Source organism: Pseudomonas sp. NPDC008258, assembly GCF_042956345.1.
Lineage (GTDB): Bacteria > Pseudomonadota > Gammaproteobacteria > Pseudomonadales > Pseudomonadaceae > Aquipseudomonas.
In genome coordinates this window covers 114,811-170,613 of sequence record NZ_JBIBGE010000007.1, presented here as the reverse complement: position 1 = coordinate 170,613, position 55,803 = coordinate 114,811, and the positions used below count along the sequence as shown (strand labels likewise).

General features: G+C 62.4%; 53 protein-coding genes and 1 tRNA gene (2 of these 54 cut by a window edge). 29 read left to right on the top strand and 25 right to left on the bottom strand.

Annotated elements, in window-relative coordinates:
• A protein-coding gene (tatC, locus tag ACFY9W_RS08050) for a twin-arginine translocase subunit TatC (protein ID WP_391128125.1) crosses the window boundary here: on the top strand, nucleotides 1-221 show its 3' end. 523 nt of this gene lie to the left of the window's left edge; 221 of the gene's 744 nt are visible here — the last part of the coding sequence; its start codon lies off the left edge, out of view; its stop codon occupies nucleotides 219-221.
• Between the two features lie 87 nt (nucleotides 222-308).
• Here tatC and ACFY9W_RS08045 read toward each other — a convergent pair.
• The 7 genes from ACFY9W_RS08045 to ACFY9W_RS08015 all read right to left on the bottom strand — a co-directional run bounded on the left by ACFY9W_RS08045 (nucleotide 309) and on the right by ACFY9W_RS08015 (nucleotide 5,031).
• A tRNA-Gly gene (locus tag ACFY9W_RS08045) sits at nucleotides 309-384 on the bottom strand.
• A 63-nt stretch (nucleotides 385-447) separates the two neighbouring features.
• Nucleotides 448-1,008: a CDP-diacylglycerol--glycerol-3-phosphate 3-phosphatidyltransferase gene (pgsA, locus tag ACFY9W_RS08040; RefSeq protein WP_391128122.1), complete on the bottom strand. Its 561-nt coding sequence runs from the start codon at nucleotides 1,006-1,008 to the stop codon at nucleotides 448-450.
• A gap of 33 nt (nucleotides 1,009-1,041) precedes the next feature.
• Nucleotides 1,042-2,865: an excinuclease ABC subunit UvrC gene (gene uvrC / locus ACFY9W_RS08035; RefSeq protein ID WP_391128119.1), complete on the bottom strand. Its 1,824-nt coding sequence runs from the start codon at nucleotides 2,863-2,865 to the stop codon at nucleotides 1,042-1,044.
• 6 nt (nucleotides 2,866-2,871) lie between these two features.
• On the bottom strand, nucleotides 2,872-3,510 hold the full coding sequence (uvrY, locus tag ACFY9W_RS08030) for a UvrY/SirA/GacA family response regulator transcription factor (protein WP_003251380.1): 639 nt from the start codon (nucleotides 3,508-3,510) through the stop codon (nucleotides 2,872-2,874).
• A 63-nt stretch (nucleotides 3,511-3,573) separates the two neighbouring features.
• Nucleotides 3,574-3,963: a helix-turn-helix domain-containing protein gene (locus ACFY9W_RS08025; RefSeq protein WP_391128114.1), complete on the bottom strand. Its 390-nt coding sequence runs from the start codon at nucleotides 3,961-3,963 to the stop codon at nucleotides 3,574-3,576.
• 110 nt (nucleotides 3,964-4,073) lie between these two features.
• Nucleotides 4,074-4,505 (bottom strand): GNAT family N-acetyltransferase, encoded by a 432-nt coding sequence (locus ACFY9W_RS08020; RefSeq protein ID WP_391128111.1) that lies wholly within the window; start codon nucleotides 4,503-4,505, stop codon nucleotides 4,074-4,076.
• A 142-nt stretch (nucleotides 4,506-4,647) separates the two neighbouring features.
• A complete protein-coding gene (locus tag ACFY9W_RS08015) occupies nucleotides 4,648-5,031 on the bottom strand; it encodes a DUF488 family protein (protein WP_391128108.1) in 384 nt (127 codons plus the stop codon).
• Nucleotides 5,032-5,158: 127 nt separating this feature from the next.
• Between ACFY9W_RS08015 and ACFY9W_RS08010 the strand changes: the two genes are divergently transcribed.
• Nucleotides 5,159-6,775 (top strand): inorganic phosphate transporter, encoded by a 1,617-nt coding sequence (locus ACFY9W_RS08010; protein ID WP_391128105.1) that lies wholly within the window; start codon nucleotides 5,159-5,161, stop codon nucleotides 6,773-6,775.
• A 132-nt stretch (nucleotides 6,776-6,907) separates the two neighbouring features.
• Here ACFY9W_RS08010 and ACFY9W_RS08005 read toward each other — a convergent pair whose 3' ends face one another.
• From ACFY9W_RS08005 to ACFY9W_RS07995, 3 genes are all read right to left on the bottom strand, one after another.
• A complete protein-coding gene (locus ACFY9W_RS08005; RefSeq protein ID WP_391128102.1) occupies nucleotides 6,908-7,603 on the bottom strand; it encodes a glutathione S-transferase N-terminal domain-containing protein in 696 nt (231 codons plus the stop codon).
• 87 nt (nucleotides 7,604-7,690) lie between these two features.
• Nucleotides 7,691-8,188, bottom strand: coding sequence for a hotdog domain-containing protein (locus tag ACFY9W_RS08000; RefSeq protein ID WP_391128099.1), 498 nt, complete (start codon nucleotides 8,186-8,188; stop codon nucleotides 7,691-7,693).
• A gap of 57 nt (nucleotides 8,189-8,245) precedes the next feature.
• A complete protein-coding gene (locus ACFY9W_RS07995; protein WP_391128097.1) occupies nucleotides 8,246-9,628 on the bottom strand; it encodes an amino acid permease in 1,383 nt (460 codons plus the stop codon).
• A gap of 255 nt (nucleotides 9,629-9,883) precedes the next feature.
• On the opposite strand from ACFY9W_RS07995, the gene ACFY9W_RS07990 reads away from it, so the two are divergent.
• On the top strand, nucleotides 9,884-10,780 hold the full coding sequence (locus tag ACFY9W_RS07990; protein WP_391128095.1) for a LysR substrate-binding domain-containing protein: 897 nt from the start codon (nucleotides 9,884-9,886) through the stop codon (nucleotides 10,778-10,780).
• 235 nt (nucleotides 10,781-11,015) lie between these two features.
• The gene (locus ACFY9W_RS07985; protein WP_391128092.1) at nucleotides 11,016-12,266 is read left to right on the top strand and encodes an aminotransferase class III-fold pyridoxal phosphate-dependent enzyme; all 1,251 of its coding nucleotides are present in this window, start codon (nucleotides 11,016-11,018) and stop codon (nucleotides 12,264-12,266) included.
• A 3-nt stretch (nucleotides 12,267-12,269) separates the two neighbouring features.
• On the opposite strand, the gene ACFY9W_RS07980 is transcribed toward ACFY9W_RS07985, so the two are convergent.
• Complete coding sequence (locus ACFY9W_RS07980; protein WP_201199645.1) at nucleotides 12,270-12,572, bottom strand: hypothetical protein; 303 nt, start codon at nucleotides 12,570-12,572, stop codon at nucleotides 12,270-12,272.
• Between the two features lie 227 nt (nucleotides 12,573-12,799).
• On the opposite strand from ACFY9W_RS07980, the gene ACFY9W_RS07975 reads away from it, so the two are divergent.
• Together ACFY9W_RS07975 and fusA are read left to right on the top strand one after the other, a co-directional pair.
• Nucleotides 12,800-13,225: a hypothetical protein gene (locus ACFY9W_RS07975; protein ID WP_391128088.1), complete on the top strand. Its 426-nt coding sequence runs from the start codon at nucleotides 12,800-12,802 to the stop codon at nucleotides 13,223-13,225.
• Nucleotides 13,226-13,298: 73 nt separating this feature from the next.
• Entirely contained in the window at nucleotides 13,299-15,413 is a 2,115-nt protein-coding gene (fusA, locus tag ACFY9W_RS07970; protein ID WP_391128085.1) for an elongation factor G, read from the top strand.
• A gap of 154 nt (nucleotides 15,414-15,567) precedes the next feature.
• Here the strand turns inward: fusA and ACFY9W_RS07965 are convergent, their stop codons facing one another.
• The 3 genes from ACFY9W_RS07965 to mgtA all read right to left on the bottom strand — a co-directional run bounded on the left by ACFY9W_RS07965 (nucleotide 15,568) and on the right by mgtA (nucleotide 21,025).
• Nucleotides 15,568-17,010 (bottom strand): SulP family inorganic anion transporter, encoded by a 1,443-nt coding sequence (locus tag ACFY9W_RS07965; protein WP_391128082.1) that lies wholly within the window; start codon nucleotides 17,008-17,010, stop codon nucleotides 15,568-15,570.
• Nucleotides 17,011-17,102: 92 nt separating this feature from the next.
• The gene (locus tag ACFY9W_RS07960; protein ID WP_391128079.1) at nucleotides 17,103-18,263 is read right to left on the bottom strand and encodes a hypothetical protein; all 1,161 of its coding nucleotides are present in this window, start codon (nucleotides 18,261-18,263) and stop codon (nucleotides 17,103-17,105) included.
• A gap of 77 nt (nucleotides 18,264-18,340) precedes the next feature.
• The gene (mgtA, locus tag ACFY9W_RS07955; protein ID WP_391128076.1) at nucleotides 18,341-21,025 is read right to left on the bottom strand and encodes a magnesium-translocating P-type ATPase; all 2,685 of its coding nucleotides are present in this window, start codon (nucleotides 21,023-21,025) and stop codon (nucleotides 18,341-18,343) included.
• A gap of 250 nt (nucleotides 21,026-21,275) precedes the next feature.
• Here mgtA and ACFY9W_RS07950 point away from each other — a divergent pair, with 250 nt between their 5' ends.
• Nucleotides 21,276-22,040, top strand: a complete 765-nt coding sequence (locus tag ACFY9W_RS07950; protein ID WP_391128074.1) for a secretin N-terminal domain-containing protein — start codon at nucleotides 21,276-21,278, stop codon at nucleotides 22,038-22,040.
• A gap of 490 nt (nucleotides 22,041-22,530) precedes the next feature.
• Nucleotides 22,531-23,856: an isocitrate lyase gene (aceA, locus tag ACFY9W_RS07945; protein ID WP_054913919.1), complete on the top strand. Its 1,326-nt coding sequence runs from the start codon at nucleotides 22,531-22,533 to the stop codon at nucleotides 23,854-23,856.
• Nucleotides 23,857-23,989: 133 nt separating this feature from the next.
• On the opposite strand, the gene ACFY9W_RS07940 is transcribed toward aceA, so the two are convergent.
• The gene (locus tag ACFY9W_RS07940) at nucleotides 23,990-24,253 is read right to left on the bottom strand and encodes a DUF3077 domain-containing protein (RefSeq protein WP_085601421.1); all 264 of its coding nucleotides are present in this window, start codon (nucleotides 24,251-24,253) and stop codon (nucleotides 23,990-23,992) included.
• Between the two features lie 155 nt (nucleotides 24,254-24,408).
• Complete coding sequence (locus ACFY9W_RS07935; protein ID WP_391128072.1) at nucleotides 24,409-24,651, bottom strand: hypothetical protein; 243 nt, start codon at nucleotides 24,649-24,651, stop codon at nucleotides 24,409-24,411.
• Between the two features lie 537 nt (nucleotides 24,652-25,188).
• Between ACFY9W_RS07935 and ACFY9W_RS07930 the strand changes: the two genes are divergently transcribed.
• From ACFY9W_RS07930 to nuoN, 14 genes are all read left to right on the top strand, one after another.
• On the top strand, nucleotides 25,189-25,851 hold the full coding sequence (locus tag ACFY9W_RS07930; RefSeq protein ID WP_391128069.1) for a lysoplasmalogenase family protein: 663 nt from the start codon (nucleotides 25,189-25,191) through the stop codon (nucleotides 25,849-25,851).
• A 384-nt stretch (nucleotides 25,852-26,235) separates the two neighbouring features.
• Complete coding sequence (locus tag ACFY9W_RS07925; RefSeq protein ID WP_003251427.1) at nucleotides 26,236-26,649, top strand: NADH-quinone oxidoreductase subunit A; 414 nt, start codon at nucleotides 26,236-26,238, stop codon at nucleotides 26,647-26,649.
• A gap of 10 nt (nucleotides 26,650-26,659) precedes the next feature.
• On the top strand, nucleotides 26,660-27,337 hold the full coding sequence (locus ACFY9W_RS07920) for an NADH-quinone oxidoreductase subunit B family protein (RefSeq protein ID WP_008096180.1): 678 nt from the start codon (nucleotides 26,660-26,662) through the stop codon (nucleotides 27,335-27,337).
• 79 nt (nucleotides 27,338-27,416) lie between these two features.
• A complete protein-coding gene (nuoC, locus tag ACFY9W_RS07915; RefSeq protein WP_391128066.1) occupies nucleotides 27,417-29,198 on the top strand; it encodes an NADH-quinone oxidoreductase subunit C/D in 1,782 nt (593 codons plus the stop codon).
• Nucleotides 29,199-29,200: 2 nt separating this feature from the next.
• Nucleotides 29,201-29,698 carry an NADH-quinone oxidoreductase subunit NuoE gene (gene nuoE, locus ACFY9W_RS07910; protein ID WP_012273294.1) on the top strand — a complete coding sequence of 166 codons (498 nt, stop codon included), beginning with the start codon at nucleotides 29,201-29,203 and terminating at the stop codon, nucleotides 29,696-29,698.
• Nucleotides 29,695-31,059: an NADH-quinone oxidoreductase subunit NuoF gene (gene nuoF, locus ACFY9W_RS07905; protein WP_391128064.1), complete on the top strand. Its 1,365-nt coding sequence runs from the start codon at nucleotides 29,695-29,697 to the stop codon at nucleotides 31,057-31,059. Before nuoE ends, nuoF begins: the two co-directional genes overlap by 4 nt.
• Nucleotides 31,060-31,191: 132 nt before the next feature.
• Complete coding sequence (gene nuoG, locus ACFY9W_RS07900) at nucleotides 31,192-33,906, top strand: NADH-quinone oxidoreductase subunit NuoG (RefSeq protein WP_391128063.1); 2,715 nt, start codon at nucleotides 31,192-31,194, stop codon at nucleotides 33,904-33,906.
• Nucleotides 33,903-34,910 carry an NADH-quinone oxidoreductase subunit NuoH gene (gene nuoH, locus ACFY9W_RS07895; protein ID WP_016488222.1) on the top strand — a complete coding sequence of 336 codons (1,008 nt, stop codon included), beginning with the start codon at nucleotides 33,903-33,905 and terminating at the stop codon, nucleotides 34,908-34,910. Before nuoG ends, nuoH begins: the two co-directional genes overlap by 4 nt.
• A gap of 11 nt (nucleotides 34,911-34,921) precedes the next feature.
• The gene (gene nuoI, locus ACFY9W_RS07890) at nucleotides 34,922-35,470 is read left to right on the top strand and encodes an NADH-quinone oxidoreductase subunit NuoI (protein WP_003251442.1); all 549 of its coding nucleotides are present in this window, start codon (nucleotides 34,922-34,924) and stop codon (nucleotides 35,468-35,470) included.
• A 10-nt stretch (nucleotides 35,471-35,480) separates the two neighbouring features.
• Nucleotides 35,481-35,981 carry an NADH-quinone oxidoreductase subunit J gene (gene nuoJ, locus ACFY9W_RS07885; protein ID WP_012273298.1) on the top strand — a complete coding sequence of 167 codons (501 nt, stop codon included), beginning with the start codon at nucleotides 35,481-35,483 and terminating at the stop codon, nucleotides 35,979-35,981.
• A gap of 3 nt (nucleotides 35,982-35,984) precedes the next feature.
• Complete coding sequence (gene nuoK / locus ACFY9W_RS07880; protein ID WP_003251446.1) at nucleotides 35,985-36,293, top strand: NADH-quinone oxidoreductase subunit NuoK; 309 nt, start codon at nucleotides 35,985-35,987, stop codon at nucleotides 36,291-36,293.
• The gene (gene nuoL, locus ACFY9W_RS07875; protein ID WP_391128058.1) at nucleotides 36,290-38,143 is read left to right on the top strand and encodes an NADH-quinone oxidoreductase subunit L; all 1,854 of its coding nucleotides are present in this window, start codon (nucleotides 36,290-36,292) and stop codon (nucleotides 38,141-38,143) included. The genes nuoK and nuoL overlap by 4 nt, the downstream gene beginning before the upstream one ends.
• Before the next feature lie 40 nt (nucleotides 38,144-38,183).
• Nucleotides 38,184-39,716: an NADH-quinone oxidoreductase subunit M gene (nuoM, locus tag ACFY9W_RS07870; RefSeq protein WP_391128055.1), complete on the top strand. Its 1,533-nt coding sequence runs from the start codon at nucleotides 38,184-38,186 to the stop codon at nucleotides 39,714-39,716.
• Between the two features lie 7 nt (nucleotides 39,717-39,723).
• Complete coding sequence (gene nuoN, locus ACFY9W_RS07865) at nucleotides 39,724-41,193, top strand: NADH-quinone oxidoreductase subunit NuoN (protein WP_391128052.1); 1,470 nt, start codon at nucleotides 39,724-39,726, stop codon at nucleotides 41,191-41,193.
• A 96-nt stretch (nucleotides 41,194-41,289) separates the two neighbouring features.
• Here nuoN and ACFY9W_RS07860 read toward each other — a convergent pair whose 3' ends face one another.
• Nucleotides 41,290-41,553 (bottom strand): ogr/Delta-like zinc finger family protein, encoded by a 264-nt coding sequence (locus tag ACFY9W_RS07860; RefSeq protein ID WP_391128049.1) that lies wholly within the window; start codon nucleotides 41,551-41,553, stop codon nucleotides 41,290-41,292.
• A 179-nt stretch (nucleotides 41,554-41,732) separates the two neighbouring features.
• Here ACFY9W_RS07860 and ACFY9W_RS07855 point away from each other — a divergent pair, with 179 nt between their 5' ends.
• The gene (locus tag ACFY9W_RS07855; protein WP_391128046.1) at nucleotides 41,733-42,125 is read left to right on the top strand and encodes a helix-turn-helix domain-containing protein; all 393 of its coding nucleotides are present in this window, start codon (nucleotides 41,733-41,735) and stop codon (nucleotides 42,123-42,125) included.
• Here ACFY9W_RS07855 and ACFY9W_RS07850 read toward each other — a convergent pair.
• From ACFY9W_RS07850 to ACFY9W_RS07840, 3 genes are read right to left on the bottom strand one after another with little or no spacing between them, the layout of a single operon-like run.
• Complete coding sequence (locus ACFY9W_RS07850) at nucleotides 42,122-42,484, bottom strand: hypothetical protein (protein ID WP_391128043.1); 363 nt, start codon at nucleotides 42,482-42,484, stop codon at nucleotides 42,122-42,124. The genes ACFY9W_RS07855 and ACFY9W_RS07850 overlap by 4 nt on opposite strands.
• A complete protein-coding gene (locus ACFY9W_RS07845) occupies nucleotides 42,477-42,824 on the bottom strand; it encodes a head completion/stabilization protein (protein ID WP_391128040.1) in 348 nt (115 codons plus the stop codon). The genes ACFY9W_RS07850 and ACFY9W_RS07845 overlap by 8 nt, the downstream gene beginning before the upstream one ends.
• A gap of 10 nt (nucleotides 42,825-42,834) precedes the next feature.
• On the bottom strand, nucleotides 42,835-43,083 hold the full coding sequence (locus ACFY9W_RS07840) for a LuxR C-terminal-related transcriptional regulator (protein ID WP_391128037.1): 249 nt from the start codon (nucleotides 43,081-43,083) through the stop codon (nucleotides 42,835-42,837).
• 220 nt (nucleotides 43,084-43,303) lie between these two features.
• Between ACFY9W_RS07840 and ACFY9W_RS07835 the strand changes: the two genes are divergently transcribed.
• Nucleotides 43,304-45,376: a TonB-dependent receptor domain-containing protein gene (locus ACFY9W_RS07835; RefSeq protein ID WP_391128034.1), complete on the top strand. Its 2,073-nt coding sequence runs from the start codon at nucleotides 43,304-43,306 to the stop codon at nucleotides 45,374-45,376.
• 153 nt (nucleotides 45,377-45,529) lie between these two features.
• Here the strand turns inward: ACFY9W_RS07835 and ACFY9W_RS07830 are convergent, their stop codons facing one another.
• Complete coding sequence (locus ACFY9W_RS07830) at nucleotides 45,530-46,090, bottom strand: NAD(P)H-dependent oxidoreductase (RefSeq protein WP_391128032.1); 561 nt, start codon at nucleotides 46,088-46,090, stop codon at nucleotides 45,530-45,532.
• Between the two features lie 158 nt (nucleotides 46,091-46,248).
• Between ACFY9W_RS07830 and ACFY9W_RS07825 the strand changes: the two genes are divergently transcribed.
• Nucleotides 46,249-46,467 (top strand): hypothetical protein, encoded by a 219-nt coding sequence (locus ACFY9W_RS07825; RefSeq protein ID WP_110740679.1) that lies wholly within the window; start codon nucleotides 46,249-46,251, stop codon nucleotides 46,465-46,467.
• Here ACFY9W_RS07825 and ACFY9W_RS07820 read toward each other — a convergent pair.
• The 4 genes from ACFY9W_RS07820 to ACFY9W_RS07805 form a co-directional block, all read right to left on the bottom strand.
• Nucleotides 46,451-48,700: an Orn/Lys/Arg decarboxylase N-terminal domain-containing protein gene (locus ACFY9W_RS07820; RefSeq protein ID WP_391128253.1), complete on the bottom strand. Its 2,250-nt coding sequence runs from the start codon at nucleotides 48,698-48,700 to the stop codon at nucleotides 46,451-46,453. The genes ACFY9W_RS07825 and ACFY9W_RS07820 overlap by 17 nt on opposite strands.
• Nucleotides 48,701-48,875: 175 nt before the next feature.
• Nucleotides 48,876-49,634, bottom strand: coding sequence for a DNA polymerase III subunit epsilon (dnaQ, locus tag ACFY9W_RS07815; RefSeq protein WP_391128028.1), 759 nt, complete (start codon nucleotides 49,632-49,634; stop codon nucleotides 48,876-48,878).
• Between the two features lie 51 nt (nucleotides 49,635-49,685).
• Nucleotides 49,686-50,132, bottom strand: coding sequence for a ribonuclease HI (gene rnhA, locus ACFY9W_RS07810; RefSeq protein WP_176682204.1), 447 nt, complete (start codon nucleotides 50,130-50,132; stop codon nucleotides 49,686-49,688).
• Between the two features lie 13 nt (nucleotides 50,133-50,145).
• Complete coding sequence (locus ACFY9W_RS07805) at nucleotides 50,146-50,919, bottom strand: methyltransferase domain-containing protein (protein ID WP_391128024.1); 774 nt, start codon at nucleotides 50,917-50,919, stop codon at nucleotides 50,146-50,148.
• A gap of 85 nt (nucleotides 50,920-51,004) precedes the next feature.
• On the opposite strand from ACFY9W_RS07805, the gene gloB reads away from it, so the two are divergent.
• From gloB to ACFY9W_RS07785, 4 genes are all read left to right on the top strand, one after another.
• Entirely contained in the window at nucleotides 51,005-51,784 is a 780-nt protein-coding gene (gloB, locus tag ACFY9W_RS07800) for a hydroxyacylglutathione hydrolase (RefSeq protein WP_391128021.1), read from the top strand.
• Between the two features lie 100 nt (nucleotides 51,785-51,884).
• A complete protein-coding gene (locus ACFY9W_RS07795; protein ID WP_391128019.1) occupies nucleotides 51,885-53,315 on the top strand; it encodes a transglycosylase SLT domain-containing protein in 1,431 nt (476 codons plus the stop codon).
• A gap of 219 nt (nucleotides 53,316-53,534) precedes the next feature.
• A complete protein-coding gene (locus tag ACFY9W_RS07790) occupies nucleotides 53,535-55,364 on the top strand; it encodes an ABC transporter substrate-binding protein (RefSeq protein ID WP_391128015.1) in 1,830 nt (609 codons plus the stop codon).
• Nucleotides 55,361-55,803, top strand: the 5' portion of a protein-coding gene (locus ACFY9W_RS07785) for an ABC transporter substrate-binding protein (protein ID WP_391128012.1). It continues 1,393 nt past the right edge of the window; the window shows 443 of its 1,836 coding nt (coding positions 1-443); its start codon is at nucleotides 55,361-55,363; its stop codon lies off the right edge, out of view. Before ACFY9W_RS07790 ends, ACFY9W_RS07785 begins: the two co-directional genes overlap by 4 nt.

Below are 55,803 nucleotides of genomic sequence, written 5' to 3'. Positions count from 1 at the left end.
TCCCGGTGGCGGTGGTGCTGCTGGTGTGGATTGGCGTGGTCGACGTGAAGTACCTGAAGCAGATCCGGCCTTATGTGGTGATTGGTTGCTTCGTGGTCGGCATGGTTCTGACGCCGCCGGATATCTTCTCCCAGACCCTGCTGGCGGTGCCTATGTGGCTGTTGTTCGAGGCTGGTGTGCTGTGCAGCGGCTTGATCCGCAAGCGTGGTGAAGGGGTATGACAGGAGGGGGCAATAAAACGCAGGCATAAAAAAAAGGCCTTAAGGCCTCTTCTTTTTTGATCCCGGCGACGCACCGAGGATCGAATTTGGAGCGGGAAACGAGACTCGAACTCGCGACCCCGACCTTGGCAAGGTCGTGCTCTACCAACTGAGCTATTCCCGCGTCGTGATGGGTGCCATTCTAGCGATTTCTAAAACAGCGTCAACCCCTTGATTCAAAAAACTTTTATTTTTGTTCCGAGCTTTCGCGCAGGTGCGGCCAGGCAGCCAGCAGGTAGTGCGCCATCGACCACAACGTCAGCCCCGCTGCCACCAGCAACAACGCATAACCCAGGATCACCCAGAAGGTCATCGCCGGCGGGTTGGCCAGCAGGATCACCAGCGCCAGCATCTGTGCCGCGGTCTTCCACTTGCCCAGGTTGGACACCGCCACATGCGCCCGCGCGCCCAGCTCAGCCATCCACTCGCGCAGTGCCGACACCACGATTTCACGGCCAATGATGACTGCCGCCGGCAGCGTCAGCCAGAAGTTGGCGTGGGTCTGCACCAGCAGCACCAGGGCCACTGCCACCATCAGTTTGTCGGCCACCGGGTCCAGGAAGGCGCCGAACGGCGTGCTCTGCTGCAGGCGACGCGCCAGGTAGCCGTCCAGCCAGTCGGTGGCGGCGGCTACGGCAAACACACTGCTGGCGGCCATATAGCTCCAGTGATAGGGCATATAGAACAGCAGGATGAAGATCGGGATGAGCAGGACGCGTAGAACGGTGAGCAGGTTTGGAATATTCATCGGTACGACTGGCTGCAAGTTGAGCCCGGCATTCTACTCGCTATGCAGGCTGGCATAAATCGACTCGGCAAGCTTTTTACTGATGCCGGGGGCTTTGGCAATTTCATCGATACTGGCGCGGTTGAGCTCCTGCAGCCCGCCGAAGTGTTTCAGCAGGTCGCGTCGACGCTTCGGCCCTACCCCGGCCACGTCCTCCAGGCTGGACACCCGGCGGGCCTTGCCACGACGGGCACGGTGGCCGGTGATGGCAAAACGGTGGGCTTCGTCGCGGATCTGCTGGATCAGGTGCAGGGCCGGTGAGTCGCCTTTGAGGGTGAACTCGTGGTGCACGTCGTTCAGGTACAGGGTTTCAAAGCCGGCCTTGCGGGTAACGCCTTTGGCCACGCCGAGCAGGGTCAGATCGGTGAAACCCAGCTCCTGCATCACGTCGCGGGCCATGTTCAACTGGCCCTTGCCGCCGTCTACCAACAGCACGTCAGGCAGCTTGCCCTCACCGTCCTTGATACGCCCATAACGGCGGGTCAGGGCCTGGTGCATGGCGGCGTAATCGTCACCGCCGGTGACGCCCTCGATGTTGAAGCGGCGATAGTCGGACTTCAATGGGCCTTCGGGGCCGAATACCACGCAACTGGCCACCGTGGCTTCACCGCTGGAATGGCTGATGTCGTAGCATTCCAGGCGCTGCGGCACTTCGTCCAGGCCCAGCACTTCAGCCAGGGCCTCGAAGCGCGCGGCCATGTGCTGGCGGTTGGCCAAGCGGGCATTAAGCGCCTGTTCGGCATTGGTTACCGCCAGTTGCTGCCAGCGGGCGCGGGTGCCACGCACCCGGTGGCTGATGGTCAGCTCGCGGCCACGCAGTGTGTGCAGGGCCTCGGTGATGGCGTCGAAGTCTTCGTGCACCACGTTGACGATCAGTTCGCCAGGCAATTCGCGTTCGGCGTTGCCCAGGTAGTACTGGGACAGGAACGCCGCCATCACCTCGGCCACCTCCTCTTCAATACCAACCTGCGGGAAGAAGTTCTTGCTGCCCAGCACCCGACCGCCGCGCACGCTGATCAGGTGCACACAAGCACCACCGGGGTTGACGAAGGCGGCGATGACGTCGACGTCGCCGCTGCCACCCTCGATGTATTGCTGGTCCTGCACACGGCGCAACAGGGCGATCTGGTCGCGCAACTCGGCGGCCTTCTCGAAATTGAGGGCCATGGCGGCCGTTTCCATCTCGGCATTCAGCTCGTTGCCCAGTTGCTGGCTGCGGCCTTCAAGGAACATGACCGAGTGGCGCACATCTTCAGCGTACTCCTCAGCGGTTACCAGGTCGGTACAGGGCGCCTTGCAGCGCTTGATCTGGTATTGCAGGCACGGCCGGGTGCGGTTGGCGTAGTAGCTGTCTTCGCACTGGCGCACCGAAAACGCTTTTTGCAGCAGGCTGAGGCTTTCACGGATGGCGCCCGCGCTGGGGTAGGGGCCAAAGTAACGGCCCTTGGCCTTTTTCGCCCCACGGTGAATGCCCAGCCGCGGGAACTCGCCGTCGGACAGGAACACGTAGGGGTAGGATTTGTCGTCGCGCAACAGGATGTTGTACGGCGGACGCCATTCCTTGATCAGGTTCTGTTCCAGCAACAACGCCTCGGTTTCGTTGGCGGTGATGGTGGTTTCGACCTGGGCGATACGGGCTACCAGCGCGGCGGTCTTGGGCGCCAGGCCGGTCTTGCGGAAATAGCTGGCCAGGCGCTTCTTCAGGTTCTTGGCCTTGCCCACATAAAGCAGCCGGGCTTCGCCGTCGAACATCCGGTAAACGCCCGGGCGACCGCTGCAGGTCGACAGGAATGCGCTGGCATCAAACACTTGGGACATGAGGTTTTACAGGCTTGCGTCAACCATGCCGTGGCGAACGGCCAGCAAGGTCAGTTCGACGTCGCTGGTGACCGAGAGTTTTTCAAAGATCCGATAACGGTAAGTATTGACGGTCTTGGGCGAGAGGCACAACTTGTCGGAGATGATCTGCACTTTCTGGCAGCCGACAATCATCAGGGCAATCTGGATTTCCCGTTCCGACAACGCGTCGAACGGCGAGCCCTGCGGCTGGAACGGTTTCAGTGCCAGCTGCTGGGCGATTTGCGGGCTGATGTAGCGCTGGCCGGCAAACGCCAGGCGGATGGCCTGGACCATTTCGTCCAGGCCTGCGCCCTTGGTCAGGTAGCCGGCCGCGCCGGCCTGCAGCAAGCGCGTTGGGAACGGGTCCTCTTCGCACACGGTCACGGCGACAACCTTGATGTCCGGGTGGCTGCGCAGCAACTTGCGGGTGGCCTCCAGGCCACCGATGCCGGGCATCTTCACATCCATCAGCACCACGTCCGGTTTCAGCTCGCGGGCCAGCTTGAGCGCGGATTCGCCCGAATCACCCTCACCCACCACCTGCAGGCCATCGATGTCGGCCAGCATGCGGGTAATACCGGTTCGTACCAGATCGTGATCGTCGACCACTAAGACCCTAATCAAGCACACACCTCGTTAACAGGGCGATTGGATCCCGCCACCTTAACAAAATTTTTCACGGTGGGCCTAACGCATTGCTTCCGTAAGAAAGGTCTGACGTTCAACGGTGACAGGCCTCACTGTTTGCCTCGGCTTTCTATCGCTACTCAAGCGGCCCAACAGGTGCCAGAGGGCCAACTGGTCGTCCACCGGCAACTGCCGGAAGGCGCCCAGCAAATCCGACTCGTCCTGGCTGAGCCCCTCCAGCGGGACCGGCATGCGAATGCCGCTAAGCACGTACAGTGCATCTACCCCCCTGGCTGCCAGTGCGGCCAGGTAATCGACCCGTGGGGTACGCTCGCCACTTTCGTACTTGCCCTGGGCGTTGGGTTCTACCCCGCCGATATCGCCAAACACGCGCTGGGTCATGCCCAGGCGCTCACGCTCTTCCCGTAGCCGCGGACCAAATCCGTTCATCGTGGGCGTCTCCTTATCCCTGATCACGCTCATTCGCTGCCGCCCATCCGCAGGCGACCTGGCTTCACTATGCCCATGCGTTCCGGTCGCGACAAGCCATCATTACGCTATTAGCCAATCATGCGCTGCATGCGCACGAAGCAGTCGTCCTCGCCCATTTCGACAAAACCATGGCGCTGGTACAACAGGCGGGCCGGGTTGCTGCGAAAAACCATCAGCCGCAGCAACGGCAGGCGCCGCTGCCCCGCCCATTCGGCCAACGCCTCCAATACCCAACTGCCGACACCGCGCCCGCGATGCTCGGGCAAAAGGTGCAGTTCGCGGATGAACAATGCCTGGCGGTCCTGGCTGAGGCTGCAGAAACCCAGCAGGGTGTCGCTTTCAGTCACTAGCCACTGCTCGCGCCAGCCCCAGGCTTCGTCAAACGCCTCCTCGATCCACAGCAGGTCATATTCGCGGTAATACGGCAGCATGGCGCGGCGGGTGAGGTCGCGAGCGAAGGTGCAGTGGCTGTCGTTGGCGGGGGTTAATTGTAGTGGCATCAGGACGGCTCTTGGGTTTGGCAGGTCCGGCCCTATCGCCGGCAAGCCAGCTCCCACAGGGACCGCGCAAGACTCAACAGTAGTGCAGTACCTGTGGGAGCTGGCTTGCCGGCGATAGGGCCGGTAGAACCAGTATCAATCATCAGGCATAACACACGGGCGAACTACCGGGCCCACGCCTGTCCAGCTCATTTTCCAGCCAATCGGCCAACACCCGGGCATTGTTGTGCTCGGTATCCTTGCCGGCATAAAGCAGGGTCAGCGAGCCCTTTGCGGCCAGGTCCAGCAGCGGGTACCAGTACTCGGGGTGGGCAGCCAGTTCTTGCTGGTAACGCCGGGTAAAACCGGCAAAGTCGACCTCACCCTCATGAAACGCCTTACGCAAATCATTCGAAGGCGCCACTTCGCGCAACCACTGCCCATGCAAGTCTTCCTTGCGCTTGTTACGCGGCCACAGGCGGTCGACCAGCACGCGCTGGCCATCGTCGCCGGTGACCGCATCGTAGACACGCTTGCAGCGGATCATGGGTTTCTCCTGGGTTTACCGTCCGTCTTGAGCCTAGATAATTCATTGATCGAGGTCACGGTCGGGTTACGAATTGTTTCTATGCTCAAGGCCTTCGGCAACTTGCCCAATGCCAACCGGAGCCACCATGGCAACCCCGTCACTGGCCAGCCAGCCGCACCTGGCCCAACGCGACGCCCGCCCGCAACTTGCGCACAAGCCTGGGCGCGCCACACTCGTGTTGTTCTTCGGCCTGCTGCTGGCCGGTATCGCCTACACCGCCTGGAGCCTGAAACAGGATGTGAGCGCCAGCGGCACGGTGATCACTACGGTCACGCCGTTTCTGCTATTGGGCCTGGCATTGTTGATTGCCCTGGGCTTCGAGTTCGTCAATGGCTTCCATGACACCGCCAATGCGGTGGCTACCGTGATCTATACCAACGCGCTGCCGGCCCCGGTCGCGGTGGTGTGGTCCGGGCTGTGCAACTTCCTTGGCGTACTGCTTTCCAGCGGCGCGGTCGCGTTCGGCATCATCGCCCTGCTGCCGGTAGAACTGATACTACAGGTCGGTTCCTCGGCCGGCTTCGCGATGGTCTTCGCCCTGCTGCTGGCGGCGATCATCTGGAACCTCGGCACCTGGTGGCTGGGCTTGCCAGCGTCATCTTCGCACACGCTGATCGGCTCGATCATCGGCGTGGGCGTGGCCAATGCGCTGATGCACGGGCGTGACGGCACCAGCGGCGTGGACTGGGCACAGGCCAGCAAAGTCGGCTATGCCCTGCTGTTTTCGCCGCTGATCGGCTTCGCCTGCGCCGCCCTGTTACTGCTGGCGCTGCGTGCACTGGTCAAGCGCAAAGCGTTGTACCAGGCGCCGGAAGGCCGCACGCCACCGCCGTGGTGGATCCGCGGCGTGCTGATACTGACATGCACCGGGGTGTCGTTTGCCCATGGCTCCAACGATGGCCAGAAAGGCATGGGCCTGATCATGCTGATTCTGGTGGGCACCCTGCCGATGGCGTATGCGCTGAACAAAACCATGCCGAACGAGCAGGCCCGGCAGTTTTCTGCCGTGGCCGAGGTGACCCGCCAGGCGCTGGTGCGCAGTGACCCGCAGGTGTCCCCGGCCGACCCGCGCCAGGTACTGACGCTGTTCATTGCCAAGCCCAAGGCCAGCCCGCAACTGGTGCCGGCGCTGGCTGCGCTGACCGGGATGATCGGCGAACAGGTCGAAGGCTACGGCTCGCTCAAGCGCGTGCCGGCCGAGGCCATGGCCAACGTGCGCAATGACATGTACCTGACCAGCGAAGCCATCCGCCTGATCGAAAAAAACCGGCTGGTAGCATTCGATGCCGACACACGTAGCCATGTGCAGCTGTTCAAGACCCAGCTGGATGACGCCACCCGCTATATCCCGCTATGGGTGAAGGTGGCCGTGGCCATCGCACTGGGATTGGGGACCATGGTTGGCTGGCGGCGCATCGTGGTGACCGTGGGCGAGAAGATTGGCAAGACGCACTTGAGCTATGCACAAGGTGCTTCGGCGGAGGTCGTTGCCATGTGCACCATTGGCGCAGCGGACATGTTCGGCTTGCCGGTCTCGACCACCCACGTGCTGAGTTCGGGGGTGGCCGGCACCATGGTGGCCAATGGCTCGGGGATTCAGAAGCGCACATTATTCAATTTGCTGATGGCCTGGGTACTCACCCTGCCAGCGGCAATGCTGTTGGCCGGGAGCCTGTACTGGCTGCTGAACCACATTTTCTGATTTCAAGTTCTGTGTTGCTTGTACTGGCCCTATCGCCGGCAAGCCAGCTCCCACAGGAACTGCACAGGGGCTGAGGCCTGAGGTTTACCTGTGGGAGCTGGCTTGCCGGCGATAGGGCCCACAAAGCCAACATCAGCCCGGAATTTTAAGCCCACGCTGCACCGCCGGCCGCTCAAGGAACCTGGCCAGCACCCGCTGCACTTCCTTGAACTGGTCGAACCCCACCAGCTCACGCGCGTTGTAGCGCTCCACCAGGTTGCGCACCCACGGGAAGATCGCGATATCGGCAATGCTGTACTCGTCCACCATCCACTCCCGACCTTGCAAATGCCGGTCCAGCACGCCCAGCAGGCGTTTGGACTCATTCACATAGCGGTCACGCGGACGTTTGTCCTCGTATTCCTTGCCCGCAAAGAAATGGAAGAACCCGACCTGGCCAAACATCGGCCCGATACCGCCCATCTGGAACATCAGCCACTGCAATGTCTGGTAGCGCTGGGCAGGGTCCTGGCTCAACAGTTGCCCGCTCTTCTCCGCCAGGTACTGCAAGATCGCCCCCGACTCGAACAACGGCAGCGGCTGCCCGCCCGGCCCATTGGGGTCGAGGATGGCCGGGATCTTGTTGTTGGCGCTGAGCGAGATGAACTCGGGGCTTAGCTGGTCATCGTTGTCGAAGCTGACCTTGTGCGGCTCGTAGGCCAGGCCGATTTCTTCGAGCATGATCGACACCTTGACGCCGTTGGGCGTTGGCAGCGAATACAGTTGCAGCAGTTCGGGGTGTTTGGCGGGCCACTTGCGGGTGATGGGGAAAGCACTGAGATCGGTCATGATCAACCTTGCCTGGGGAATGAACCTGTCACTTTAGAGACATCCCCGGCCGCTGACCATCACCGACCGCCCATCAGCGCTGCCCGCTCAGGCCTGGCCATGGGCCTTGAGCTTGAGCTTTTCGGTATCGACGCGGACGAACACCGAGTCGGCCGTCACAGTCAGCACATCACCGGCCCACACTTCGCAGATCACCCGGCTCTTGCGCCCTACTTCGCCCTCCACTCGGGCCTTGAGCACCAGCTCGATGCCCATCGGCGTGGGTTTCAGGTAGGTCAGGTTCAACGTGCCCGTCACACAGTCGATACGCGGCTGGCTGCCCGGCTCGCGGCCTTCGTGGCGGTAGTGGTAGGCCATGGCTGTCCAGTTGGAGTGGCAATCGACCAGCATCGCCAGCAGGCCGCCGTACACCAGGCCTGGCCAGCCGATAAAGGTGCTGTCCGGGGCATGGCGGCACACCAGGTGGATGCCGTCGTTGTCCCAATGGCTTTGCAGGTGCAGGCCGCTGGGGTGGGAGCAACCGCAGCCGTAGCAGGTGCCTTCTGGCGCCGCGAGGGCCTGGAGGGAAAGGGGTTGGTCGTTCATACGCTTCCTGTGCTTATAGATATGGGGGCGCGCAACGCCCCCATTAAAGCAGAAACATCAGGCGGTCTGGGCAACCACCTTGGCGCGCCGCTGGGCCAGCGAAACCAGCAGGATGAACGCGGTTACACCGGCGGTCATCAGCGTTTCATAGCGATAGGCATCACTGAACAGCATGTAGCCCAGCACCATGGCGATAGTGCCGATCACCAGCCAGGTCAGGTACGGGAACAGCCACATCTTCAGTTCCAGCGGGCGCCCTTCGCGTTCGGCGCGGGCACGCATGCGCAGTTGCGACACGGCAATGACCAGGTACACCAGCAAGGCAATGGCGCCCGTAGTGGACAACAGGAAGCCGAAGACCTTACCGGGGAACACATAGTTGACAAAGCAACCGGCAAAGCCTGCCAGGGTGGAGAAGATGACCGCCACGGTCGGCACGCCAGAACCGGAAATGCGCTTGGTCACGCTCAACGCCTGGCCACGCGCGCCCAGCGAATAGAGCATGCGCGAGGCGGTGTACAGGCCCGAGTTCATGCAGCTGGTCACGGCCACCAGCACCACCAGGTCGACCAGCAGCTTGGCGCCCGGCACGTTAAGCACTTCCAGTACGCGCTGGAACGAACCAACCGCTTTCAGCTGCGGGTCGTTCCAGGCCACCAGCGACACCACCAGGAAGATCGACGCCAGGTAGAAGATGGCGATGCGGTAAACCACAAGGTTTGTGGCACGGCGGATCTTGTCTTTCGGGTTGGCGGTTTCGTCAGCAGCAATGGTGACGATTTCGGCACCGAAGAACGAGAAGATGGTAATCAGCACGCCACCCAGCACGGTACCAAAGCCGTTGGGCATGAAGCCGCCGTTGTCCCACAGCCGGCTGACGCCGGACACCTCGGCCAGCGGCCAGAAGCCGAACACCGCCAGGGTGCAGACACCGATGAAACCGATGATCGCCACCACCTTGACCAGGGCGAACCAGTACTCGAAGGCACCAAAGTTTTTCACGCTGACCAGGTTGGTACCCGACAGCACCAACATGATCAGGAAGGCGAACAGCCAGGACGGCACGCCAGGGAAGTAGGCATGCAGGATATCGGCGCCAGCAATGGCCTCTACTGGAATGATCAGCACCCAGAACCACCAGTACAGCCAGCCGATGGTAAAGCCCGCCCAGGGGCCGATGGCCTCGGAGGCGTAGGTGGAGAACGAGCCGCTGTTGGGGTTGGCGATGGCCATTTCACCGAGCATGCGCATCACCAGCAGCACCAGCAGGCCGGTCATGGCATAGGAGATGAGGATGGCCGGGCCGGCGGTGGCAATGGCGTTGGAAGAGCCGATGAACAAGCCAGCACCGATGATGCCGGCAATGGAAATCATGGACACCTGACGCGAGGTCAGGCCGTGCTGCAGGGAACGTTGTTTCTTGTTGTCTTGCGAAGCCATGAAGAACCCTCGAATGGGTCGGCCGCGGCATGGCGGCTGAAGGTCGGAGCAGATTTCTTATTAATTTCTGATACGTGTTGTTGTTGTTTTGCAGATGCCGGAAGCGGGTACTGACCTCCTCTTCGCATGACCGGTTGTAATCATTGATCCAGGTCAGTATTAATCTATAGGCCGGGGTCAACAAACGACCTTTTCGAACCACATGATTCCGTTTCAGAATGAACTCCTTCCTTTTTTGCTCGGTATTTGCCCGTCATGTCCAAACGCCTGATGCCTTCGACCACCGCCCTTCAGTGCTTCGAAGCGGCTGCCCGCCACCTCAGTTTCACCCGCGCGGCCCAGGAACTGCACCTGACCCAGAGCGCCGTCAGCAAGCAGGTGGCGCAGCTTGAAGACATGCTCTCGCACTCGCTGTTCCAGCGCATTCGCCGGCGCCTGCACCTGACCCCGGCCGGCGCGCTGTACCTCACCGAAGTGAACAAGATCCTCACCCAGATCGACATTTCCAGCCGCTACATCCTCAGCTACGGCGACGAAACCGAAGTGCTGCGCATTGCCACCCAGCCCACCTTCGGCGCACGCTGGCTGGTGCCCAAACTCAAGGGTTTCGGCGACCGTTACCCCCGTATCCACCTGGACGTACGCAACGAACTGGAGCCATTCGACCTGGTGCAGGCCAAGGCCGACATCGCATTCTTCTTCGGCCAGGGCACCTGGCCCGGGGCAACCTGTATCGAGCTGTTCAGCGAAGAAGTGGTGCCGGTGTGCAGCCCGCAGTTGCTGGCCAACCACCGTTTCGACAGCGCCCAGGCGCTGACCGAGCACCGCCTGCTGCAGTGCGTGTCGCGGCCGGAGGCCTGGCATGAATGGTTCCTCGGGCTGGGCTTGCACAGCCAGAACAGCTACCACGGGCCGCGCTTCGACACGTTCTACCTGTGCATCCGCGCGGCCATCGCCGGCTGCGGCATTGCCCTGATTCCGCGCTATCTGGTGGCCGAAGAACTGAGCGAGGGCAAGCTGGTGGTGGCCTGGGACCACCCGGTGGCGAGCAATGGCCGGCACTTCATTGCCCATGCCGAGCATGCCGCCGAAGTGCCCAAGATCCGGGCCTTTGTGCAGTGGATTCGGGAGCGGGTGGCTGAGGGGAATTGAGTTAGCCTGTACCGGCCTCTTCGCGGGCTTGCCCGCTCCCACAGGATCACCGCAAGTTCGAACACTGTGCAGTACCTGTGGGAGCGGGCAAGCCCGCGAAGAGGCCGGCACAGGAAACACAAAATATCGGCCAGATCACGAATCCATGGAATGACCGCAATCGAATAATTCGTTTGCGGAATAACCCGTCAACACGCTTGGATAATAAGAAACTCGAACAAGGTCCCGCGTGCCCATGAACCAGGAAAGTATCAGCCAGTCCATTGCCATCGTTCACCCGATCACACTTTCCCATGGCCGCAATGCCGAAGTCTGGGACACTGACGGCAAACGCTACATCGACTTCGTCGGCGGTATCGGCGTACTCAACCTGGGCCACTGCAACCCGGCCGTGGTCGAGGCCATCCAGGCCCAGGCCACCCGCCTCACCCACTACGCCTTCAACGCAGCCCCCCACGGCCCGTACCTGGCGCTGATGGAGCAACTGAGCCAGTTCGTACCGGTCAGCTACCCGCTGGCCGGCATGCTCACCAACAGCGGCGCGGAAGCGGCGGAAAACGCCCTGAAAGTGGCCCGTGGCGCTACCGGCAAGCGCGCCGTCATCGCCTTCGACGGCGGCTTCCACGGCCGCACCCTGGCTACCCTGAACCTCAACGGCAAGGTCGCCCCGTACAAGCAACGGGTCGGCGAACTGCCCGGGCCGGTGTACCACCTGCCCTACCCCAGCGCCGACACCGGGGTGACCTGCGAACAGGCACTCAAGGCCATGGACCGCCTGTTCAGCGTCGAGTTGGCAGTGGAAGACGTGGCCGCGTTCATTTTCGAGCCGGTACAAGGCGAAGGCGGCTTCCTCGCCCTCGACCCGGTCTTTGCCCAGGCCCTGCGCCGTTTCTGCGACGAACACGGCATCCTGATCATCATCGACGAAATCCAGTCGGGCTTCGGCCGCACCGGCCAGCGCTTCGCCTTCCCTCGTCTGGGCATCGAGCCCGACCTGCTGCTGTTGGCCAAGAGCATTGCCGGCGGCATGCCGCTGGGTGCAGTGGTGGGGCGCAAGGAATTGATGGCGTCGCTGCCCAAGGGCGGCCTGGGGGGTACCTATTCGGGCAACCCGATTGCCTGTGCGGCGGCGCTGGCCAGCCTGGCGCAGATGACCGACGAAAACGTCGCTACCTGGGGTGAGCGCCAGGAGCAGGCCATTGTCAGCCGCCACCAGCGCTGGAAAGCTTCGGGCCTGTGCCCTTACATCGGCCGCCTGACCGGCGTGGGCGCCATGCGCGGCATCGAGTTCGTCAATGCCGATGGCAGCCCGGCCCCGGCGCAACTGGCCAAGGTCATGGAAGCGGCGCGGGCCAAAGGCCTGCTGCTGATGCCGAGCGGCAAGGCGCGGCACATCATCCGCCTGCTGGCACCACTGACCATTGAGGCCCAGGTGCTCGAAGAAGGGCTGGATATCCTCGAGCAGTGCCTGGCGGAGTTGAACTGAGCGTTACAGGCCCAGTTCTGCCGGGGTAAGCATGTCGGACTCGAAGGCAATCCAGCCGCCTTCGAGTTCGGCGTGGCCGTTGACGATCGGGCCGTAGTAGGTCAGGCCGTTCTCCAGGGTCACGCAGATGTGCGTGGCATTCTTTTCAGGTGCCGCGAGCGTACCGACGAAATGCACCTTCTTCAGGGTTTCGGTCACCGCCTCCAGGCCAACGCGCATGTTGGGGTTTTCCGAGGCCTCGGTATCGCCCCCGCGGTCTTCGGCGCTGATGGTGACGGTGGCGATGTACGGGTACTTGGTGCTCAAGCGGGGTTACCTCAGTGGGTGTTTGGCGGATGGGGGCGTAGAGTACGGCAGGCGGTCTCGGTTGTCTCTACCGGCCTCTTCGCGGGCACGCCCGCTCCCACAGGGATAGCACATTGCCTGTGGGAGCGGGCGCGCCCGCGAAGAGGCCAGCCCTGCAAAAGGTGATCTGCTGGCCCCGATCTGTTAGGGTGCCCGCCGATGCACGCCACACCACACGAGGACCCCACGTGAGCGCCGAAGAACCCCTGATCGCCGACCTGTTCGATGTCGACAAACGCCTGTCCCTCAAGCCCGTCGTGGACTTCAACAGCTACCTGCGCAACGCCTTCGGCGAAGGCCCGTGCCGCTGCCACCGCTGTGTGGAAGGTGCCGACCAGACCACCTACAGCCACGCCCACAGCTTCACCTTCGAAGGCCGCCAATGGCACCGCCGCTTCGCCAGCACCGCCGGCAGCGACGTCGCCCAGGTGCTGAAAAAAGCCTGGCTGTCGTATACCAAAGCGGACCTCAACCTGGTCGGCGCGCTGGACCTGACCACCCTCAAGACCTTCACCGAAGCCACCCTGCACGCGCGCCTGCTGGCCCTGCTGCCCGCCAGCGGCCTGGCCCGTGAAGTGGATGGCCAGTGGATGCTGCAAGCCCAGGCCGATTGACGGCCCGGCGGCACGGCAGGATTCCACCGGTCTGCTAACGTGGTGGAATCCGCCCAGCCGCAGGTAGTCCGCCATGGCCCGCACAACGCCCATCGAGCTGTACCGCAATATCGGCATCGTCGCCCACGTTGACGCCGGCAAGACCACCACCACCGAGCGGATCCTGTTCTACACCGGGGTCAACCACAAGATGGGCGAGGTGCACGATGGTGCCGCGACCATGGACTGGATGGCCCAGGAGCAGGAGCGCGGCATCACCATCACTTCGGCGGCGACCACGGCATTCTGGCAAGGCTCGACCAAACAGTTCGCGCACAAGTACCGCTTCAACATCATCGACACCCCCGGCCACGTAGATTTCACCATCGAGGTGGAGCGTTCATTGCGCGTGCTCGATGGCGCCGTGGTGGTATTCAGTGGCGCTGACGGCGTAGAGCCGCAGTCCGAGACGGTATGGCGCCAGGCCAACAAATACCACGTACCGCGCCTGGCCTACATCAACAAGATGGACCGCCAGGGGGCGGACTTCCTGCGCGTGGTCAAACAGATCGACCAGCGCCTGGGCCACCACCCGGTGCCGATCCAGCTGGCCATTGGCAGCGAAGAGAACTTCATCGGCCAGATCGACCTGGTGAAGATGAAGGCCATCTACTGGAACGATGCCGACAACGGTACCAGCTACCGCGAGGAAGAAATCCCCGCCGAACTTCAGGCGCTGGCCGACGAATGGCGCGCGCACATGATCGAGGCGGCGGCAGAAGCCAATGACGAGCTGACCATGAAGTTTCTCGAAGGCGAGGAACTGACCACCGACGAGATCAAGGCCGCGCTGCGCCAGCGCACAATCGCCAACGAAATCGTTCCGACCATTCTCGGCTCCTCGTTCAAGAACAAGGGCGTACCGCTGATGCTCGATGCGGTCATCGATTACCTCCCTGCCCCGTCGGAAATCCCGGCAATCAAGGGCACAGACCCCGACGACGAAGACAAGCACCTGGAGCGCCACGCCGACGACAAGGAGCCGTTCTCGGCCCTGGCCTTCAAGATCGCCACCGACCCGTTCGTCGGCACGCTCACCTTCGCCCGCGTCTATTCCGGTGTACTCAGTTCCGGCAACGCGGTGCTCAACTCGGTCAAGGGCAAGAAGGAACGTATTGGCCGCATGGTGCAGATGCACGCCAACCAGCGCGCCGAAATCAAGGACGTGTGCGCCGGCGACATCGCCGCGCTTATCGGCATGAAGGACGTGACCACCGGCGACACCCTGTGCGACATGGACAAGCCGATCATCCTCGAACGCATGGACTTCCCCGACCCGGTGATTTCCGTGGCGGTGGAGCCGAAAACCAAGGCCGACCAGGAGAAAATGGGCATCGCCCTGGGCAAACTGGCCCAGGAAGACCCGTCATTCCGCGTGCGCACCGACGAAGAAACCGGGCAGACCATCATCTCCGGCATGGGCGAGTTGCACCTGGACATCATCGTCGACCGCATGCGCCGCGAGTTCAACGTCGAAGCCAACATTGGCAAGCCGCAGGTGGCTTACCGCGAAAAAATCCGCAATACCTGCGAGATCGAAGGGCGCTTCGTACGCCAGTCCGGCGGCCGTGGCCAGTATGGCCATTGCTGGATCCGCTTCGCTCCCGGTGATGAAGGCAAGGAAGGGCTGGAGTTCATCAACGAGATTGTCGGCGGCGTGGTACCACGCGAATACATCCCGGCGATCCAGAAGGGCATCGAAGAGCAGATGAAGAACGGCGTACTGGCTGGCTACCCGCTGATCAACCTGAAGGCAGCAGTGTTCGACGGCTCGTACCACGACGTCGACTCAAACGAGATGGCCTACAAGATCGCTGCATCCATGGCCACCAAGCAGCTGTCACAGAAAGGTGGCGCGGTGCTGCTGGAGCCGGTGATGAAGGTGGAAGTGGTAACGCCCGAGGAGTATCAGGGCGACATCCTTGGCGACTTGAGCCGGCGCCGCGGCATGATTCAGGATGGCGACGAAACGCCGGCCGGCAAGGTAATCCGCGCCGAGGTGCCGCTGGGCGAGATGTTCGGCTATGCCACCTCGATGCGCTCGATGACCCAGGGCCGGGCCAGCTTCTCGATGGAGTTCACCCGCTATGCCGAGGCCCCGGCGAGCATTGCCGATGGCATCGTCAAGAAGAACCGCGGGGAAGCCTGAGTTCTGCGGCCCCTGTGGGAGCGGCCTTGCGTCGCGAAAGGGCCGCAAAGCGGCCCCAGCAATTCATGCATTACCGCCGAAATCATGGGGCTGCCTTGCAGCCCTTTCGCGACGCAAGGCCGCTCCCACAAAGACCACGCCTACAGCCCAAACCTCAGTGCTGCTCGCCAGCCCGCTTCAACAGCTTCTTACACCGCTCCGACAAATGCACCACACGCAACTGCTTGCCCGCCTTGGCATAGCGCTCACGCAGGGTCTTCAACGCAGCAATCGCCGAGTAGTCGACAAAACTCAGGTGCTGGCAGTCCAACGTGACTTTGGCGGGATCATTGGCCGGGTCAAACTGGTTGAGGAACGGGGTAGTCGAGGCAAAGAACAGTGTGCCATGTACCTGATAATGCTTGCCCCCCTCCTCATCCACATGGCTATCGGCATACAGTTCGCGCGCATGCTGCCAGGCAAAGTTCACCGCCGCGATGATGATGCCGAACATTACCGCCATGGCCAGGTCGGTAAACACCGTAACCACGGTCACCGCAATGATCGCCAGCACATCATTCACCGGCACCTTGTGCAGCACCCGCAACGACGCCCAGGCAAAGGTCTGCTGGGCCACCACGAACATCACCCCTACCAGCGCTGCCAGCGGAATACGCTCGATCAACGGCGACAGGAACAACACGAACAGCAGAATCATCACGCCCGCCACCACGCCAGACAACCGGCCACGGCCATTGGAGCTGAGGTTGATCACCGTCTGCCCGATCATCGCGCAACCACCCATGCCCCCGCACAGGCCCGAGACCATGTTCGCCGCGCCCAGTGCCACGCACTCGCGGTCCGGGAAACCACGGCTCTCGGTAATTTCATCGGTCAGGTTGAGGGTAAGCAGGGTTTCCAGCAGGCCGACCATGGCCATCAGCACCGCGTAGGGGGCGATGATCTTCAGGGTTTCCAGGTTCCAGGGTACATCCGGCAGCGCCAGCGCCGGCAGGCCGCCGGCGATGTGCGCCATGTCACCCAGGGTGCGGGTAGGCAGCCCGAGCAGGTAAACCAGCAGGCCAACACCCAGGATTGCCACCAGCGCCGGCGGTACCGCACGGGTCAGTTTCGGCAGCACATAAACCACCGCCATGGTCAGCACCACCAGGCCGATCATCAGGTACAGCGGCGTGCCACTGAGCCAGTGTTCGCCGTCTTTGAAGTGCTCCAGCTGGGCCATGGCAATGACGATGGCCAGACCGTTCACGAAACCGAGCATTACCGGGTACGGCACCAGCCGCACCAGCTTGCCCAGGCGCAGCAGGCCGAACAGGATCATCACCACCCCGCCCAACAGCACCGTGGCCAGCAGGTACTGCACGCCGTGCTGCACCACCAGCGCCACGATCACCACCGCCATCGACCCGGCTGCGCCGGAAATCATCCCTGGCCGGCCGCCAAACAGTGCCGTGAGGGTACAGATGATGAACGCCCCATACAGGCCCATCAGCGGGTTGAGGTGGGCCACCAAGGCAAAGGCGATGCACTCGGGCACCAGGGCAAACGAGGTGGTCAGGCCGGCAAGCAGGTCGGCGCGTAGACGGGCGGGTTTCATGGGCATCCTGAAAGGCGGTGCGGGTGGACGGTACAAAAAACAAGGGGCGCGATGTTACGTAATTTGTCTGGCAGCGGCCACCGCAACGGCGCCTATCGCCCGGCCGATGTCAGCCATTCAGCCATCGAGGTGTCTTCGAGTGCATACTCGCCACGGTTGGCCTTCCATACCAGCTCCTTGTCGCGCAACGCATCAAGGGCCTTTTGCACATTGGGCGTAGTGGCATTGGCCTCGGCTTGGGCCAGTTCCAGCTTGCGGCTGACATCGGCCAGGGTTTGCTCGGTAAACGGCGAAAACGGCTGCTGGCCCAGCGTGCGCTCGGCCATTACCCCAAGCACTGCCTGCTGCAAGGGCGAGAGCTCGTTCCAGGCGCTTTCGTAGTCACTCCACACGCCGGCCTGATGGTTGAGTGCCCCGTTGCGCAGCAGTTCACCCAGGTTACCCGCCTCACCCAGGCCGACGCTGACCTCGGCCAACAGCTTGTTGAGCATTTCAGGGCGACGGCCCACCAGCTCGAAAGCGTACGCCAGGTCCTCGACCTTGAACTGGTTGCTGTCAGCCAGGCGCTGGTTCCACAAGGCCGTGATGAACTCGACGTATTCACGCCCCAGCAAGGGGAATGGCGTGATACTGGCACCAAAGAACGGCTGCTTGCTCTTCAACACCAGGTTGGCCAGCTTGTCGCGGCTGGAACCGGTGAACACCAGGCGCAAGCCATCCGGGCGGTCACCACGGTTGAGATGGTCCCGCGCGGCCTTTAGCGCGAACATCGCGTTCAGGCCATCCTCACTGTTGAGAGCATGCTGGGCTTCGTCGATGATCAGTACCACCATCTGCCCCGACACTTGATGCAGCACGGCAAGCGCCTGAGCCAAGGTCGTACCCTCAGGCAGTTGCGGGCGAGTGAAATCCCAGCTGAGGGTACGCAACAGGTTTACCTTGTCGATGCCGGCCTTTTTCGCCGCCTTGGCCAGCGCCCCTTCGAAGCTGCCCAGCGCAGCACCGATGGCACCACTGATGAGCTCTGCCGGGGCGGCGTCACGGTCCGACCACAGGTCGACGTAAACCGGTAACCAGCCGCGCCGTACGCATTCCGGAATGAAGTCATTATTGAGGAAGGTACTCTTGCCCGTACGCCGGGGCGCAGCGAGGAACATGCCCGAGCTGTAATCGACCAGCGACTCGCCCGCCAGGTCCTGGCCCAGGGCCTTGGCCAACTGATCACGACGCAGGAGCGGGCGAATGGGAGACATGTGATTATCCTTGATTATCTGGATGACTATAATTTATAGCCTACAAGATAAAACACGTATAAAACAGCCTCTCCCGCTCAGAACCACTGGCCAAAGCGACGGATGTACAGCGCCTTGATCCCTTGCGCCAACACGCAGTACCCCACCAGCGTTGCCAGCAGCCAAGGGAAGTAGGCCAGCGGCAGTGGCACCAGACCGACCATCGCCCCCAGCGGGGAGAACGGCAGGTAGATACCCAGCCCCATTACCAACGCCGTGGCCAGGGTCACCGACAGGGCCGCACGGCTTTGCAGGAACGGCACCTTGCGAGTGCGCAGCATGTGCACCACCAGGGTCTGCGACAGCAGCCCTTCGACGAACCAGCCCGACTGGAACAGCGCCTGCATGTGCACGCTGCTGGCAGCGAACACGTACCACATCAGCGCAAACGTGGTGATATCGAACACCGACGAGGTCGGCCCGACCCACAGCATGAAGCGGCCAATGTTGCGCGCATCCCAAGTGCGTGGTGCAAGCAGCAGGTCGCTGTCCAGCCGATCCCACGGCAGCGCCAGTTGCGAGGCGTCGTACATCAGGTTCTGCAGCAGCATCTGGATGGCCAGCATCGGCAGGAACGGGATGAACGCGCTGGCTACCAGCACCGAGAACACGTTGCCAAAGTTGGAACTGGCCGTCATGCACAGGTACTTCATGATGTTGCCGAAGGTTTCCCGCCCTTGCAGCACGCCATCGCCCAGCACCATCAGGCTCTTTTCCAGCAGGATGATATCGGCCGACTCCTTGGCGATGTCGGTAGCGCTGTCAACCGAAATGCCAACGTCGGCATCGCGCAGCGCCGGGGCGTCGTTGATGCCGTCACCGAGAAAGCCCACGGTATGGCCATTGCCCTGCAAGGCCCTGAGCACCCGTGACTTCTGCAGCGGAGCAAGCCGGGCGAACACCGTGCGGGTTTCCACCTCCTCACCCAGCCGGGCGTCATCCATGCCCTCGATGACCTGGCCCAGCAGCGGCTCGCCAGGGTTCAGGCCAACCTCATGGCACACCTTGCAGCACACTTCGGCACTGTCGCCGGTCAGCACCTTGACCTGCACGCCCATGCCGGCAAGCGCCTGAATTGCCGGCCCGGCGCTTTCCTTCGGCGGGTCGAGGAAGGTCAGGATGCCGCGAATGACCAGGTCGCGCTCATCCTCGGCAGCGTACTCCAGCTTGCCCTGATCGCAGCCCAGCTCGCGGGTGGCCAACAACAACACGCGCAGCCCTTCGGCATTGCGCGCATCGGCAAACGCACACAGCTGTTCACGGCGCTGCTCGTCAAACGGCACACGCTGGCCAACCAGCTCGACCTGGGTGGCGATCTCGAGCATTTCCTCGACGGCGCCCTTGCTGACCAGCAGCCGGTCGCCCAGCGGGTCCTTGACCACCACCGACAGCCGCCGACGGACGAAATCGAACGGCAGCTCATCGACCTTGCTGTAGGCAAACGGCGCCTGGAACCCGGGCTGGTCTGCAGTACACCGCAGCACGGCCTGGTCCATCAGGTTTTTCACCCCACTCTGGTGGTAGCTGTTGAGCCAGGCCAGTTCCAGCAGCCGGGGGTCGGCACTGCCATCGGCTGCCAGGCACTGCTCAAGGATGATCCGGTCCTCGGTAAGGGTGCCGGTCTTGTCAGTGCACAGCACATCCATCGAGCCGAAATTCTGGATCGCGTTCAGGCGCTTGACCACCACCCGCCGCCTGGCCATGGCCACGGCGCCCTTGGCCAGGTTGGCACTGACAATCATGGGCAGCATTTCCGGGGTGAGCCCCACGGCTACAGCCAGGGCGAACAGGAAAGCGTCGCCCCAGTCGTGCTTGGCAAAGCCGTTGAGCAGGAACACCACCGGCACCATCACCAGCATGAAGCGGATCAGCAAGCGGCTGACACTGTTCACACCGCGATCGAAGGCGGTTTCGCTGCGCGAACCGGAAATCGCCTTGGCCAGGCTGCCAAAGTACGTGCCCCGCCCGGTGGCAACCACCAGCGCGCGGGCACGGCCGCTGACCACATTGGTACCCATGAAGCACAGGTTGGCGCGGTCCAGCAGTTGGCCCTCGTCACCGTCGTGGTCGCTGGCGCTCTTCTGCGCGACATGCCCGAGGGTGTCGTACTTCTCTACCGGCAACGCTTCGCCGGTCAGCACGGCCTGGCTGATGAACAGGTCTCGCGACTCGATCAGGCGTACATCGGCAGGGATCATGTCGCCAGCATGCAACTGCACCACATCGCCCACTACCAGTTCCGCCATCGGCACTTCGCGCAGGCGTGCGGCCTGGCCTTCATCTTCGCTACGCAGCACCGTGGCGGTAGTCCGCACCATGGCTTTCAGCGCGCTGGCAGCCTTGCCCGAGCGGTACTCCTGCCAGAAACGCAGCAGGGTGCTGAGGCTGACCATGGTGAGAATGATGATGACCTTGGTCAGGTCGGCGTCGTCAGCATTACCAGCCCGGGTCGGCAGCCAGTAATCGGTAACGAAACTGATCGCGCCCAGGGCCAGCAGCACATGGATGAACGGGTTGTTCAACGCACCGAGCAGTTGCAGCACAGCCGGCTGCGGCTTGCCGTGCAGCACCTCGTTACTGCCATGGTGCAACAGCCGCCGGGCGGCTTCGGCTTCGCTCAAACCGTGCCGGCCCGACTCCAGGCGGGCGAAGGTATCGTCCAGCCCGGTGCGAGCAACCGGGGCCACAGCGGGTTGGAGGGTGTCGCGGTCTTTTACGGTCATGGTCTGTGCTCCTGCCGCAGGAGGCAATACGAAGCACAGGCCCGCCGGCTAGCCAGTGAGCAGGAGCACCTCGGATCGCAATGTGATACTTCGTCGTACTGGCATCAGTGGTGTCTTTTGCAGGTATCGGAAACCCAAGGGTAGTTGTTGCGGGTACGGCCGGGGCGAAGCTGAACAAGGTTTCATCATTCGCATCGGTAGCGGCCACGGCGTGATGCAGATCCAGCAGGAACCTGACAAATTTGCCATCATGTTGATTCACCCTGCGGAGATCATGGACATGCCGCTACGCCCCCTTTTCGCCTCCCTGCTGCTGGTCGCCTGCCTTGGCGCCCAGGCCGCCACCGAGGTCGTGCCGCTGCAGCATCGTGCCAGCGCCGAACTGCTGCCTGCGGCGCAGGCTTTCATCGGCAAGGACGGCACGGTCAGCGCCTTCGAGAACAAGCTGATCGTCAACGCCAGCCCAGAGCGCATCGACGATTTGCGCGCCTTGCTGCAACAGCTGGACACCGCCCCCAAGCGCCTGCTGATCAGCGTCGACAACAACGACAGCAACTTCCAGGACAACCGCGGCAATGCACGCGTGATTCACTACGGCACCAGCAACCGGGACGGTGGCATGCAGCAGGTTCAGGCCAGCGAAGGCCAGCCAGCGCTCATTCAGGTGGGCCAGAGCATCCCGATTACCAGCACCAGCACCGACGGCTACGGGCGCCTGCAGAGCAACACGGAATACCGCAACGTGACCCAGGGGTTCTACGTTACCCCAAGCCTGAGCGGTGATACGGTCCGCCTGCAAATAAGCACCAATAATGACCGCATCAGCAGCGAACGTGCCGATGTAGTGAAAGTGCAAAGCACCGACACGACAGTCACCGGCAAGCTCGGCGAATGGATCACCCTGGCAGGCTACAACCAGCAGAGCCAAGCCGACCGCAGCACGTCAAGCCGCAGTTACAGCACCCAGCGTGGTGAAAACATGACTTTACGTGTGAAAGTCGACCTTCTCGACTGATCCCAGGCAATTCAAGGCCTCGACCAAAGGCCTTGAAACTGACTGCCAAGTCGCATTAGACCAAAGATGTAGTAAGTGAAAAAATCCACTACAAAACATTTGACAGGGTCTTTTTCCCAAGGGCATGATGGCCTCGCTCCCGCTAATCAGGGGCCCTGGCAAGGGCCTTCGAGGCGTGCTCCTCCCACCCCTGGAGGCGCCTCGTGTCTATACGGCCCACAAGGCGGTTCGACGGGATTGTGACTGCAACGAAGAAGTTGTCCCGAGGGACGGAAGCGCATCACCGCAGTACTGGCAATCGCGTAGCACCGCAGCAAGGCAACCACGAGCCGACCTGCCGGAGCACACCGTCGCCTGGCCTGCCCACCCTTCCCCTTCGAGCCTTCGCGTTCGCCGCCGCACTCCTGCGAACAGGACAGCCGCCAGGCACCTGATCTGCTCCGAGCATCAGCACAATTAACCCAAGATCGATGCGACGAGGTTTATTTCCATGGCACTGACACGCGAACAGCAAATTGCAGCCCTCGAGAAAGACTGGGCCGAGAACCCGCGCTGGAAAGGCGTGACCCGTACCTACACCGCCGCTGATGTCGTTCGCCTGCGTGGCTCCGTGCAACCCGAGCACACCTTTGCCCGCCAGGGTGCAGAAAAACTGTGGAAGCTGGTCACCGAAGGTGCCCACCCGTCCTTCCGCCCAGAAAAAGATTTCGTCAACTGCATGGGTGCCCTGACCGGCGGCCAGGCAGTGCAGCAGGTAAAAGCCGGCATCCAGGCCATCTACCTGTCCGGCTGGCAGGTTGCCGCCGACAACAACTCGGCCGAGTCCATGTACCCAGACCAGTCGCTGTACCCGGTCGACTCGGTACCGACCGTGGTCAAGCGCATCAACAACGCATTCCGCCGCGCCGACCAGATCCAGTGGAAAGCCGGCAAGAACCCGGGCGACGATGGCTACATCGACTACTTCGCGCCTATCGTGGCTGACGCCGAGGCCGGTTTCGGCGGCGTGCTGAACGCCTACGAGCTGATGAAGAACATGATCGAGGCAGGCGCCGCCGGCGTGCACTTCGAAGACCAGCTGGCCTCGGTGAAAAAATGCGGCCACATGGGTGGCAAGGTACTGGTACCGACCCAGGAAGCCGTACAGAAGCTGGTGGCCGCGCGCCTGGCTGCTGACGTATCGGGCGTACCGACTATCATCCTGGCTCGTACCGACGCCAACGCCGCCGACCTGCTGACCAGCGACTGCGACCCGTACGACCAGCCGTTCGTGATTGGCGAGCGCACCCGTGAAGGCTTCTACAAGGTACGTGCCGGCCTCGACCAGGCCATCGCCCGTGGCCTGGCCTACGCCCCGTACGCCGACCTGATCTGGTGTGAAACCGCCAAGCCGGACCTGGACGAAGCCCGCCGCTTCGCCGAAGCGATCAAGAAGGAGTACCCGGACCAGATCCTGTCGTACAACTGCTCGCCGTCCTTCAACTGGAAGAAGAACCTGGACGACGCCACCATCGCCAAGTTCCAGCGCGAACTGTCGGCCATGGGCTACAAGCACCAGTTCATCACCCTGGCCGGCATTCACAACATGTGGCACGGCATGTTCAACCTGGCGCACGACTACGCCCGCAACGACATGACCGCCTACGTGAAGCTGCAAGAGCAGGAATTCGCTGACGCCAGCAAAGGCTACACCTTCGTGGCGCACCAGCAGGAAGTGGGCACTGGCTACTTCGACGACATGACCACCGTGATTCAGGGTGGGGCTTCGTCGGTGACTGCGCTGACCGGCTCGACCGAGGAAGAGCAGTTCCACTGATAGTGGGTTGCGGTTGAACAAAGGCCCAGGGCTTGCGAAAGCCCCGGGCCTTTGTTTATGCCTGTACAGACCCTTCTCATGCTTCAGGTTAGCGCCGCTCCCACAGGAGTAAGTAGCGCTTGTCAGCAATACTTCATTGCTTCATACCCAGCTCGGCATCATCCATCAACGCCTTGGCCATCGCGCTAAGGTAGTGGGCAGCCCAGATCATCATCGGCTTCTCATCCATCAGGCCGGTGATGGTCAGTTCGCGCACATAGCCCATCAGTTCCGAAGACTGCTCGCGGGCGTCGCGGCAGGGAATGCCTGGCTCAATGCGGAACAGTGGGTGGGTGCTGTTTTCGCCTTGGTAGAAGGTGGTCTTGCCGACGGTGAATTGGGTGTCTTCTGTGGTCATTGTTGATTCCCATGAAATTTCTCTACTGCCTGGCCGGGCCCTTTCGCGGGCTCGCCCGCTCCCACAGGTATTGTGCAAGCCTGGAAGACAATGGTGATCCTGTGGGAGCGGGCGCGCCCGCGAAGGGGCCCGCCCAGACAGCACATTAAGCAGCCTTAGTGCGCAGTCCGAGGCTCCGCAGGCATTTGCACATGAGACAACGCCGACTCAAGCAAAGCCCGCAGCGACTCAAGTTCATGCATTGAGGTCATCATCAGGATCGAGGCCGGTGATTTGGGCTGAAGCAGCAAGGCCTGATGCACCACTGTGGCGGCGCACAGCGCGCAGTCGGCGGCCTGGATCAAGGTGTCTTCGAGAAAATGGGGGTTGCGGGGTGGATCGGGGACAACTTTCAGCATGACTCGCTCCTTTCTTTCCTGTTTGGCCGCCACCCGCCCGCTGTCAAACGGTTGGGTGGCAGCTATGCGCGGGTTGACAGACCGGTGGAAAGAAAGAAAGACCGGCGCACGCGAACGTGCCCACACGCACAGCCGCCATTGAGGCAAAGCGAGTGCACCTTCTTTCAATTCCGGCCTGTCAAAGCCGTGTCGTTGATGTGCAACGACAGGTCGAGACTAGAGCCCCGCTACAGCAGCCGCAATGGAAAACAGGCAGCAGGAGTATGTTTGGGAAATGGCCTACATGGAAGCGGATAAATCCGACATGTCAGGTGTTCTGCGAGCGATTGCGTCAGGGCGGCGAGGTGCCTGCCTTGGTTTTTGCGGTGTTGCGCAGATCGAGCGCCGCCCGCGAAGCGCCGCGCGGGCGGCGCTCGATCTCACAGACACCACATTCCACTCGCCTTACTCTTGGCAGCCCCACCCAATCCCAACGCATCACCAACAAACCCCACAATCAGGTCTATGCTTGAGGCAGCACAGCAGCAAGGACCGCCCATGCCTCGTCCAAGCCACCTGATGATTGTCGCCCTGGCCGCCGCTGCCCTCTATATATACGCACTGGCCAGCGACAACACCCTGCTCGCCCTGCTGGCCAAACCCGTCCCGGTACTGGCCATGATCGGCTGGCTGCGTAGCGCCCCCGCCTCGGCGTACCGCATGTGGATCTCGATCGGCCTGGCCTTCTCGGTACTCGGCGACATCCTGCTGGCCATCCCTGCCGACTTGTTCGTGTTCGGCCTGGTTGCATTCCTTTGTGCCCACCTGGCCTACCTGCGCGCCTATTGCGACCAAACCTTGCACCTCGCCCTACCCGCACTCCTGTTCAGTGCCCTCACCGGCATCACCCTGTTCAGCGTACTCGCCAGCCACGGCCTCGGCCCGCTGCTGATCCCGGTCGCGCTCTACGCCCTGGCCATCAGCGCCATGCTCTGGCGCGCCCTGGCCTGCGGCGGCCTGGCTGCACTGGGCGCCAGCCTGTTCGTATTCTCCGACAGCCTGATCGGCATCGACCGCTTCGTCAGCCCGTTCGCCGCCGCGCCTTACCTGATCATCCTCGCCTACTGGCTCGGCCAGTGGGCCATCGCTTCATCAGTCGGTCATCGCTCAACCGATAAAGTATTGACCCAGAGCGGTGCAAGCGACGCTGGAAGCTGCTAGAACACGAGCCTTTCGCATTTGCAAGTAGGGGGAACCGCCAGATGAACTTTACAAGGTGCAGAACAGCCCAATTACATGGCATCAGGTCAAATGATATTAATTATCATTACGAAACTTGTAATTCGTTACCAGTCGCAAGAAACATAATTAACAAAAGCGCACGCAATGCCCGAATTTCAAGGCTTTCAGCCAGTTAGGAGTGGCTTTTGTACTTAATGCTACGAATAAATTTGCGACAGAAATTTTACTTGCACCGGGTTTACCCATAAAATCAGCCCGATTGATTCAGCTGCGACATTTGGTCACTGCACCTGCGACACCAAGTCGCCGCTCTACTTAATTTCAGACTGCAGAGCTTGGTCTCTGTGTATAAGGATTTCCAGCATGTCCGATTCGGCAGGACTCATCGCCCACAACTGGGGCTTTGCCATCTTCCTCCTGGGTGTCGTCGGCCTGTGTGCCTTCATGCTCGGCCTGTCCAGCCTGCTTGGTAGCAAGGCCTGGGGCCGCGCCAAGAACGAACCTTTCGAATCCGGCATGCTGCCCGTCGGCAGCGCCCGCCTGCGCCTGTCCGCCAAATTCTATCTGGTCGCGATGCTGTTCGTGATCTTCGATATCGAAGCCCTCTTTCTCTTTGCATGGTCTGTGTCCGTCCGCGAAAGCGGCTGGACCGGGTTCGTCGAAGCTCTCGTTTTCATAGCAATTCTGTTGGCAGGTCTTGTCTACCTATGGCGCGTCGGTGCTCTTGATTGGGCTCCCGAAGGTCGCCGCAAGCGGCAAGCGAAGCTGAAACAATGAGGCTTTGGCAATGCAATACAATCTCACCAGAATCGATCCGGATGCGCCTAACGAGCAGTACCCGGTAGGTGAACGGGAAACCGTCACCGACCAGCTGCTAGAGGACCAGGTCCACAAGAACATCTACATGGGGAAACTCGAAGATGTGCTGCGTGGCGCGGTCAACTGGGGTCGCAAGAACTCCCTCTGGCCGTACAACTTCGGCCTGTCCTGCTGCTACGTGGAAATGACCACGGCCTTCACGGCACCCCACGACATCGCCCGCTTCGGCGCCGAAGTCATCCGGGCATCGCCGCGCCAGGCCGACTTCATGGTCATCGCCGGTACCTGCTTCGTGAAAATGGCGCCGATCATCCAGCGCCTGTACGAGCAGATGCTCGAGCCCAAGTGGGTCATCTCCATGGGGTCGTGCGCCAACTCCGGTGGCATGTACGACATTTACTCGGTCGTTCAGGGGGTCGACAAGTTCCTCCCCGTGGACGTCTATGTGCCTGGCTGCCCGCCACGCCCTGAGGCTTTCCTGCAAGGCTTGATGCTGTTGCAGGAGTCGATCGGCCAAGAACGACGCCCGCTTTCCTGGGTTGTTGGTGATCAAGGTATTTACCGTGCCGAGATGCCAGCCCAGAAAGACCTGCGTCGTGAGCAGCGCATTGCAGTGACCAACCTGCGCAGCCCCGACGAAGTCTGATCCAGCGACCTGCCGCCCGCTCCCCAAGGAGCCGGCGGCCTGGCTTCATTCTTAACGTTGACCCAAAGCGACCGAGACCATGACAGCGGACAACGCTATTTTCATTCCGCCCTACAAGGCTGACGACCAGGATGTGGTCGTCGAACTGAACAACCGTTTTGGCGCCGAAGCATTCGTCGCCCAGGAAACCCGCACCGGCATGCCCGTGCTGTGGGTCAAGCGCGCCCAGCTCAAAGAGGTGCTCAGCTTCCTGCGCGGCGTGGCCAAGCCATACAGCATGCTGTACGACCTGCACGGCGTCGACGAGCGCCTGCGCACCCAGCGCCGCGGCCTGCCTGCTGCCGACTTCAGCGTGTTCTACCACCTGTTGTCGGTCGAGCGTAACAGCGATGTGATGATCAAGGTGTCGCTCAGCGAAGGCGACCTGAACCTGCCGACCGTGACCGGTATCTGGCCTAACGCCAACTGGTACGAGCGCGAAGTCTGGGACATGTTCGGCATCGACTTCGCCGGCCACCCGCACCTCAGCCGCATCATGATGCCACCCACCTGGGAAGGCCACCCGCTGCGCAAGGACTACCCTGCCCGCGCCACCGAGTTCGACCCGTACAGCCTGACCCTGGCCAAGCAACAGCTTGAAGAGGAATCGGCACGCTTCAACCCGGAAGCCTGGGGCATGAAGCGCCAGGGCGCGAACGAGGACTACATGTTCCTCAACCTCGGCCCCAACCACCCTTCGGCGCACGGTGCGTTCCGTATCGTCCTGCAGCTGGACGGTGAAGAGATCGTCGACTGCGTACCGGACATCGGCTACCACCACCGTGGTGCCGAAAAAATGGCCGAGCGCCAGTCCTGGCACAGCTTCATCCCCTACACCGACCGTATCGACTACCTCGGCGGGGTGATGAACAACCTGCCGTACGTGCTCGCGGTCGAGAAGCTGGCCGGCATCCAGGTGCCGCAGAAGGTCGACGTGATTCGCATCATGCTGGCCGAGTTCTTCCGTATCACCAGCCACTTGCTGTTCCTGGGTACCTACATCCAGGACGTCGGCGCCATGACCCCGGTGTTCTTCACCTTCACCGACCGCCAGCGCGCCTACACCGTGATCGAAGCGATCACCGGTTTCCGCCTGCACCCGGCCTGGTACCGCATCGGTGGCGTTGCCCACGACCTGCCGCGCGGCTGGGACAAACTGGTCAAGGACTTCGTCGAATGGCTGCCAAAGCGCCTTGACGAATACACCAAGGCTGCCCTGCAGAACAGCATCCTCAAGGGCCGCACCATCGGCGTTGCCGCGTACAACACCAAGGAAGCCCTGGAATGGGGTACCACCGGTGCCGGCCTGCGCTCCACCGGTTGCGACTTCGACCTGCGTAAAGCCCGCCCTTACTCCGGCTACGAGAACTTCGAGTTCGAAGTACCGCTGGCCCACAACGGCGATGCCTATGACCGCTGCATGGTCCGTGTCGAGGAGATGCGCCAGAGTATCCGCATCATCGACCAGTGCCTGCGCAACATGCCGGAAGGCCCGTACAAGGCGGATCACCCGCTGACCACGCCGCCACCGAAAGAGCGCACCCTGCAGCACATCGAAACCCTGATCACGCACTTCCTGCAAGTCTCGTGGGGCCCGGTCATGCCGGCCAACGAGTCGTTCCAGATGATCGAGGCGACCAAGGGCATCAACAGTTACTACCTGACGAGCGATGGCGGCACCATGAGCTACCGCACCCGGATCCGTACCCCGAGCTACCCGCACCTGCAGCAGATCCCTTCGGTGATCAAAGGCAGCATGGTCGCCGACCTCATTGCGTACCTGGGCAGTATCGACTTCGTTATGGCTGACGTGGACCGCTAAGCATGAACAGCACGCTTATCCAGACAGACCGTTTCGCCCTGAGCGAAACCGAGCGCTCGGCCATCGAGCATGAAATGCATCACTACGAGGACCCGCGCGCGGCGTCCATCGAAGCCCTGAAGATCGTCCAGAAGGAACGTGGCTGGGTGCCGGATGGCGCCATCCACGCCATCGGCGAAGTGCTGGGCATCCCGGCCAGCGACGTAGAGGGTGTTGCCACCTTCTACAGCCAGATCTTCCGTCAGCCGGTCGGCCGCCACATCATCCGCGTGTGCGACAGCATGGTCTGCTACATCGGCGGCCATGAATCGGTCGTCAGCCAGATCCAGAGCGAGCTGGGCATCGGCCTTGGCCAGACCACCGCCGACGGCCGTTTCACCCTGCTGCCCGTCTGCTGCCTGGGCAACTGCGACAAGGCCCCGGCGCTGATGATCGACGACGACACCTTTGGCGACGTGCAGCCGGCTGGCGTTACCAAACTGCTGGAGGGTTACGTATGACCATTACTTCCTTCGGCCCGGCCAACCGCATCGCGCGCACGGCCGAAACCCACCCGCTGACCTGGCGCCTGCGTGACGACGGCGAGCCGGTATGGCTGGCCGAGTACGAATCGAAGAACGGCTACGCCGCTGCCCGCAAGGCACTGGCGCAGATGTCGCAGGACGATATCGTGCAGGCGGTCAAGGACTCCGGCCTCAAGGGCCGTGGTGGCGCAGGCTTCCCCACTGGCGTGAAGTGGGGCCTGATGCCCAAAGACGAATCCATGAACATCCGCTACCTGCTGTGCAACGCGGACGAAATGGAGCCGAACACCTGGAAGGACCGCATGCTGATGGAGCAACAGCCCCATCTGCTGGTCGAGGGCATGCTGATCAGCGCCCGCGCCCTGAAGGCCTACCGTGGCTACATCTTCCTGCGTGGCGAATACACCACCGCCGCAAAAAACCTCAACCGCGCCATCGATGAAGCCAAGGCCGCAGGCCTCCTGGGCAAGAACATCCTGGGCAGCGGTTTCGATTTCGAGCTGTTCGTGCACACCGGTGCCGGCCGCTACATCTGCGGCGAAGAAACCGCACTGATCAACTCGCTGGAAGGCCGCCGCGCCAACCCGCGTTCCAAGCCGCCCTTCCCTGCCGCCGTGGGCGTGTGGGGCAAGCCGACTTGCGTGAACAACGTCGAAACCCTGTGCAACGTGCCGGCCATCGTCGCCAACGGCAACGACTGGTACAAGTCGCTGGCCCGTGAAGGCAGCGAAGACCACGGCACCAAGCTGATGGGCTTCTCCGGCAAGGTGAAAAACCCAGGCCTGTGGGAACTGCCGTTCGGCGTTACCGCCCGCGAGCTGTTCGAAGACTACGCCGGTGGCATGCGCGACGGCTTCAAGCTCAAGTGCTGGCAGCCAGGTGGCGCCGGTACCGGCTTCCTGCTGCCCGAGCACCTCGACGCACAGATGTACGCCGGTGGCATCGCCAAGGTTGGCACCCGTATGGGTACTGGCCTGGCCATGGCGGTCGACGACAGCATCAACATGGTTTCGCTGCTGCGCAACATGGAAGAGTTCTTCGCCCGCGAATCGTGCGGCTGGTGCACCCCGTGCCGTGACGGCCTGCCGTGGAGCGTGAAGATGCTGCGTGCGCTGGAAAAAGGCCAGGGCCGCGCCGAAGACATCGAGACGCTGCTGGGGCTGGTCAACTTCCTCGGCCCAGGCCGTACCTTCTGTGCTCACGCACCGGGTGCCGTCGAGCCACTGGGCAGTGCCATCAAATACTTCCGCTCGGAGTTCGAGGCCGGTGTCGCCCCAGCAAGCGCTGGTGATGCACTGCGCCACAACCTGGCGAAGCCGATCGTGGTCGGCGCATAACAAGATGATTAGGCGGGTGGTCCGTGCCACTCGCCAGCTTGCCGGCAGGCCCGAGCGATCGAGGCGTGTCGCGAGCTCACCGATTTCCATTAGCCACGCCCGCTCACGCGGGCCAACGAAGAACTTTGAACAATGGCCACTATCCACGTAGACGGCAAAGCGCTCGAAGTCAACGGTGCAGACAACCTGTTACAGGCGTGTCTGTCACTCGGCCTCGACATCCCTTATTTCTGCTGGCACCCGGCGCTTGGTAGCGTTGGCGCTTGCCGGCAGTGCGCGGTCAAGCAGTACACCGACGAGAACGACACCCGTGGTCGTATCGTCATGTCCTGCATGACCCCTGCCTCCGACGGCACCTGGATCTCCATCGAAGACGAAGAGTCCAAGGCGTTCCGCGCCAGCGTCGTCGAATGGCTGATGACCAACCACCCGCACGACTGCCCGGTGTGCGAGGAAGGCGGTCACTGCCACCTGCAAGACATGACGGTAATGACCGGCCACAACGAGCGCCGCTACCGTTTCACCAAGCGTACCCACCAGAACCAGGACCTCGGCCCGTTCATCGCCCATGAGATGAACCGCTGCATCGCCTGCTACCGCTGCGTGCGCTACTACAAGGACTACGCCGGTGGTACCGACCTGGGCGTGTACGGTGCCCACGACAACGTGTACTTCGGCCGCGTCGAAGATGGCGTGCTGGAAAGCGAATTCTCCGGCAACCTGACCGAGGTCTGCCCGACCGGCGTGTTCACCGACAAGACCCACTCCGAGCGCTACAACCGCAAGTGGGACATGCAGTTTGCCCCGAGCATCTGCCATGGCTGCTCCAGCGGCTGCAACATCAGCCCGGGTGAGCGCTACGGCGAGCTGCGCCGCATCGAAAACCGCTTCAACGGTTCGGTCAACCAGTATTTCCTGTGCGACCGCGGCCGTTTCGGCTACGGCTACGTAAACCGCAAGGACCGCCCACGCCAGCCACACCTGGCCGACGGTACCAAGCTGGGCCTGGACGCTGCCCTGGACAAGGCTGCCGACCTGCTGCGCGGCCGTACCATCGTCGGTATCGGCTCGCCACGCGCCAGCCTCGAAAGCAACTACGGCCTGCGTGAGCTGGTCGGTGCCGAGTACTTCTACTCCGGTATGGAAGCGGGCGAACTGGCCCGCGTACGCCTGGCGCTGAACGTGCTGAACAACAGCCCGCTGCCAGTGCCGACCCTGCGCGACATCGAAGACCACGACGCCGTGTTCGTGCTCGGCGAAGACCTGACCCAGACCGCTGCCCGCGTCGCCCTGGCCGTACGCCAGGCTACCAAGGGCAAGGCCGAGGCCATGGCCGAAGCGATGAAAGTGCAGCCTTGGCTCGACGCCGCAGTGAAGAACATCGGCCAGCACGCGCTGTACCCGCTGTTCATCGCCTCGCTGGCTGAAACCAAGCTGGACGACGTTGCCGAAGAATGTGTGCACGCCGCCCCGGCCGACCTGGCCCGCATCGGTTTCGCCGTGGCTCACGCCATCGACCCGAGCGCACCGGCAGTCGCCGGCCTGGACGACGAAGCCAAGGCCCTGGCCCAGCGCATCGCCGACGCCCTGGTCGCTGCCAAGCGCCCACTGGTTGTAGCCGGTACCTCCCTGGCCGACCCGGCGCTGATCGAAGCCGCTGCCAACATCGCCAAGGCCCTGAAGCTGCGCGAGAAGAACGGCTCGCTGAGCCTGGTGGTACCTGAAGCCAACAGCATCGGCCTGGCCATGCTCGGTGGCGAATCCGTCGATGCCGCGCTGGACGCAGTCATCAGCGGCAAGGCCGACGCCATCGTCGTGCTGGAAAACGACCTGTACGCCCGCGTACCGGCCGCCAAGGTCGACGCAGCCCTGGCTGCGGCCAAGGTGGTGATCGTTGCCGACCATTCCAAGACTGCAACTGTCGACCGTGCCCACCTGGTACTGCCGGCTGCCTCGTTCGCCGAAGGCGACGGTACCCTGGTCAGCCAGGAAGGCCGTGCCCAGCGCTTCTTCCAGGTGTTCGACCCGCAGTACCTGGACAGCAGCATCCAGGTCCACGAAGGCTGGCGCTGGATGCACGCCCTGCGTGCCACCCTGCTGAACAAGCCGGTCGACTGGACCCAACTGGACCACGTCACCAGCGCCTGCGCCGAAGCCGCCCCGCAACTGGCCGGCATCGTCAACGCCGCACCAAGCGCCGCATTCCGCATCAAGGGCATGAAACTGGCCCGTGAGCCGCTGCGTTACTCCGGCCGCACCGCCATGCGCGCCAACATCAGCGTGCACGAACCGCGTACCCCGCAAGACAAGGACACCGCGTTCGCCTTCTCCATGGAAGGCTACTCGGGCTCCGCCGAACCGCGCCAGCAGGTGCCGTTCGCCTGGTCGCCGGGCTGGAACTCGCCGCAAGCCTGGAACAAGTTCCAGGACGAGGTCGGTGGCCACCTGCGTGCCGGTGACCCGGGCGTGCGCCTGATCGAATCGCAAGGCGACCGCCTGAACTGGTTCAACGCCATTCCGGGTGCCTTCAACCCGGCCCGTGGCACCTGGACTGCCGTGCCGTTCTTCCACCTGTTCGGCAGCGAAGAAAGCTCCTCGCGCGCCGCCCCGGTGCAACAGCGCATTCCGGCTGCCTACGTCGCCCTGGCCAAGTCCGAAGCCGACCGCCTGGGTGTCAACGACGGTGCCCTGCTGAGCCTGAACGTTGCCGGTGTGGCCCTGCGCCTGCCGCTGCGTATCAATGAAGAGCTGGGCGCTGGCCTGGTCGCGTTGCCGAAAGGCCTGGCCGGTATCCCGCCTGCCATCTTCGGTGCATCCGTCGAAGGTCTGCAGGAGGCAGCACAATGAGCTGGTTCACCCCCGAAGTGATCGATGTGATCATCCAGGTCGTCAAGGCCATCGTGGTGCTGCTGGCCGTGGTGGTTTGCGGCGCCCTGCTCAGCTTCGTCGAGCGCCGCCTGCTGGGCTGGTGGCAGGACCGCTACGGTCCGAACCGTGTCGGCCCGTTCGGCATGTTCCAGATCGCCGCCGACATGCTGAAGATGTTCTTCAAGGAAGACTGGAACCCGCCCTTCGTCGACAAGATGATCTTCACCCTGGCGCCGGTCGTGGCCATGAGCGCCCTGCTGATCGGCTTCTCGATCATCCCGATCACACCGGGCTGGGGCGTTGCCGACCTGAACATCGGCCTGCTGTTCTTCTTCGCCATGGCCGGCCTGTCGGTCTACGCGGTGCTGTTCGCCGGCTGGTCGTCGAACAACAAGTACGCCCTGCTGGGCAGCTTGCGGGCCTCGGCGCAAACCGTGTCGTACGAAGTGTTCCTGGGCCTGGCGCTGATGGGCGTGGTGGTGCAGGTAGGCTCGTTCAACATGCGCGACATCGTCGAGTACCAGGCACAGAACCTGTGGTTCATCATTCCGCAGTTCTTCGGCTTCTGCACCTTCTTCATCGCTGGCGTCGCCGTGACTCACCGTCACCCGTTCGACCAGCCGGAAGCGGAACAGGAACTGGCCGACGGCTACCACATCGAGTATGCCGGCATGAAGTGGGGCATGTTCTTCGTCGGTGAGTACATCGGCATCATCCTCATCTCGGCGCTGCTGGTAACCCTGTTCTTCGGCGGCTGGCACGGCCCGTTCGGCATCCTGCCGCAACTGCCGTTCCTGTGGTTCGCATTGAAGACCGCGTTCTTCATCATGCTGTTCATCCTGCTGCGCGCCTCGATCCCGCGCCCACGCTATGACCAGGTGATGGACTTCAGCTGGAAGTTCTGCCTGCCGCTGACCCTGATCAATTTGCTGGTGACCGCTGCGATCGTGCTCTACAACACGCCAGCCGTCGCGGCCCAGTGAGGATTTGACCCATGTTCAAGTATATCGGCGACATCGTTAAGGGCACCGGCACCCAGCTGCGCAGCCTGGCAATGGTGTTCTCCCACGGGTTCCGCAAGCGCGACACCCTGCAGTACCCCGAAGAACCCGTGTACCTGCCGCCGCGCTACCGCGGCCGCATCGTCCTCACCCGCGACCCCGATGGCGAGGAGCGCTGTGTAGCGTGCAACCTCTGCGCGGTGGCCTGCCCGGTTGGCTGCATCTCGCTGCAGAAGGCCGAAACCGAGGACGGCCGCTGGTACCCGGAATTCTTCCGCATCAACTTCTCGCGTTGCATTTTCTGCGGCCTGTGTGAAGAAGCGTGCCCGACCACCGCGATCCAGCTGACTCCGGATTTCGAAATGGCCGAGTTCAAGCGTCAGGACCTGGTGTACGAGAAAGAAGATCTGCTGATCTCCGGCCCCGGCAAGAACCCTGACTACAACTTCTACCGTGTTGCGGGTATGGCCATCGCTGGCAAGCCAAAAGGCTCTGCGCAGAACGAAGCCGAACCGATCAACGTGAAGAGCTTGCTCCCATAAGGACAGAAAGATGGAATTCGCTTTCTACTTCGCATCCGGGATCGCCGTGGTCTCCACCCTTCGGGTGGTGACCGGCACCAACCCCGTGCACGCCTTGCTTTACCTGATCATTTCGCTGATTTCCGTGGCCATGATCTTCTTCTCCCTGGGTGCGCCGTTCGCCGGTGCCCTGGAAGTGATCGCCTACGCCGGCGCCATCATGGTGCTGTTCGTGTTCGTGGTGATGATGCTCAACCTGGGGCCGGCCTCGGTCGCCCAGGAACGCGGCTGGCTCAAGCCCGGCATCTGGGCCGGGCCGGTAATCCTCGGCACCCTGCTGCTGGCAGAGCTGCTGTACGTGCTGTTCGTCACCCCGAGCGGCGCTGGCATCAGCGGTACCACTGTGGGCCCGAAAGAGGTAGGTATCAGCCTGTTCGGCCCGTACCTGCTGGTGGTCGAACTGGCGTCGATGCTGCTGCTGGCTGCAGCGGTCACCGCCTTCCACCTGGGCCGCAACGAGGCGAAGGAGTAAATCATGGGTGCTATCCCTCTCGAGCATGGTCTGGCAGTCGCCGGCATCCTGTTCTGCTTAGGTCTGGTTGGCCTGATGGTCCGCCGCAACATCCTCTTCGTGCTCATGAGCCTGGAAGTCATGATGAACGCCTCTGCCCTGGCGTTCGTCGTCGCCGGCGCCCGTTGGGTGCAGCCCGACGGCCAGGTGATGTTCATTCTGGTGATCAGCCTGGCAGCCGCCGAGGCCAGTATTGGCCTGGCCATCCTGCTGCAGCTGTATCGCCGCTTCCACACTCTCGACATCGATGCTGCCAGTGAGATGCGCGGATGAACCTTCTCTTCCTGACTTTCGTCTTCCCCCTCGTCGGCTTCCTGCTGCTGTCGTTCTCGCGCGGGCGGTTCTCGGAGAACCTGTCCGCGTTGATCGGCGTCGGTTCGGTAGGCCTTTCGGCCGCCACGGCCGCCTATGTCATCTGGCAATTCAACGTTGCTCCGCCTGAAGGCGGCGCGTACAGCCAGCTGCTGTGGCAGTGGATGTCGGTAGACGGCTTTGCGCCTAACTTCACCCTGTACCTGGACGGCCTGTCGGTCACCATGCTGGGCGTGGTCACTGGCGTGGGCTTCCTGATCCACCTGTTCGCTTCCTGGTACATGCGTGGCGAAGCCGGCTACTCGCGCTTCTTCTCGTACACCAACCTGTTCATCGCCAGCATGCTGTTCCTGATCCTGGGCGATAACCTGCTGTTCATCTACTTCGGCTGGGAAGGCGTGGGCCTGTGCTCGTACCTGTTGATCGGTTTCTACTACAGCAACCGCAACAACGGTAACGCGGCACTCAAGGCGTTCATCGTCACCCGTATCGGCGACGTGTTCATGGCCATCGGCCTGTTCATCCTGTTCGCCCAGCTGGGTACCCTGAACGTACAGGAACTGCTGGTGCTGGCACCGCAGAAGTTCCAGGCGGGCGACACCTGGATGGTGCTGGCAACCCTGATGCTGCTGGGCGGTGCGGTCGGTAAATCGGCCCAGCTGCCACTGCAGACCTGGCTGGCCGACGCGATGGCGGGCCCGACCCCGGTTTCGGCACTGATCCACGCCGCAACCATGGTGACCGCGGGCGTGTACCTGATCGCCCGTACCAACGGCTTGTTCCTGCTGGCACCGGACATCCTGCACCTGGTAGGCGTAGTCGGTGGCGTGACCCTGGTACTGGCCGGCTTCGCCGCGCTGGTGCAAACCGACATCAAGCGTATCCTCGCCTACTCGACCATGAGCCAGATCGGCTACATGTTCCTGGCCCTTGGCGTTGGCGCCTGGGACGCGGCGATCTTCCACCTGATGACCCACGCCTTCTTCAAGGCCCTGCTGTTCCTTGCTTCCGGTGCGGTGATCGTTGCCTGCCACCACGAGCAGAACATCTTCAAGATGGGCGGCCTGTGGAAGAAGCTGCCACTGGCCTACGCCAGCTTCGTGGTCGGTGGCGCTGCCCTGGCTGCACTGCCGATCGTGACCGTGGGCTTCTACTCCAAGGACGAGATCCTCTGGGAAGCCTTCGCCAGCGGCAACACCGGCCTGCTGTACGCTGGCCTGGTGGGTGCGTTCATGACCTCGCTGTACACCTTCCGCCTGATCTTCATCGCCTTCCACGGCGAAGCCAAGACCGAAGCCCACGCCGGCCACGGCATCAGCCACTGGCTGCCGCTGGGCGTGCTGATCGTGCTGTCGACCTTCGTGGGCGCCTGGATTCACCCGCCGCTGGCAGGCGTACTGCCTGAAAGCGCCGGCCACGCTGGTGGCGAAGCCAAGCACGCGCTGGAAATCACCTCGGGTGCCATTGCCATCGCCGGTATCCTGTTGTCGGCCCTGCTGTTCCTGGGCAAGCGCAGCTTCGTCAGCGCCGTCGCCAACAGCAGCATCGGCCGTGTCCTGTCGGCCTGGTGGTTCGCCGCCTGGGGCTTCGACTGGATCTACGACAAGCTCTTCGTCAAACCGTACCTGCTGATCAGCCACATCCTGCGCAAGGACCCGGTTGACCGCAGCATCGGCCTGATTCCGCGGATGGCACGTGGCGGCCACGTCGCCATGAGCAAGACCGAGACGGGCCAACTGCGCTGGTACACCGCCTCTATCGCCGTGGGTGCCGTGCTGGTGCTCGGTGCCGTGGTAGTGGCTGCGGTATGACTATGAATCTTGCGACTTTGCCAAAGGAAACCAACCCGTCATGATTTTGCCTTGGCTGATCCTGATCCCCTTCATCGGCGGCTTCCTGTGCTGGCTGGGTGAGCGCTTCGGCGCCACCCTGCCGCGCTGGATCGCGCTGCTGACCATGTCCCTGCTGCTTGGCATCGGCCTGTGGCTGTGGGCTCACGGCGACTACACCCTCGCGCCCGCTCCGGGCGCCGAACCTGCATGGGCCTATGAGTTCAAAGTCCAGTGGATCCAGCGCTTCGGCATCAGCATCCACCTGGCCCTCGACGGCCTGTCGCTGCTGATGATCCTGCTTACCGGCCTGCTCGGTGTGCTGTCGGTACTGTGTTCCTGGAAAGAGATCCAGCGCCACGTCGGCTTCTTCCACCTCAACCTGATGTGGATCCTGGGCGGCGTGGTCGGTGTGTTCCTGGCCCTGGACCTGTTCCTGTTCTTCTTCTTCTGGGAAATGATGCTGGTGCCGATGTACTTCCTCATCGCGCTCTGGGGTCACAGTTCGGCAGACGGCAAGAAGACCCGGATCTACGCGGCGACCAAGTTCTTCATCTTCACCCAGGCCAGCGGCCTGATCATGCTGGTGGCGATCCTGGGCCTGGTGCTGGTCAACTACAACACCACCGGCGTGCTCACCTTCAACTACAGCGACCTGCTCAAGGCCGAGCTGCCAGCCGGTGTCGAATACGTGCTGATGCTGGGCTTCTTCATCGCCTTCGCGGTGAAGCTGCCAGTGGTACCGTTCCACTCCTGGCTGCCTGATGCCCACGCCCAGGCACCGACCGCAGGCTCCGTCGACCTGGCCGGCATCCTGCTGAAGACTGCGGCCTACGGCCTGCTGCGCTTCGCCCTGCCGCTGTTCCCGAACGCCTCGGCCGAGTTCGCGCCAATCGCCATGACCCTGGGCCTGATCGGTATCTTCTACGGTGCCTTCCTGGCCTTCGCACAAACCGACATCAAGCGCCTGATCGCCTTCTCCAGCGTCTCGCACATGGGCTTCGTGCTGATCGGTATCTACTCCGGTAGCCAGCAGGCCCTGCAAGGCGCGGTGATCCAGATGCTGGCCCACGGCCTGTCGGCTGCCGCGCTGTTCATCCTGTCCGGCCAGCTGTACGAGCGCCTGCACACCCGCGACATGCGTCAGATGGGTGGCCTGTGGCACCGCATCGCCTACCTGCCAGCCATCAGCCTGTTCTTCGCTGCAGCGTCGCTGGGCCTGCCAGGCACCGGCAACTTCGTCGGCGAGTTCCTGATCCTGCTCGGCAGCTTCGTGCATGTACCGTGGATTACCGTGATTGCCACCACCGGCCTGGTCTTCGGTTCGGTGTACTCGCTGATCATGATCCACCGCGCCTACTTCGGCCCGGCCAAGTCCGACACCGTACTGGCCGGCATGGACGGTCGCGAACTGGTCATGGTGCTGGGCCTGGCGGGACTGCTGATCCTGCTGGGCGTGTATCCGCAGCCGTTCCTCGACACCTCTGCCGCCACCATGAGTGGTGTGCAGCAGTGGCTCGGTTCCGCTTTCACTCAACTCGCTTCGGCCCGGTAAGAGCGCTATGGAATTCACCACTCAACACTTCATCGCATTGGCGCCGATGCTGATCACCACCATCACCACGGTGGTGGTGATGCTGGCGATCGCCTGGAAGCGCAACCACTCGCAGACCTTCCTGCTGTCCACCGTGGGCCTGAACCTGGCCCTGCTGTCGATCTTGCCGGCGCTGAAGGTTGCGCCGCTGGCGGTCACCCCGCTGATCACCATCGACAAGTTCGCCTGCCTGTACATGGCGATCATCCTGGTGGCCACGCTGGCGTGTGTCACCTTGGCCCACGCCTACCTTGGCGAAGGCTCCAAGGGCTTCCCGGGCAACCGTGAAGAACTGTACCTGCTGCTGCTGATGTCGGCCCTCGGTGGCCTGGTGCTAGTCAGCGCCAACCACCTGGCCGGCCTGTTCATCGGCCTGGAGCTGCTGTCGGTACCGGTCTACGGCCTGGTGGCGTATGCCTTCTTCAACAAGCGGTCACTGGAAGCCGGCATCAAGTACATGGTGCTGTCGGCCGCAGGCTCCGCCTTCCTGCTGTTCGGCATGGCCCTGCTGTACGCCGACGCTGGCAGCCTGAGCTTCGACCAGATCGGCAAGGCCCTGGCTGCCACCAGCATGCCAAGCCTGGTGGCCCAGCTGGGCCTGGGCATGATGCTGGTCGGCCTGGCCTTCAAGCTGTCGCTGGTACCGTTCCACCTGTGGACCCCGGACGTGTACGAAGGCGCCCCGGCGCCGGTTGCCGCATTCCTGGCCACCGCCAGCAAGGTTGCAGTCTTCGCCGTGGTTGTGCGCCTGTTCATGCTCTCCCCTGCTGCCAGCAGTGGCGTGCTGAGCACCGTGCTGGCAGTGATCGCCGTGGCCTCGATCCTGGTCGGTAACCTGCTGGCGTTGACCCAGAGCAACCTCAAGCGCCTGCTGGGTTACTCGTCCATCGCCCACTTCGGTTACCTGCTCATTGCCCTGGTCGCCAGCAAGGGCCTGGCCCTGGAAGCCATGGGCGTTTACCTGGTCACCTACGTGATCACCAGCCTGGGTGCCTTCGGTGTCATCACCCTGATGTCCTCGCCTTACGGCGGCCGTGACGCCGATGCCCTGTACGAGTACCGCGGCCTGTTCTGGCGTCGCCCGTACCTGACCGCAGTACTGACCGTGATGATGCTGTCGCTGGCGGGTATCCCGCTGACCGCTGGCTTCATCGGCAAGTTCTACATCATCGCCACCGGCGTCGAGTCGCACCTGTGGTGGCTGGTCGGTGCCCTGGTGATCGGTAGCGCCATCGGTGTGTACTACTACCTGCGCGTCATGGTCACCCTGTACCTGGTCGAGCCAAACCTGCGCCGCCACGATGCCCCGCTGAAGTGGGAACAGCGCACCGGCGGCGTCATGCTGCTGGCCATCGCCATTCTGGCCTTCGTGCTTGGCGTGTACCCGCAGCCGCTGCTCGAACTGGTTCAGCAAGCTGGCCTGCAACTGATCGGCTGATCGGCTGAACGCGACAACGCTTCGGTAAAACAAAACACCCCGCCTAGCGGGGTGTTTTTTTATCTGCACGTTTTATGGCCTGCAGCTGACAGCGCCTCACTCAACAGGGCTACCTTGGCTTGCATCTGGCATAGCTGCCTTGCGCAAATCACCATTGGCTGAAGGCAGGTAAACTTCCGGGTTGGGCATACCGCTGGGGGAGAGTTCGTGGGTCATTTCAAACTCGGCGCGCACTGACCAGCCACATGCCTCGGTGGTGCATTGCAAATAAGCGATCCGCAGGAAAATATGGCGCCCTTCGCTGGTACGTATACGCATGCGGCTATGGCAATGGGGGCAAACCAACTTGTAAGTACTCACGGCAAGTACCTGCTAGCATTGCCCAGGCTTGCCTGTGTGTAGGTATTGGCTGCAACTGTGGGTGTATTCTTCAATTGGGTGGTTCTCATTGCAGAAGTGCTCCTTAAAACGCAGGGCTGTATTCATAACGAGTAGTTTAAGCCCATGGATTATCATTAAACCAGTCATGGATATTTGTTATGAGTACTCACGTACTTGCTGCGGTGCTGACGCGCCTGAAGCTTCTAACCGGCGCCCAGTCAGATGCCGACCTGTCCCGCGCCCTTTCCATCAGCCCGCAAACGCTGAGCAGCTGGAAGGTTCGCGACAGCATTCCTTACTCACTTTGCGTAAACATAGCCAGGCAGCATGCCTGCTCACTGGACTGGCTACTGCTAGGTGACGCCCAACAATGCCCGCCTGGCCAAGGTGAAACAGGCTGGGAGTGCGACATGCTCGAACGGCTACGCTCGTTATCACCAAGCGATCGCCAGGCCATCCTGCTGTTGATCAAGGACAAACAGCGTATCCAGCAGCTGGAACAGCAATTGAGCGAGCTGAACAATCACCTGCCCAACACCGCCAGCGGCTAACCCCGGCGGCGCCAGCGCTGGATGAGTTCGCGCGGGTCGAGCGTATCCAGCCATACCATGACCTTGAGGCTGATGGGGATCACCACCACGGCGGCCACGAATGCCGCCATGCCTCGGGTCAGCAGGGGTGCCAGCGAAGAAACCAGCGGCTCGAACAGGTGCCCTACCCCCACAGTCACGAACACCAGTAGCAACTTCTTGCCAAGCGTAAGGCGCCGGGTCGCATTGGTGATCAACCGGTCACGCGCAGCCCCTACCAACAAAGCCCCCAGCAAGGCCGCGAACAACACACTGCCATCCACGCCCAACAGCTCGATCAGCGCCGGGGCCATACGGTCGATGACGGATTGCTCAGGCATGGGCAGCACTCCGACGGGAAGTCGCCAGGTACTCCCTCGCCCCCAGGCTGTACATGACCGCAGCCTCGACGAAGCGGATGTAGCACACCCGCAGTGCGCGCCCCTGGTCATGCCCGGCCACATCTTCAAGGCGCTTGTAGCCCCGCTCTCGCAGCACCGCGCGCCAATGCGCGAACTCGCGTGCAGCATCAATCGCAGCGCAACGCGCAGCCACCTCAAGCGCGGCTTCACTGACCGGTCGCTGAAAACTCAACCGTTCGCGCAATCTGCCCAGGTCTACCCGTGGCCAGAAGGGGTCATGGCTATCGGCATAACGTGGCAGTAAAGAGTTGTTGCTCATGCCTCACCCCTCACTGCTCGGCCAGCATGCCGTAGCGGATGGCCTTGATCACCGCCGCCACTCGGGTAGACACATCGAACTTGCGCAGGATGTTGGATATATGGAAGTTCACCGTCGACTCCTTGCACTCAAGGATCCGGCCTATCTCCCATGAGCTCTTGCCATAGGCGCACCACAACAGCACTTGCCGTTCACGAGGCGTGAGGCGAACCGGGGCGTCCACCAAAGGTTGCTGCGGGTGTCGTGCGTTGTCAGTCATGCTTTTACTCCACAGGTGATTGAGCGAGGCATCGCTGCCCATCTGCAGTCACCTTACGAAGCGCATGCCGCCTCTCTCCACCTCTGTGGCTTGTAAAGAACTTTCGTACAAAACCGTCTGACGAAGGTTACGCAAGATTTGCTGATTTTCTTAGTGCTCCGGGCGGCATTTCGCTCGTCTCAACGCCGTTGTCCATTCGCCTTTCGCCTGGAGTCGTACAATGCGTTCCGATTTACCCCTCTCATCCTGCCTCGGTCTGCTGGCTGCCCTGGCTGCCGCCCAGCCTGCCGTAGGGGCATCCTCGGTCGAACTGGGCCAGGTGCTGATTACCGATGAGGAGCAGAACGACTTGACGGCAGCCGGCGAACGCCTGCGTGAAATACCCGGTGCCAGCAACCTGGTTGACATGCAGCGCGTGGGGCAAGGCCGTGTGGCCAGCAACCAGGACGTGCTGGCCTACCAGCCAGGTGTGTTTGCCCAATCGGCAGGCAACGACGGCATCAAGTTGTCGATCCGCGGTTCAGGCATCAACCGCGCGCCAGGCGCCCATGGCTCCGGGGTGTACACGATGTTCGACGGCCTGCCGCTGACCGGCCCTGGGGGCACGCCTTATGAGTTGTTCGAGCCGCTGTGGCTGAGCCACGCCGAAGTGCTGCGCGGTGCCAATGGCTTCGACCAGGGCGCTCTGGCCCTGGGCGGCGCCATCAACTACGTCACTCACACAGGCTACGACGCTGCGCCATTGCAGGTGCGCTACGAGGTGGGCAGCCGGGGTTACCAGCACCGCCATATCAGTTCCGGGCAGGTACTGGGCAACCTCGACTACTACGTGGCCCTGACCGATTCGGAATACGATGGCTACCAGGCACATAGCAGCGGCAGTGCCAAAGGCATTGCTGCCAACGTTGGCTACCGCTTCAACCCCAACCTGCAAACCCGCTTCTACCTGCGCTACCGGGAAACTGAAAACGAACTGGCCGGGCGCCTGACCAAAGACCAGATCAAGCACCACCCGCGCGCGGCCAACCCGGCTTACCTGGCCCGGGACGACAGCCGCCCGCAGCCGGGCAGCACCTGGGTAGGCAACAAGACCACCTTCTTCCTCGACGATGATGCACGCCTGGAAGCCGGCCTGGTCTACCACGACTACCCGATGGACCTGCGCGAAGGCCCGATGCGCCTGAAGGTGGCCTACACCGATGTCAGCGGTACGCTCAACTATTTCCGCCGCGATACCCTGTTCGGCCACGAAAGTAAAACCACTGTCGGCTGGCGCACCACCAAGCACCTGCCCAACAGCGGTGCTTCGCAGTTCGCGCGCAATGGCGACGTGTTCGGTGCACGTACTCGCGATTTCACCTACCAGGGCTCAGACACGGTGCTGCATGTAGGCAACGACCTGGAACTGGTCCCCAACCTGTGGCTGACCACGGGCCTGGCAGCGATCTACACCCGCCGCGAGAGTGACGTGACCTACCCTGCCGAAGGCGGCAAGGTGAGCATGCACGACTGGGACTACGCGCCACGCCTGGGGCTGCGCTACGACATCCGCCCGGACCTGCAGGTGTACGGCAACCTCAGCCGCTCGGTAGAGCCGCCACACCCGTGGTCGCTGATCTGGAGCGCGCCCAGCACCGGCGGCAAGCAGATCCAGCCGATCGAGATGCAGAACCAGACCGCCACAACCCTTGAAGTGGGTGCACGTGGCGACTCGGCGCTAGGCCGTTGGGACCTGGCCTGGTATTACTCGCAGGTGCGTCACGAACTGCTGGCCGTGGAAGTGGTGCCGAACTTCACCTCGGAATTCAACGCCAGCGCCACCGTACACCAAGGCGTCGAAGCGGGCCTCGACAGCACCCTGTGGGAGCGCGCCGGTACCGGCAAGCTCAGCTTGCGCCAGGCCTACACCTTCAGCGACTTCCATTACCGTAATGACGATAAATTTGGCGACAACCGCCTGCCCGGCATCCCCATGCACTACTACCAGGCCGAGCTGCGCTACGACTGGCCGAGCGGCTTCTACGCCGGGGTTAACACGCAAATGGCGTCGAAGGTACAGGTGGACTATGCCAACAGCTACCACGCCGACGAATATGCCTTGCTGGGTGCGCGGCTTGGCTGGGATTCACCGAAACAGGACTGGCAGACCTGGCTGGACCTGCGCAACCTGACCAACAAGCAGTATGCGGCAACGGTGACCCCGGCCTACAACGATGCAGGCAACGACAATGCCCGCTCTACCCCGGGCGAAGGGTTTGGCGTGTACGCGGGCGTTTCCTACAGCTTCCGCTAAACAGCCGGGGCCGCTTTGCGGCCCATCGCCGGCAAGCCAGCTCCCACACCGACCACAGCCACTTCAAGCCCTGTACAATCCCTGTGGGAGCTGGCTTGCCGGCGATGGGCTGCGCAGCAGCCCCAATGAAGGCGGACACCAAATGAACAGGCCTCAAACCGCCCGGTTCAACTTCACCCACGAAGCAAATTTGTCGATAAACGCCTGCAAGAACGGCCGGGTCTTGTCGTTGAGCTTGCCTGAGTCCTCGAACAGGCTGGCCGCCCCGCCGATGTAAGCCTCGGGCATCTGCATGCACGGCATGTCCAGGAATACCAGCGACTGGCGCACTGCATGGTTGGCGCCAAAGCCCCCAATAGCCCCCGGCGATACACTCACCACCGCTGTCGGCTTGCCACTCCAGGCACTTTGCCCGTAAGGCCGGGAGCCCACATCGATGGCATTTTTCAGGCAGCCTGGCACCGAACGGTTATATTCCGGCGTGACGAACAGCACCGCATCACTGTGGCGGATCTCTTCACGAAAGCGCTTCCACGCTTGCGGTGCCCCCTCGGCCTCGACATCTTCGTTGTACAAGGCCAAATCGCCGATCTCGACAATTTTCAAGGCAAGGCTGGACGGCGCCAGCTCCGAAAGTGCGTGGGCAACCTTGCGGTTGTAGGACTCCTTGCGCAAGCTGCCGACGACAACCGCTACCGAATACACCTGGCTCATGGCAATTTCCATCCTGTGCTGGGTAAAGGGACGTTGTAGTTATAGATGACCGTTCCTCGGCGCTTTGGTTTTTTTTTGTGCAAGGCGAAAACTTCCGAGGCTGTTCCACGGTCTATGCCTTCAGACATTTTCTACGTAATTCAGAGGTTTCCACCCAAATGGCAGCAGTAATGGTCGGCCAATTCCACGCCCGTGACGCCGAAGGCCGTATCTACCCCGTGCATGAGTTCCAGGAATCCACCCTGCAAATCGACGGCAGCACGCTGGGCGCCCCCATCACCACTTACCGCCTGGCCATCGGCGACAAGGTCAACCACCTGGGTGAAAACCGTTTCGAACTGGCACGCAGCGGCGTCGAGATCATTCGCATTCCGTGATGCAGTCAACGGTGTAGCCACCACTCTCGTTCTGCAGGCCATGCACGTCGGCGACAAAGCCCGGGAAGCCCTGGTTGAACGCCCGGGCGAAGGCCAGGTAGTCGAGTATCGAGCGGGTCGCCTCGGTGAACCGCTCCCCCGGCATGATCAACGGGATGCCGGGCGGGTACGGCACCAGCATCACCGCCGCCACACGCCCCTGCAGTGCCTCGATCGGCACCGCCTCTACCTCGCCACGCACCATCTGGTCGTAGGCCTGTGCCGGGCTCATGGCCACCTCCGGCAAGCGCGTGAACAGGCGCTTGAGTTGCTTGGCAGTGGCATTGGTGAGGTAGCAGCCATGCAATTGGTCGCACAGGTCACGCAGGCCCATGCCTTGGTAGCGTGAGGCATCGGCGGCCACCACACTCGGCAGGCAACTGCCAAGGGCCGTATTGCCATCATAGTGGCGCTTGAACTCCAGCAACTCGGTCAGCAAGGTGCTCCACTTGCCCTTGGTGATGCCCATGGAGAACAGCACCAGAAAGCTGTAAAGACTGGTTTTCTCCACCACCAGCCCCCGCTCCCACAGAAACTTGCTGACCACCGCCGCCGGTATTCCGCGCTCGCCCAGCACACCACCCGCGCTCAGGCCCGGCATCACCAGGGTTACCTTCAGCGGGTCGAGCAGCACGTAGTCGTCCACTACCTCGCCAAAACCATGCCAATCCGCCCCGGGCTGCAGCAGCCAGTCTTGCGCAGCCAGGCGCTGGATACCTTCGGCACTCGGCGGCTGCCAGATACTGAACCACCAATCGTGCGCAGCAATGTGCTCGCGCAGATTAGCCAGGGCACGGCGAAAACTCAGTGCTTCGTCAAACATCTCTTGCAGCAGCGAGCGCCCGGCCGGCCCCTCCATCATGGTCGAGGCCACGTCCAGCGAGGCGAGGATGCTGTACTGCGGCGAGGTCGAGATATGCATCATGAACGCTTCGTTGAAACGGTCGCGGTCCAGTTGGCGCCTGGCGCCGTCCTGCACATGGATCATCGAAGCCTGGCTGAACGCTGCCAGCAGCTTGTGGGTGGAATGGGTGCTGAACACCAGCGGGCTGTCTGGCGCGCAGTCAGTGCCCATGGCATAGCGCCCGGTGAAAAAGCCATGAAACGCCGCATAGGCAAACCAGGCCTCGTCGAAGTGCAGCACTTCGACACTGGCCCCCAGGGTTTGCTTGATTAGCCCGGCGTGGTAGCACAGGCCGTCGTAGGTGGAGTTGGTCACCACTGCCAGTTTGATACGCGGTTCCCGGTCACGGGCGAGCGGGTTGGCCTGGATCTTTGCCCGGATGGCCTCTGGGCTGAACTCGCTGAGCGGGATCGGGCCGATGATGCCCAGTTCGTTGCGCTCCGGGCACAGATAGAGCGGGATGGCGCCGGTCATGATGATTGCGTGCACCACCGACTTGTGGCAATTGCGGTCCACCAGCACCAGATCGTCACGGCCGACCATGGCATGCCAGACGATCTTGTTGGCGGTGGACGTGCCGTTGATGACGAAGAATGTGTGGTCGGCACCGAAGTTACGCGCAGCCCTGGCCTCGGCTTCGGCCAAGGGGCCGGTGTGGTCGAGCAGCGAACCCAGCTCCGGCACGGAAACAGACAGATCCGAGCGCAGTGTGTTTTCGCCGAAAAACTGGTGAAAGGCCTGGCCTACCGGGCTTTTATGGTACGCCACCCCTCCACCATGGCCCGGGGTGTGCCAGGAATAGTTGGATTGTGCCGTGTGCTGCACCAGCGCCTTGAAGAACGGTGGCAGCAGGCCGTCGAGGTAAGTGTGCGCGGCTCGCGCCACCTGGCGGGCGAGAAAGGGCACGGTGTCTTCGAACAGGTACAGGATGCCGCGCAGCTGGTTGAGCTCGCTCATGGCTTCGGCAGGGGCGTTTTCCAGGGTGACCTGCTCACCTAGCGCGAAGATCGGCAAGTTGGGGGCGCGCAGGCGGGCCAGGCGGATCAGCTCGGCCATGTTCTGCAACAGGTGGGTATTTTCGCCGACGCCTTCGGCGGCAATCAGCATGCAGGCCAGGCCGTGGTGGGTGGCGGCGACCAGGCGCGCTTCGGCGTGGTCGGCGGCGGCGAGGATGGCAAAGCCGTCCTGGCGCAGTTCCTCGGCAATGCCGCGCACGCGCTCGCCGGCGACGCTGTCAGCCTTGATGGCGCGGTGCACGATGAGGATGGGGAACTTGAGGTCCTTGTACATCAGGTGGCTACCTCCGAAGGACATGGCGTCCATTTCAGGGTAGTTGAACCTGTGTTTTCAGGGCCGGCCCCTTCGCAGGCACGCCCGCTCCCACAGAGAACCCCACCGCCCTTAAGCCTTGCGCGGTACCTGTGGGAGCGGGCGCGCCCGCGAAGGGGCCGGTACAGGCTGAAAATCAGCCAGTAGCTGTCTCGGTCAGGGCCTGCCACATGGATGGCCCACCCGCCGACTTGGCAACCGCCGCCAGCCGCTCGGCATGCGCCTCCAGCTCTTCGGCACTGGCCAGGATCACCCGCCCCGGCGCACGCCCGGTAATCCGGCGGATCTCACTCCCCCCAGCCCCCTGCCCGTCACCCTCGGCGTCTGCCCCATGCCCAGCCAGCGACAGGCTGGTCTGGCCCCCGGTCATCGCCAGGTAGACGTCTGCCAGCAGTTCCGAGTCGAGCAATGCGCCGTGCAGCTCACGGCCAGAGTTGTCGATATCGTAGCGTTTGCACAGCGCATCGAGGCTATTGCGCTGCCCTGGGTGGCGCGAGCGCGCCAGCAGCAGGGTGTCCAGGATGGTGCAATACTGCGAAGCGTCCGCACGGTCCTGCTGGCCGAGCAAGGCAAATTCGTTGTTGATGAAGCCAACGTCGAACGCCGCGTTATGGATGACCAGCGTGGCGCCCTGGATGAAGTCGAAGAACTCTTCGGCCACGTCAGCAAAGCGCGGTTTGCCGACCAGGAAGGCATCGGTGATGCCGTGGACGTTGATCGCGCCCTCGTCACTCTCGCGGTCCGGCTGCAGGTAGACGTGGAAGTGCCGCCCGGTCAGGCGCCGGCCGATTACCTCGACACAGCCGATCTCGATGATCCGGTGGCCTTCGCTCACCGGCATGCCCGTGGTTTCGGTATCGAGAATGACGAACCGCTTATCTTGCTGCTGCTCCACGCGGGGCGCTCCAACTTGCATCAGTTACAAAGGCCGCGATTGTACCCCAGCTCAACGCTGGGCGCGCACCTCATCGACCCCGCGGTTGGCCAGCTGGTCGGCGCGTTCGTTGCCAGGGTGGCCGATGTGGCCGCGCACCCACTTCCAGGTCACCTTGTGGCGGTTGACCTGCTCATCCAGCTGCTGCCACAGGTCGGCGTTTTTCACCGGCTCCTTGGCAGCGGTCTTCCAGCCGCGCTTCTTCCAGTTGACCATCCATTCGTTGATGCCCTTCATCACGTACTGCGAGTCGGTGGTCAACACCACCTCGCATTCGCGCTTCAGCGCCATCAACCCCTGGATCGCAGCCATCAGTTCCATGCGGTTGTTGGTGGTTTCGCGTTCGCCGCCCCACAGTTCCTTCTCGACGCCCTTGTAGATCATCAGGACGCCCCAACCACCCGGGCCCGGGTTGCCCTTGCAGGCACCATCGGTAAACATCTCGATGCTTTCGCTCATGTACCACTCATGTTCAGTGCTTTTCAGTATCCGGGTTGGCCGCAGTGCGGTTGACCTTGGCCAGTGGCAGTGGCAGCAGCTTGCCCATCGGTTCGCGGCGCTCCTGGCGCAGCGGCCGCAGGCCAACCACCATCTTGCGCGCCACCAGCAGGTACACGCCGCCACCCGAGCTTTGCCAGCCACCGGCCAGCCGCTCCCAGCCCTCCAGGCGTTGCTGCCAAGCCGGTGAGGCAAGCGGCGGACGATAGCACCCGAAGCGGCGTTTCTCCAGCGCGAAGCCCAGCAGGTTGAGCCAGTCACCCACCCGCGACGGCGAGATGCAACGGGCCTTGCGCAAGGCGCCATGGCTGAAGAAATGGCGCATGCCCCAACTGCTCCACGGGTTGATACCCACGATCAGCAAATGCCCGCCCGGGCGCACGGCGCTGGCGGCCTCGCGCAGCAGGCCATGGGGCGACAGGCAGAAGTCCAGGCCATGCTGCAGCACCACTACATCGGCGGCGTGTTCGCTCAGCGGCCATGCCTGCTCCTCGCAGACAATCTCCACCCCCGGCAACGGCGCGCCCAGGCGCACATTGCGCTGCACCTGTGGCGCGCTCGGTGGCGGCTCGGCACAGGGCCCGTAATGCACGAGGTAGCCACCGAAGAAGCGCCCCAGCTCTTCTTCCAGCAGTTTTTCCTCTTCCTTGAGCATCAGTTGGCCGAGTGGGCCGTTGAACCACTCACGGGCCAGGCTGATCAGCTTGACCCAGTCCGGGTCGGCCTGGGCAAAGGCTTGGTCGGTCATTGCGCTCTCCCTCGAAGGTTCTCGCACCGCGCCATCGCGGCTAAGATGCCCTCATGTGCCACGCTAGGCGAATCGGATCCGCACCATGATACAGATCGATGCTCTCCCCGCTTTCTCCGACAACTACATCTGGTTGTTACAGGATACTGCCAAACGCCACTGCGCGGTGGTCGACCCGGGTGACGCCGGCCCGGTGGAACGCTGGCTGGCGGCCAACCCCGGGTGGGTACTCAGCGACATTTTGATTACCCACCATCACAACGACCATGTCGGTGGCGTGGAACGCCTCAGGCAACTGACCAACGCACGGGTGTGGGGCCCGGCCAACGAGCGTATTCCCTGCCGCGACCACGCACTGGACGAAGGCGACCAGGTCACCGTGCTGGGCGTAACCTTCCAGGTGCTGGCCGTGCCTGGCCACACCCTGGGGCATATCGCTTACTTCAGCGACCAGCCAGCAACACCCGTACTGTTCAGCGGCGATACCCTGTTCGCCGCCGGGTGCGGTCGTATGTTCGAGGGTACACCCGAACAGATGCAACCGGCCCTCGCCCGCCTGGCGGCGCTACCCGCCGAAACCGAAGTGTACTGTGCCCACGAATACACCCTCAGCAACCTGCGTTTTGCCAAGGCAGTGGAACCGGGTAATCCGCACGTTCTGCAGCGGTTCGAGGACGTTACCCGTTTGCGCGCCGACAATCGCATCACCTTGCCATCAACCATTGGCCTGGAACGCCTGACCAACCCCTTCCTGCGTACCGCTGAAACATTAGTTAAACAAAAAGCAGACGAATGGAAGGGACATCCAAACGACTCGCAGGTCACTGTTTTTGCTGCCTTGAGGTCTTGGAAGGACACCTTCTGATAACCGCAAGATATATCGCAATCAATGGTCAAAGGTTGACCAGGCCCGGAGCGGTTTCTAGAATCGCCGAAATTTTTCGCCCGGATACCTGTGTCAGCCGATGTCTTCCCGTAGCCGCAGAACCTCTCATTCCGTCGCCCTGACGCGCCTGGCCCAAATCAGTGCGCTGGCCCTGGCCGCCACCCTGGTGGGCTGCCAGAGCACCCGTCAGCTCGACGAATCCGATAGCGTTCGCGCGCACAACTACCAGGCGCGGATCAAGCACAAACCTTCGCCGCTGCTGGTCAAACCGGCCGAGCAGGCGCCGCAGGATGTCTGGGAGCGCATGCGCCAGGGCTTCGCCCTGCAAGACAGCATCGACGTCAACCCGCGTATCGAACAGCAGCGCCTGTGGTTCGCCAGTAACCCGACTTTTATTGAAAGCGCCGGCGAACGCGGCAGCCTCTACCTGCACTATATTGTCGAGCGTCTGGAAGAGCGCGACATGCCGCTGGAGCTGGCGCTGCTGCCAGCCATCGAAAGCGCCTACAACCCGATGGCCTATTCACGCGCCAGCGCTGCGGGCATGTGGCAATTCATGCCAGCGACAGGTCGCCACTTCAACCTGCGACAGACCAATTTCTACGATGGCCGCCGCGATATCACCGCGTCGACCAATGCAGCACTGGACTACCTGACCCGCCTGCACGACATGTTCAACGGCGACTGGCTGCTGGCCCTGGCGGCCTACAACGCCGGCGAAGGGACTGTCAGCCGGGCCATCGAGCGCAACGAGAAGCTTGGCCTGCCGACCGATTACTGGAACCTGCCGCTTCCGCAGGAAACCCGTGACTACGTGCCCAAGCTGCTGGCGCTGTCGCAGGTGGTGTCCACGCCTGAAGCCTATGGCGTTAACCTCAACCCGATTGCCAATGAGCCTTACTTTGAAGCGGTGGCCATCAATGATCGCCTCGACCTGTCGCGGGTGGCAGCCTTTGCCAACATCGACGAAGACGAACTGATCCAGCTCAACCCGGCCTTCAAGAAGCGCATGACCGTGGATGGCCCCAAGCAACTGCTGGTGCCCACCGCCAAGGCGCAGCTGCTCAGCGACAGCCTGTCCAACCTCAAGCCCGAGCAACTTGTCGCCCTGCAACCGAACAAGGCTGTGTTCGCCCGTGCCGTCGCCGAAACCAAGGCCCCCGTGGCCGCCCGCAGCTATCGGGTAAAACGCGGCGACAACCTGGGCGCCATTGCCAAGGCCAACCGCGTGTCGGTCAAGGACATCAAACGCTGGAACCGCCTGTCCGGCAACAGCCTGCGCGCCGGCCAGGTCCTGGCCCTGCGCGGTGGCAATGCACCAAGCGCTGCCGGCAATCGAGTGGCGGCCTCTGCACAGCGCTCTACCCAATACAAGGTTCGCAAAGGTGATTCGCTGTACCTGGTGGCCAAGCGCTTCAACGTGGAAATGAAGCACCTCAAGCGCTGGAACCCACGCAGCGGCCATGCCCTCAAGCCAGGGCAGACCCTGACCGTATACCTCGGGCATTGATTTGATCCCGGGGCCGCTGCGCGCCCCATCGCCGGCAAGCCAGCTCCCACAGGTACTGCATATGCCTTGAAGTCGGTGCGGTCGGGGTGGGAGCTGGCTTGCCGGCGATGGGCTGCAAAGCAGCCCCTTGCAATCCTCAGGGCGGCACTCTTTTTCCAACCCCACCAAGCTGTTACTGTACCCCGATCAAAGCCCAACGCCTCTGGATCGGATGCCGACTTGATACGTCCCCTCCTGCTGTCACTCAGCCTGGCCTTGAGCTTTCCCGCAGCCGCGATGGTGAGCGAAAGCCACGGATACGCGCAGTTCGGCACGCTCAAGTACCCAGCCACATTCACCCATTTCGACTGGGTCAACCCGCAAGCGCCCAAGGGCGGTACCTTGCGGGCCATGGCTTTTGGCACTTTCGACACCCTCAACCCCTACACCTTCAAGGGGTCGAGCCCGATCACCACACCTAATTTCCAGCAGTACGGCATCAGCGAGCTGAACGAGCCGCTGATGGTTGGCACCGGCCAGTACGACCCGTCCGGTGACGAGCCGACCTCCAGCTATGGCCTGATAGCCCGTTCGGTGGAATACAGCGAAGACCGCAGCTGGGTGGTGTTCAACCTGCGCCCGGAAGCCCGCTGGCATGACGGCCAGCCGATCACCTCGGCTGACGTGGCCTTCTCCTACCGGACGCTGCTCAAGGACGGCCACCCGATCTACCGCACCAACCTGCAGGAAGTGCAACGGGTGGACATCCTCGGGCCGCTGCGCATCCGCTTCGTGTTCAAGCGCGCCGGCAACCCCCTGCTGATCCTGCGCCTGGGCGAGATGCCGGTGCTGCCCAAGCACTACTGGCAAAAGCGCGACTTCAAGGCCACCACCTTCGAGCCACCACTGGGCAGCGGCCCCTACCGCATCACCGACGTTCAGCCCGGTCGCCGGCTGGTGTTCGAAAGGGTCAAGAACTACTGGGGCAAGGACCTGGCAGTCAACCGTGGCAAGTACAACTTCAAGCGCGTGGAATACGAGTTCTACCGCGATGCCACGGTAGCTTTCGAAGCCTTCAAAGCCGGCGAATTCGACATCTATATCGAGCACCAGGCCAAGAACTGGGCCAACGGCTACAACTTCCCGGCGGTGCGCCGTGGCGAGGTGATCAAGGCACAGATCCCGCACCAGATCCCGACGCAAACCCAGGGCCTGTTCATGAACAGCCGCAGGGCCACCTTCAGCGACCCACGGGTACGCCAGGCGCTGGGGCTGATGCTCGACTTCGAGTGGACCAACCGCGCGCTGTTCAGCAGCGCCTACCGCCGCTCGACCAGTTACTACCCCAACAGCGAATTCGCCGCCAGCGGCCTGCCCACCGGCAAGGAATGGCTGCTGCTGGCCCCGCTGCGCGACCAGCTGCCGGCCAGACTGTTCAGCGAGCCCTACAAGGTCAGCCAGACCGATGGCAGTGGCATCAGCCGCCAGACCCTGCGCCAGGCCCTGGGCCTGCTTGCCGAAGCTGGCTGGAAGCTGAATGGCCAGCGCCTGGTCGACAGCAAGGGCCAGCAGCTGCGCATGGAGTTGCTGCTGGTAAACCCCAACCTTGAACGCATCCTGCAACCTTATGTCGAAAATCTGTCCAGCATCGGCATCGATGCGCGCTTGCGTACCGTGGACCGTGCCCAGTACAAACAACGCCTGGACCAGTTCGATTTCGACATGATTCTGATGACCCTGAACCAGACCTTGAGCCCCGGCCTCGAACAGTGGCTGTACTTCCATTCCAGCCAGGCCGCCACCAAGGGCAGCAAGAACTATGCTGGGGTCAGGGACCCGGTGGTCGACCACCTGCTCGACACGCTGCTGGCTGCGCGCACCCGCGACGACCAGGTCGCCGCCGCCCGCGCCCTGGACCGCGTGCTTTCATGGCAGTACTACATGATCCCCAACTGGTACCTCGACAATCATCGCCTGGCCTACCGCAACCGGTTCGCCTTCGTCACCACGCCGCCCTACACCCTGGGGCTGAACAGCTGGTGGATCAAGACTTCGGAGAAAGCCCAATGACGCCAACGCACCCATTGCGCCGGCTGGCAGACAGCCTGTTGCTCGCCTGCCTGAGCCTTCCCGCCCTGGCCGCACCGCAACACGCGCTCACCCTGTACGACGAGCCACCCAAGTACCCAGCCAACTTCAAGCACTTCGACTACGTCAACCCGGATGCGCCCAAGGGCGGCACCTTCCGCCAGTCCAGCTTCGGCGGGTTCGACAGCCTCAACCCGTTCATCAACAAAGGCGTGTCGGCCGAGAACATCAGCATCATCTACGACACCCTGATGCGCCAGAGCCAGGACGAGCCTTTCACCGAATACGGCCTCGTCGCCGGCAAGATCGAAAAGGCCCCCGACAATAGCTGGGTGCGCTTCTACCTGCGCCCAGAGGCACGCTTTCATGACGGCCACCCGATGCGCGCCGAAGATGTGGTGTTCACCTTCAATGCCCTGAT

What these genes read in the sequence shown, in the direction of transcription:
- pgsA (WP_391128122.1), bottom strand. Translation starts at nt 1,008, where the DNA reads ATGAATATTCCAAACCTGCTCACCGTTCTACGCGTCCTGCTCATCCCG.
- uvrC (WP_391128119.1), bottom strand. Translation starts at nt 2,865, where the DNA reads ATGTCCCAAGTGTTTGATGCCAGCGCATTCCTGTCGACCTGCAGCGGT.
- ACFY9W_RS08025 (WP_391128114.1), bottom strand. Translation starts at nt 3,963, where the DNA reads ATGAACGGATTTGGTCCGCGGCTACGGGAAGAGCGTGAGCGCCTGGGC.
- ACFY9W_RS08020 (WP_391128111.1), bottom strand. Translation starts at nt 4,505, where the DNA reads ATGCCACTACAATTAACCCCCGCCAACGACAGCCACTGCACCTTCGCT.
- ACFY9W_RS08015 (WP_391128108.1), bottom strand. Translation starts at nt 5,031, where the DNA reads ATGATCCGCTGCAAGCGTGTCTACGATGCGGTCACCGGCGACGATGGC.
- ACFY9W_RS08010 (WP_391128105.1), top strand. Translation starts at nt 5,159, where the DNA reads ATGGCAACCCCGTCACTGGCCAGCCAGCCGCACCTGGCCCAACGCGAC.
- ACFY9W_RS08005 (WP_391128102.1), bottom strand. Translation starts at nt 7,603, where the DNA reads ATGACCGATCTCAGTGCTTTCCCCATCACCCGCAAGTGGCCCGCCAAA.
- ACFY9W_RS08000 (WP_391128099.1), bottom strand. Translation starts at nt 8,188, where the DNA reads ATGAACGACCAACCCCTTTCCCTCCAGGCCCTCGCGGCGCCAGAAGGC.
- ACFY9W_RS07995 (WP_391128097.1), bottom strand. Translation starts at nt 9,628, where the DNA reads ATGGCTTCGCAAGACAACAAGAAACAACGTTCCCTGCAGCACGGCCTG.
- ACFY9W_RS07990 (WP_391128095.1), top strand. Translation starts at nt 9,884, where the DNA reads ATGTCCAAACGCCTGATGCCTTCGACCACCGCCCTTCAGTGCTTCGAA.
- ACFY9W_RS07985 (WP_391128092.1), top strand. Translation starts at nt 11,016, where the DNA reads ATGAACCAGGAAAGTATCAGCCAGTCCATTGCCATCGTTCACCCGATC.
- fusA (WP_391128085.1), top strand. Translation starts at nt 13,299, where the DNA reads ATGGCCCGCACAACGCCCATCGAGCTGTACCGCAATATCGGCATCGTC.
- ACFY9W_RS07965 (WP_391128082.1), bottom strand. Translation starts at nt 17,010, where the DNA reads ATGAAACCCGCCCGTCTACGCGCCGACCTGCTTGCCGGCCTGACCACC.
- ACFY9W_RS07960 (WP_391128079.1), bottom strand. Translation starts at nt 18,263, where the DNA reads ATGTCTCCCATTCGCCCGCTCCTGCGTCGTGATCAGTTGGCCAAGGCC.
- mgtA (WP_391128076.1), bottom strand. Translation starts at nt 21,025, where the DNA reads ATGACCGTAAAAGACCGCGACACCCTCCAACCCGCTGTGGCCCCGGTT.
- ACFY9W_RS07950 (WP_391128074.1), top strand. Translation starts at nt 21,276, where the DNA reads ATGTTGATTCACCCTGCGGAGATCATGGACATGCCGCTACGCCCCCTT.
- aceA (WP_054913919.1), top strand. Translation starts at nt 22,531, where the DNA reads ATGGCACTGACACGCGAACAGCAAATTGCAGCCCTCGAGAAAGACTGG.
- ACFY9W_RS07940 (WP_085601421.1), bottom strand. Translation starts at nt 24,253, where the DNA reads ATGACCACAGAAGACACCCAATTCACCGTCGGCAAGACCACCTTCTAC.
- ACFY9W_RS07935 (WP_391128072.1), bottom strand. Translation starts at nt 24,651, where the DNA reads ATGCTGAAAGTTGTCCCCGATCCACCCCGCAACCCCCATTTTCTCGAA.
- ACFY9W_RS07930 (WP_391128069.1), top strand. Translation starts at nt 25,189, where the DNA reads ATGCCTCGTCCAAGCCACCTGATGATTGTCGCCCTGGCCGCCGCTGCC.
- ACFY9W_RS07925 (WP_003251427.1), top strand. Translation starts at nt 26,236, where the DNA reads ATGTCCGATTCGGCAGGACTCATCGCCCACAACTGGGGCTTTGCCATC.
- ACFY9W_RS07920 (WP_008096180.1), top strand. Translation starts at nt 26,660, where the DNA reads ATGCAATACAATCTCACCAGAATCGATCCGGATGCGCCTAACGAGCAG.
- nuoC (WP_391128066.1), top strand. Translation starts at nt 27,417, where the DNA reads ATGACAGCGGACAACGCTATTTTCATTCCGCCCTACAAGGCTGACGAC.
- nuoE (WP_012273294.1), top strand. Translation starts at nt 29,201, where the DNA reads ATGAACAGCACGCTTATCCAGACAGACCGTTTCGCCCTGAGCGAAACC.
- nuoF (WP_391128064.1), top strand. Translation starts at nt 29,695, where the DNA reads ATGACCATTACTTCCTTCGGCCCGGCCAACCGCATCGCGCGCACGGCC.
- nuoG (WP_391128063.1), top strand. Translation starts at nt 31,192, where the DNA reads ATGGCCACTATCCACGTAGACGGCAAAGCGCTCGAAGTCAACGGTGCA.
- nuoH (WP_016488222.1), top strand. Translation starts at nt 33,903, where the DNA reads ATGAGCTGGTTCACCCCCGAAGTGATCGATGTGATCATCCAGGTCGTC.
- nuoI (WP_003251442.1), top strand. Translation starts at nt 34,922, where the DNA reads ATGTTCAAGTATATCGGCGACATCGTTAAGGGCACCGGCACCCAGCTG.
- nuoJ (WP_012273298.1), top strand. Translation starts at nt 35,481, where the DNA reads ATGGAATTCGCTTTCTACTTCGCATCCGGGATCGCCGTGGTCTCCACC.
- nuoK (WP_003251446.1), top strand. Translation starts at nt 35,985, where the DNA reads ATGGGTGCTATCCCTCTCGAGCATGGTCTGGCAGTCGCCGGCATCCTG.
- nuoL (WP_391128058.1), top strand. Translation starts at nt 36,290, where the DNA reads ATGAACCTTCTCTTCCTGACTTTCGTCTTCCCCCTCGTCGGCTTCCTG.
- nuoM (WP_391128055.1), top strand. Translation starts at nt 38,184, where the DNA reads ATGATTTTGCCTTGGCTGATCCTGATCCCCTTCATCGGCGGCTTCCTG.
- nuoN (WP_391128052.1), top strand. Translation starts at nt 39,724, where the DNA reads ATGGAATTCACCACTCAACACTTCATCGCATTGGCGCCGATGCTGATC.
- ACFY9W_RS07855 (WP_391128046.1), top strand. Translation starts at nt 41,733, where the DNA reads ATGAGTACTCACGTACTTGCTGCGGTGCTGACGCGCCTGAAGCTTCTA.
- ACFY9W_RS07850 (WP_391128043.1), bottom strand. Translation starts at nt 42,484, where the DNA reads ATGCCTGAGCAATCCGTCATCGACCGTATGGCCCCGGCGCTGATCGAG.
- ACFY9W_RS07845 (WP_391128040.1), bottom strand. Translation starts at nt 42,824, where the DNA reads ATGAGCAACAACTCTTTACTGCCACGTTATGCCGATAGCCATGACCCC.
- ACFY9W_RS07840 (WP_391128037.1), bottom strand. Translation starts at nt 43,083, where the DNA reads ATGACTGACAACGCACGACACCCGCAGCAACCTTTGGTGGACGCCCCG.
- ACFY9W_RS07835 (WP_391128034.1), top strand. Translation starts at nt 43,304, where the DNA reads ATGCGTTCCGATTTACCCCTCTCATCCTGCCTCGGTCTGCTGGCTGCC.
- ACFY9W_RS07830 (WP_391128032.1), bottom strand. Translation starts at nt 46,090, where the DNA reads ATGAGCCAGGTGTATTCGGTAGCGGTTGTCGTCGGCAGCTTGCGCAAG.
- ACFY9W_RS07825 (WP_110740679.1), top strand. Translation starts at nt 46,249, where the DNA reads ATGGCAGCAGTAATGGTCGGCCAATTCCACGCCCGTGACGCCGAAGGC.
- ACFY9W_RS07820 (WP_391128253.1), bottom strand. Translation starts at nt 48,700, where the DNA reads ATGTACAAGGACCTCAAGTTCCCCATCCTCATCGTGCACCGCGCCATC.
- rnhA (WP_176682204.1), bottom strand. Translation starts at nt 50,132, where the DNA reads ATGAGCGAAAGCATCGAGATGTTTACCGATGGTGCCTGCAAGGGCAAC.
- ACFY9W_RS07805 (WP_391128024.1), bottom strand. Translation starts at nt 50,919, where the DNA reads ATGACCGACCAAGCCTTTGCCCAGGCCGACCCGGACTGGGTCAAGCTG.
- gloB (WP_391128021.1), top strand. Translation starts at nt 51,005, where the DNA reads ATGATACAGATCGATGCTCTCCCCGCTTTCTCCGACAACTACATCTGG.
- ACFY9W_RS07795 (WP_391128019.1), top strand. Translation starts at nt 51,885, where the DNA reads ATGTCTTCCCGTAGCCGCAGAACCTCTCATTCCGTCGCCCTGACGCGC.